The organism is Evansella tamaricis (genome assembly GCF_019042215.1).
GTDB lineage: Bacteria > Bacillota > Bacilli > Bacillales > Salisediminibacteriaceae > Evansella > Evansella tamaricis.
The window spans coordinates 1-51,457 of the sequence record NZ_JAHQCS010000163.1; the positions used below are offsets into that span (position 1 = coordinate 1).

At 34.8% G+C, this 51,457-nt stretch carries 43 protein-coding genes and 2 pseudogenes; 9 read left to right on the plus strand and 36 right to left on the minus strand.

Annotated features, from left to right (window positions below; translation table 11 throughout):
• Positions 1-153: 153 nt before the first annotated feature.
• The 13 genes and pseudogenes from KS419_RS20340 to KS419_RS20400 all read right to left on the minus strand — a co-directional run bounded on the left by KS419_RS20340 (position 154) and on the right by KS419_RS20400 (position 14,648).
• A complete protein-coding gene (locus KS419_RS20340; protein ID WP_217068409.1) occupies positions 154-996 on the minus strand; it encodes a tyrosine-type recombinase/integrase in 843 nt (280 codons plus the stop codon).
• 571 nt (positions 997-1,567) lie between these two features.
• Complete coding sequence (locus KS419_RS20345) at positions 1,568-2,380, minus strand: hypothetical protein (RefSeq protein ID WP_217068410.1); 813 nt, start codon at positions 2,378-2,380, stop codon at positions 1,568-1,570.
• Between the two features lie 743 nt (positions 2,381-3,123).
• On the minus strand, positions 3,124-3,297 hold the full coding sequence (locus KS419_RS20350) for a hypothetical protein (protein WP_217068411.1): 174 nt from the start codon (positions 3,295-3,297) through the stop codon (positions 3,124-3,126).
• Between the two features lie 1,468 nt (positions 3,298-4,765).
• Positions 4,766-6,808 carry an ATP-dependent DNA helicase gene (locus KS419_RS20355; RefSeq protein WP_217068412.1) on the minus strand — a complete coding sequence of 681 codons (2,043 nt, stop codon included), beginning with the start codon at positions 6,806-6,808 and terminating at the stop codon, positions 4,766-4,768.
• A gap of 14 nt (positions 6,809-6,822) precedes the next feature.
• Positions 6,823-8,109: a tetratricopeptide repeat protein gene (locus tag KS419_RS20360; RefSeq protein WP_217068414.1), complete on the minus strand. Its 1,287-nt coding sequence runs from the start codon at positions 8,107-8,109 to the stop codon at positions 6,823-6,825.
• Positions 8,110-8,520: 411 nt separating this feature from the next.
• Positions 8,521-8,700: a hypothetical protein gene (locus KS419_RS20365; RefSeq protein ID WP_217068416.1), complete on the minus strand. Its 180-nt coding sequence runs from the start codon at positions 8,698-8,700 to the stop codon at positions 8,521-8,523.
• A gap of 456 nt (positions 8,701-9,156) precedes the next feature.
• Positions 9,157-9,921: pseudogene (bglS, locus tag KS419_RS20370) on the minus strand (beta-glucanase); the annotation flags it as partial.
• Between the two features lie 53 nt (positions 9,922-9,974).
• Positions 9,975-11,459, minus strand: coding sequence for an SEC-C domain-containing protein (locus KS419_RS20375; RefSeq protein ID WP_246594309.1), 1,485 nt, complete (start codon positions 11,457-11,459; stop codon positions 9,975-9,977).
• Between the two features lie 625 nt (positions 11,460-12,084).
• On the minus strand, positions 12,085-12,822 hold the full coding sequence (locus KS419_RS20380) for a hypothetical protein (RefSeq protein ID WP_217068421.1): 738 nt from the start codon (positions 12,820-12,822) through the stop codon (positions 12,085-12,087).
• Positions 12,822-13,037 (minus strand): hypothetical protein, encoded by a 216-nt coding sequence (locus KS419_RS20385; RefSeq protein ID WP_217068423.1) that lies wholly within the window; start codon positions 13,035-13,037, stop codon positions 12,822-12,824. The genes KS419_RS20380 and KS419_RS20385 overlap by 1 nt, the downstream gene beginning before the upstream one ends.
• Before the next feature lie 288 nt (positions 13,038-13,325).
• Entirely contained in the window at positions 13,326-13,586 is a 261-nt protein-coding gene (locus tag KS419_RS20390) for a hypothetical protein (RefSeq protein ID WP_217068425.1), read from the minus strand.
• 144 nt (positions 13,587-13,730) lie between these two features.
• On the minus strand, positions 13,731-14,216 hold the full coding sequence (locus tag KS419_RS20395; RefSeq protein ID WP_217068426.1) for a conserved phage C-terminal domain-containing protein: 486 nt from the start codon (positions 14,214-14,216) through the stop codon (positions 13,731-13,733).
• Positions 14,217-14,252: 36 nt separating this feature from the next.
• Positions 14,253-14,648 (minus strand): hypothetical protein, encoded by a 396-nt coding sequence (locus KS419_RS20400; RefSeq protein ID WP_217068428.1) that lies wholly within the window; start codon positions 14,646-14,648, stop codon positions 14,253-14,255.
• A 519-nt stretch (positions 14,649-15,167) separates the two neighbouring features.
• Here KS419_RS20400 and KS419_RS20405 point away from each other — a divergent pair.
• From KS419_RS20405 to KS419_RS20430, 6 genes are all read left to right on the plus strand, one after another.
• The gene (locus tag KS419_RS20405) at positions 15,168-15,683 is read left to right on the plus strand and encodes a hypothetical protein (protein ID WP_217068429.1); all 516 of its coding nucleotides are present in this window, start codon (positions 15,168-15,170) and stop codon (positions 15,681-15,683) included.
• 25 nt (positions 15,684-15,708) lie between these two features.
• Positions 15,709-15,972, plus strand: a complete 264-nt coding sequence (locus KS419_RS20410; protein WP_217068430.1) for a hypothetical protein — start codon at positions 15,709-15,711, stop codon at positions 15,970-15,972.
• 129 nt (positions 15,973-16,101) lie between these two features.
• Entirely contained in the window at positions 16,102-16,725 is a 624-nt protein-coding gene (locus tag KS419_RS20415; protein WP_217068431.1) for a hypothetical protein, read from the plus strand.
• A gap of 381 nt (positions 16,726-17,106) precedes the next feature.
• Complete coding sequence (locus KS419_RS20420) at positions 17,107-17,340, plus strand: hypothetical protein (protein WP_217068433.1); 234 nt, start codon at positions 17,107-17,109, stop codon at positions 17,338-17,340.
• A gap of 160 nt (positions 17,341-17,500) precedes the next feature.
• Positions 17,501-20,050 (plus strand): ABC transporter permease, encoded by a 2,550-nt coding sequence (locus tag KS419_RS20425; RefSeq protein ID WP_217068434.1) that lies wholly within the window; start codon positions 17,501-17,503, stop codon positions 20,048-20,050.
• 1 nt (position 20,051) lies between these two features.
• Positions 20,052-20,717 (plus strand): ABC transporter ATP-binding protein, encoded by a 666-nt coding sequence (locus tag KS419_RS20430; protein ID WP_217068435.1) that lies wholly within the window; start codon positions 20,052-20,054, stop codon positions 20,715-20,717.
• A gap of 333 nt (positions 20,718-21,050) precedes the next feature.
• On the opposite strand, the gene KS419_RS25365 is transcribed toward KS419_RS20430, so the two are convergent.
• Together KS419_RS25365 and KS419_RS25370 are read right to left on the minus strand one after the other, a co-directional pair.
• Positions 21,051-22,169: a 3'-5' exonuclease gene (locus KS419_RS25365; protein WP_343215104.1), complete on the minus strand. Its 1,119-nt coding sequence runs from the start codon at positions 22,167-22,169 to the stop codon at positions 21,051-21,053.
• Positions 22,146-22,919 (minus strand): annotated as a pseudogene (locus KS419_RS25370) (UvrD-helicase domain-containing protein); the annotation flags it as partial. The gene KS419_RS25365 and the pseudogene KS419_RS25370, both read right to left, overlap by 24 nt.
• Positions 22,920-23,290: 371 nt before the next feature.
• Here KS419_RS25370 and KS419_RS20440 point away from each other — a divergent pair.
• Both KS419_RS20440 and KS419_RS20445 read left to right on the plus strand, forming a co-directional pair.
• Positions 23,291-25,063, plus strand: coding sequence for a reverse transcriptase domain-containing protein (locus KS419_RS20440; RefSeq protein ID WP_217068436.1), 1,773 nt, complete (start codon positions 23,291-23,293; stop codon positions 25,061-25,063).
• A 216-nt stretch (positions 25,064-25,279) separates the two neighbouring features.
• Positions 25,280-26,140: an HNH endonuclease gene (locus KS419_RS20445; protein WP_217068437.1), complete on the plus strand. Its 861-nt coding sequence runs from the start codon at positions 25,280-25,282 to the stop codon at positions 26,138-26,140.
• 301 nt (positions 26,141-26,441) lie between these two features.
• On the opposite strand, the gene KS419_RS20450 is transcribed toward KS419_RS20445, so the two are convergent.
• The 5 genes from KS419_RS20450 to KS419_RS20470 all read right to left on the minus strand — a co-directional run bounded on the left by KS419_RS20450 (position 26,442) and on the right by KS419_RS20470 (position 35,394).
• Positions 26,442-28,496: an AIPR family protein gene (locus tag KS419_RS20450; RefSeq protein WP_217068439.1), complete on the minus strand. Its 2,055-nt coding sequence runs from the start codon at positions 28,494-28,496 to the stop codon at positions 26,442-26,444.
• A gap of 14 nt (positions 28,497-28,510) precedes the next feature.
• The gene (locus KS419_RS20455; RefSeq protein WP_246594308.1) at positions 28,511-29,434 is read right to left on the minus strand and encodes a PD-(D/E)XK motif protein; all 924 of its coding nucleotides are present in this window, start codon (positions 29,432-29,434) and stop codon (positions 28,511-28,513) included.
• Positions 29,427-32,147 (minus strand): Z1 domain-containing protein, encoded by a 2,721-nt coding sequence (locus KS419_RS20460; RefSeq protein ID WP_217068441.1) that lies wholly within the window; start codon positions 32,145-32,147, stop codon positions 29,427-29,429. The genes KS419_RS20455 and KS419_RS20460 overlap by 8 nt, the downstream gene beginning before the upstream one ends.
• Positions 32,125-33,561 carry an ATP-binding protein gene (locus tag KS419_RS20465; RefSeq protein ID WP_217068442.1) on the minus strand — a complete coding sequence of 479 codons (1,437 nt, stop codon included), beginning with the start codon at positions 33,559-33,561 and terminating at the stop codon, positions 32,125-32,127. The genes KS419_RS20460 and KS419_RS20465 overlap by 23 nt, the downstream gene beginning before the upstream one ends.
• 141 nt (positions 33,562-33,702) lie before the next feature.
• Positions 33,703-35,394, minus strand: coding sequence for a DNA cytosine methyltransferase (locus KS419_RS20470; protein ID WP_217068443.1), 1,692 nt, complete (start codon positions 35,392-35,394; stop codon positions 33,703-33,705).
• Between the two features lie 327 nt (positions 35,395-35,721).
• On the opposite strand from KS419_RS20470, the gene KS419_RS20475 reads away from it, so the two are divergent.
• Positions 35,722-35,958, plus strand: a complete 237-nt coding sequence (locus KS419_RS20475) for a hypothetical protein (RefSeq protein ID WP_217068444.1) — start codon at positions 35,722-35,724, stop codon at positions 35,956-35,958.
• A gap of 154 nt (positions 35,959-36,112) precedes the next feature.
• Here KS419_RS20475 and KS419_RS20480 read toward each other — a convergent pair whose 3' ends face one another.
• The 16 genes from KS419_RS20480 to KS419_RS20555 all read right to left on the minus strand — a co-directional run.
• A complete protein-coding gene (locus KS419_RS20480; RefSeq protein ID WP_217068445.1) occupies positions 36,113-36,865 on the minus strand; it encodes a DUF6339 family protein in 753 nt (250 codons plus the stop codon).
• Entirely contained in the window at positions 36,862-37,752 is an 891-nt protein-coding gene (locus KS419_RS20485) for a hypothetical protein (protein ID WP_217068446.1), read from the minus strand. Before KS419_RS20485 ends, KS419_RS20480 begins: the two co-directional genes overlap by 4 nt.
• A complete protein-coding gene (locus KS419_RS20490; protein WP_217068447.1) occupies positions 37,742-39,529 on the minus strand; it encodes a hypothetical protein in 1,788 nt (595 codons plus the stop codon). The genes KS419_RS20485 and KS419_RS20490 overlap by 11 nt, the downstream gene beginning before the upstream one ends.
• Positions 39,530-39,672: 143 nt before the next feature.
• Entirely contained in the window at positions 39,673-42,099 is a 2,427-nt protein-coding gene (locus tag KS419_RS20495; RefSeq protein ID WP_217068471.1) for a DEAD/DEAH box helicase family protein, read from the minus strand.
• On the minus strand, positions 42,092-42,418 hold the full coding sequence (locus tag KS419_RS20500; protein ID WP_217068448.1) for a nucleoside triphosphate pyrophosphohydrolase: 327 nt from the start codon (positions 42,416-42,418) through the stop codon (positions 42,092-42,094). Before KS419_RS20500 ends, KS419_RS20495 begins: the two co-directional genes overlap by 8 nt.
• 113 nt (positions 42,419-42,531) lie before the next feature.
• Positions 42,532-42,897, minus strand: a complete 366-nt coding sequence (locus KS419_RS20505) for an HIT family protein (protein ID WP_217068450.1) — start codon at positions 42,895-42,897, stop codon at positions 42,532-42,534.
• Between the two features lie 47 nt (positions 42,898-42,944).
• On the minus strand, positions 42,945-43,676 hold the full coding sequence (locus KS419_RS20510) for a restriction endonuclease (RefSeq protein WP_217068453.1): 732 nt from the start codon (positions 43,674-43,676) through the stop codon (positions 42,945-42,947).
• A gap of 350 nt (positions 43,677-44,026) precedes the next feature.
• A complete protein-coding gene (locus KS419_RS20515) occupies positions 44,027-44,392 on the minus strand; it encodes a hypothetical protein (protein WP_217068455.1) in 366 nt (121 codons plus the stop codon).
• Positions 44,393-45,021: 629 nt separating this feature from the next.
• Positions 45,022-45,876, minus strand: a complete 855-nt coding sequence (locus KS419_RS20520) for a DNA adenine methylase (protein WP_217068457.1) — start codon at positions 45,874-45,876, stop codon at positions 45,022-45,024.
• A gap of 35 nt (positions 45,877-45,911) precedes the next feature.
• Entirely contained in the window at positions 45,912-47,480 is a 1,569-nt protein-coding gene (locus tag KS419_RS20525) for a hypothetical protein (RefSeq protein WP_217068459.1), read from the minus strand.
• A 351-nt stretch (positions 47,481-47,831) separates the two neighbouring features.
• A complete protein-coding gene (locus KS419_RS20530; protein ID WP_217068462.1) occupies positions 47,832-48,185 on the minus strand; it encodes a hypothetical protein in 354 nt (117 codons plus the stop codon).
• A gap of 303 nt (positions 48,186-48,488) precedes the next feature.
• A complete protein-coding gene (locus KS419_RS20535; protein ID WP_217068463.1) occupies positions 48,489-49,142 on the minus strand; it encodes a hypothetical protein in 654 nt (217 codons plus the stop codon).
• Positions 49,143-49,234: 92 nt separating this feature from the next.
• Positions 49,235-49,630, minus strand: coding sequence for a hypothetical protein (locus KS419_RS20540; RefSeq protein WP_217068464.1), 396 nt, complete (start codon positions 49,628-49,630; stop codon positions 49,235-49,237).
• Between the two features lie 219 nt (positions 49,631-49,849).
• Positions 49,850-50,752: a hypothetical protein gene (locus tag KS419_RS20545; RefSeq protein WP_217068467.1), complete on the minus strand. Its 903-nt coding sequence runs from the start codon at positions 50,750-50,752 to the stop codon at positions 49,850-49,852.
• Positions 50,753-50,767: 15 nt separating this feature from the next.
• Positions 50,768-50,998, minus strand: coding sequence for a hypothetical protein (locus KS419_RS20550; protein WP_217068469.1), 231 nt, complete (start codon positions 50,996-50,998; stop codon positions 50,768-50,770).
• Positions 50,999-51,242: 244 nt separating this feature from the next.
• A partial coding sequence (locus KS419_RS20555; protein WP_217065473.1) for a zinc ribbon domain-containing protein occupies positions 51,243-51,457 on the minus strand: 215 nt, incomplete at its 5' end.

Sequence of the window (51,457 nt, forward strand, 5' to 3'; positions counted from 1 at the left end):
CAAATATGAAAACAAAAAATTCTCTCCTTTAATGCTTAGTTAAAAATAGTTTTCTTACAACAAGAAGGGATTAATTTTATTGAACAATCCTCCCCTTTAGTTTAACATGAATTTCCAAATAAATGTCTAACCAAAGGGGATATTTATTCATTATCAGAAATACTTGCGGTATAATTCTCTCCGCATTGCACCACTAAGTTGTGCATAAATCTTTGTTGTCTCACTTTTTTCATGTCCTAATAAATTCTGTATAACTTCCAGTGGAGCACCATTATTCAACATATGAGTCGCATAACTATGTCTCAGTTGGTGAGGGTGAATGCTTTTATTTATTCCAGCTCTACTGGATATCCGTTTTATTACATATCTCATCTGTGCAATACTCAACCGACGAGGGGTTCTTTCCGTTACAAATAAAGCCCTATTGGTATCCAATCGTTCTTCCAAGTACCTTTTTAGCCATATCTCACAACGAATATTGAAGTAGACTTCCCGTTCTTTATCTCCTTTTCCTCTTACAATGGCAGACCGACTTTCTAAGCTAATACTTTCTTTATCTAGTAATACAATTTCCCCGATACGACAACCTGTTGAATACATAAATTCAAATAATGCATTCTCAAATGAATTACAACAAGCTTCTCGTAAATATTCGATTTCTTTTTCAGTAAGGAATTTCGGTATCCTAATAGATGTTTTGGGTTCCTTCAGTTTTCTTACAGGATTATTTTTAATAAATCCTTCATCATTTGCCCATTTAAAAAGTGACTTAACAAAGCGAATCCGATGCCCTAAGCTTGCTGGTTTGAGTCGTTCAGAATCCTTCACTAAGTACGCCTTTAAATCCCTATGTTCTATTTCTTCTAATTTTACTTCTTGAGGAAAGTGCTTGACTATTAGATTATATTGAACGGTATAGGCTTTTAATGTTTGTAGTGAATAACCTTCAAGCATCTTATCCGATTGATAGTTCTCCCAAGCTTCCGATAACAACATCATAGTTCCTCCTTAATAGTTTTATTATTGTTTTTGGCAATCTTCAACAATTACAAACTACTAATAATGAAATGAGTTAAAGGAAGACACTGTATCAAGTGATATAGTGTCTGAAATTATTACTATAATGTTGTTATCTGATTGTCACTAACGCTCTCCGTTACTTTAAGTGAAGTCTTTCATAAATTTAGTACAAATAGACGTGGTTTGAATGCGTAGTAGCGTTGTACTGTGCAGCAGTCATTGTTTAATTCAATATATCAGATTAGAACCAAATAGCTTGGATTTTTCCATTAATTACTGTGATTAGTTCATCCAACCAAACTCATACACTTAATTTTATTCACCATAACATTCAGTTAGGGGTACGGAGAAGATGAAGAAATCAATTAAGGTTTGCATTCATGGCGGTGAACTTTAGGAAATACACCGCCAGAACCTCGAACTCTTTAATAGATAAGAGAAACAATACAACAAAAAATGGCTCCACTCATCAAAAACTGTTGAGTGGAACCATTTTGTATTATTTTTGGCTAGTTATGTCCCAATCTCTACTTTATAACACCACTAATTAACAAGGTCCAAAATCTTGACAAGCTTGTAAACCTTGTCTACTTCCATAATTGTTAAATACACAGACTGCTGCATACAAAATTCCGCAAACTATCGGACAAGTAAGCCCCCCTATTGGAGCACAAGCAAAAGTACACAAAAGTGCACTTGCAATACCGCATCCTAAATCATGTATAGTATTAAAAACATTTATACAAGAGCTACACCCCCATGATTGTTGTATACCTACATCTCCAGTGGGACCGCATGTGGCGTTACTTTCAACAGAAATACCGTATACTTCAACCTGCTTTAATTCAGGTTTATCAGCATTGGTAATGGTCCCCGAATTAATTAATTCAAAGTCTTTTAGTTCATATAGATAGATAGTTGAATTATCAGAGGTTAAACCCCCACCTATCTCAATGTTCCCATCTACATATATTAACATAATTCTTGTTGAGTATTTTTTACTCAACTCTATATCTAGAGTAAGTGTATATCCCTCTATTTTTTCAGTCTCATCTACAGGAACCTCCATCTTATACACTTGAGAATCGAGTATCCCTCTTTCAATTGCTCTAACATAAGTTTGTTCTCTCAGGTGATTTATATTGTATTCACTTGCTAGTTCCAAGACAAAAGATTTGAATTCACTACTTCTAATTGCATCATCTATTATCTTTTCTTTGTCTTTACTATTTAATTCTGTAACATAATCAGGAAGTCCATTATTTCCTTCAGTTCCAGTTGTTTGAACAGCTTGGACGGATGGTACAAAGGTTATAAACAGCATTAAAAAAACTAACAAAATATTAATTTTGACTTTCATTCAATAAATCCCATTTCTACTATTTTCATATATTAATAGTTTTTTATATACCCTATCCCCCTTTCTTCATTTTATGACATGGTTTGTAGTTGTTAAAGTATCAAGAAATTTCTTTAAAAAACTCTTATCAAAAGTTTACCATAAAAAGTAAAAATAGTAAAAAATTAAAATATTTTAATTGTCTAATAGTTTATTGATGGATAATTTATCATAATTTGGATAAAAAAACTTTTAGGAAATTACTAATATAAATTTAAGAATTTTCTGTCTTTTCAAACGAATAAAACCTGTATTCGTGATGAAATTATTTTTATACTATGTATGAATGCTAAAATCTTTTGATATAACTAAGGTTGACTTATACATGAATCCGTTTAAGAAAGACGCTTTCCACGGGCAATGATTCAACCTCCTTCCTCGAATAAAACTCTCTTTCTGAGGGACCTCAAGCTTTGTTAGAATTAGCTATTAAATTGAACTTAGTTATAACCAGGAAGATTAAGACTTGACTATTTCCAGATAAAGAACCAGCCCTTTAGGACTAATTGACATTGCTACTATTACGATTAGTATTATTTCAATTGTAAAAATTTTAAAAAAAATTTCATGTTATGTTAGTGGATAGTGTTGAATTCCACGGAAAAATAAATATTCCCATATTATGGAAGTGTGTGAAATGGATCTTAGCATTTTCTATAATCGCACCTCGTAGTAACATAAAGTTTCTTGTTAAGTAATTATAACTAATCATTTTTAATCAAGAAAAATAGTACTCCATACCCTATTGCTCCACCTGCTAAAATGGATAACAACATTCCAATTTTAAACTCATTTGTAACCACACTATAAATTAAAAAAGCAAGTATTATTCCAATTAAAGAACCAAGAAACAACTTATTAACTTTCTTTAACTGCATTCCTTTTCCCCTCTCGCCTTATTTTTTTTTAACTGACTTCATTAAGGATTCCAGTTATTAACTGTATAATCATCCCAGTTTTTTCTAACAGTAAAAGACTATTATTTGGTAACCTCTGATAATCTTAGTGTATCATATAATTGGTATTTTGTGTCATTTTTTACATTCAGTAGAAAGGCATACTATATACTGTAGTTGGTATACTTGACAAAAAATAATTAGATTAAAAATATAAATACAACAGTCCCTATTGAAATTGTTATTTATTATGGAAGTAAGTTACTCTAAAAATGTGTCCCGTTTATTGAGACCAATCATAAGGTCAACTACAAGTTCTGTATAAGACGTGCTAATCCAAATGGTAAGTATGTCTCGTTTATCTATATGTTTTGGTATAAGCCAAACAATAAGAAGAAGAATTATAATAACTAAAGTCATATATAACACAAAAGTTTACACCCTCTATTGAAAAAGTAACTTCCTATGTATACTTTTCCCGACAGCTTGATAATTATCAATTTAAAATCTTAAAGTAACCTGTCCGTTACTTTAATTACATTTTTTCACAAAGTCATTTGAAGCACATCATTTGTTGCACAGTAAAAGTCAACTACGCATTACAGAATGATGATTTTCTTATTGTACATTACTTCGATTATATTTAGTATGGTTTTCCACCGTATTTAACGTAAGCAATGATACAAAAATGACAGATTTCTATCTTTGTAGAAACAATATATATAGTAAATTTTTATAGTATTCAACGTTATCAAAGATATACCAGGAAGTAGTAACAATAAACCTTGATGGGTTGTTTGGAAGTGAACTTCTTCTACACTACTCATCAAGGACAGTAAGCGGAAGCGCGGTAGTTATGATAGATAAACACTAGTTGCCTATTAAATAAAACTCTCAAGCCTCTCAATAAGATTTGTAACCTACGAGAGCCCAAATCAAGTCTTTGTAACCCCTATCTACGAATACATGTAAATTATGATAAGAGCAGCATTCTCTCTACCTTTTTTAGCTGGTACTATATATAAGGGGTAGTTAGTTCAATAAAATGTCATCCCCTTATTGAAGGATTCTCCCCGTTTCTTTAAGTACATCACTTCACAAAACCTGTAAATATCTCTATTCTATTTTAACATAAATATCCAAATCCTTCTCTTTCACATTAGAATTCACATGGCAAATCACATCAAATTCACAAGAAGGAAATATTTATTTCCACCTATGCGAATAGGGGTGTGAATTACTTTGTGATTTCACTTATTTTTAACTATAAAACACTGATATAACATCAAAAAAACACATGTGATTCCTGCTGTGAAATCGCATGTGTTTTTGCTTGTGAATTACTTGTTTGCACCTCTGAAGTAAACCTGTTAGATTGATTCAAACGTGTTAAATCCTTACACCATCTGAGTTCAGTTCACAAAAAGTTCGGGGACCAGGTCCCCGAACTTTACCTCACTATCAATTCTTCGATTTTCTGTACCATGTCAGATGGTAGTATCGCTTGTCCCTTTTCCACATATATTTTAGTAAACTGCCCTTTTTGATTAACATAGAAATTGATCGAAATAGCGCAGCCTTCCACTACTCCAGTTAACTTTACGACATTGGCTTGCTTCTGTAAGTGTCCACTTTGGAAGGAGAGCCTTCCCATCATAAAAGGGATGACTTTTTCTTCAATCGCTTTTTCTAAAGAGACATGATCCACTGTGTTAAAGTCTATTTTCTGAGATTTTCCCCGTTCCTTTTCTAGTTGTTGATTTTCTGACAAGATAGACTGACCTTTATAGTCATCCATGAATTCGATTAAAAACGAACTCTCCTTTGAATCAGAACCTCCAATCACTCTCACATTTGTGATAATAAACTTGGAATTATAATAAATGGCTACACGGCTAATGCCCCGCTCCGTTTGTAAAAACAATATGAAGTGATAGTTGTGCTCCTGTGTATCGATTAGTTTTATATCATATTGCTCCAAGTCCCCCTTCACTCTCGTTAAGAAATCTTCTATTTGAGATTCCGCTTCTTCCTTGGATATATATCGATCTAAAGCAGGGGGATAGATGGCATAAACTTGCTGCTTCGAACGAGTTAAGGACGTGTAGGCCCACCTAAAATAATCTTGGCTAAAGTAATTATTCGTATATCTAAAATCCACAATCACCTGTTTCCATTCGCCACCTTGGCTTTTATGACAGGTGATGGCGTAGCCAAATTTAGCTTTAACGGCATTAAAATAAGGATCAGCCAAAAGCTTTTCCATAAAAAGACTAGAGTTTGGTCTTAAATGAGGGTTCCTGTGCCTAAAATCAACAATGAGGGCACGCAATTCCTCCTCCCCCACTTCTCGGTCATTAGAGTAAAGAATATTCTCAAATACTTTACACATTATCTTTACTTTTTCACCTGACGGGGTCTGGAGAGAAAGAATTAAATCCCGAAAGGAGAGGGTAAATTTCTTTGATAATCGGATAAAGACATGTCTTACTTCCGGATTCTCACTCACGTGCTCTACTTGAACAAAATCACCATTAAAGAGAGGCATCCCTTCGATCATTGTGTTCTTAATAATTAGCAATCGATCCCCACTTTGCACTGTATCCCGTTGAAATCCCAGGGATTTGCGGATGGCACGGTTGTATTTATAAACACTATCATTAGTCTGTGCAATAACAATGATGCTGTCTTCCCGGGAGGGGCTATAGTATTTCTGAAAAATTGGCAACGTATCTTCAATCGGAATTTCTGTTATATCCTCTTGATTAGGAGTTATATGAATGGACTCAAATTCCTTCGCTGCAAGTTGTTTTCGGATCGAAGTTGCCACTTCTAAAATGCCACTATCTTGTTTTTGCCGAAAGACGTCGGTCATCTCAAATTCCTGTGTACTCAAGTGGAACTGTGAAGAAATATAATCTTTGTTTAAAGCAGGAGATGTACTACTATTTACAGGAGGCAACTGAGCACTGTCACCGATAAAGATAATCTTCCGGTCTGACGCCTTTGCATTTACATATTCGAATAAATCCGTTAACAACTTTCCGGAACCAAATTGCAATGTCTCTGTTTCATTTGTAGTATCAGAAACCATGGAAGACTCGTCCACGATGAACACCATTTTCCGGGGAAGGTCAAGATTTTTCAGGGAAAAAACTAGTTTATACGTTTCATTATCTTGATCATTTATTTTCGTTTTTTCAGCATCCATATGATAGATTTCCCTATGGATTGTAACAGCAGGTTGCTTGGTCCGTAGGTGAATAATTTTGGCAGCCCGACCAGTTGGTGCAAGGAATTGGAAAGGGTAGTCATGACCACGTAAGTAGTGACTTAACTGCTCTAATAGAAAGGTTTTTCCCGTACCTGCATATCCTTTAAGGATGAAGACATCATCCTTACTCCACAGGAAACGTTCTAATTTATCTACCGCTTGCTTTTGACTATTAGTTAGTGTATCGTACTGGAAAAAATCAGTTAACTGCAACCTCATCCCATTCCCCCTCCTTAAACCTTGGTGATTTCAATCGCTTCATAGGATTGCCTTTGCTTCTTTTTATCAAAGGATTCCATGATGTAAAAATGTACATGTTCTTTAACACCTGGTCGAGGTTTCCCCTTCAAGTTTTTAATTCTAAAATAATATTGCTGGCCGTTATCGCCCGAGATAAATCCTGCTTTTCCATTAGGTAGAACTTTTAGAATCGTACCTATCCCTTTTGGAAGAGTCTGAAGTTTTATGGTTTGAAGAAAAGAGAACAATTCATTTCTATAGCCCTTGTTGACTTTGCCAATCTCCCGTTCTATTAAAGCGATTCTTTCATTTAAGCTTTGCATATCCTTCCAGCCATTTTCTTTAATAACCTCTTTTGCAAAGGTATAAAGCATCAGCGCTTCCTTGTGTTGTTTTTCTTCTTCCAATAAATAACCGAACTTGATCAGTAAGTTCTTCTTATGCTTGTATTCCCCTCCTTGAGCTAACACAGCATAAGCTCCCTTTTCCCTGGCCATTGCAGTATTACCAAGCTTTAGATACAACTTAAATATTTCGTAATATAGGGACCAATGATCCTTTTCCTTTACTATTTCCTCAAGTTCCCTAATGCCTTCTTCCACTCTCCCTAATTCCCCTTTGGCAATGGCTGCTTTCGAACGTAGCCAAATGTCATTGTCATAGTGAAATTTACTGATTTTCTTGAAAGCCTCCGTGGAGATCGTTAAACATTCAGGATAGTTTTTCATTTCAAATAAAGCCTTTATTTTTGCTGTATAGTATTCTTCTAATGGGGACGCCAATTCCCGTTTTATTCCCTCAGAATCTGTAATGGTGTTCGTTTCCGTTGATAGCTTTGTTGGGTCTAGCTTTGATACCCAGTAAAGAAGTTGTTGTTGATTTGTATTGGCCTTGTTTTTAAAGTATTTGACCATCGTTAGTACTGTTCGTTCATAGGCGGAATATTGTTCCTGTTTGACTGAATTAACAATGAAATTTGCCGTCTTGACCATGATTACTTCTTCCACTTTTTCCTTTCGGTTCGGACTAATATAAAGACGGTATAAGCTCCAACTTAACATGTTAGCATTTGCCTGAAAATCAGGAGCCTCTTCATAAAGCTGCTTACTAAGTTGGACAGATTCTTTTAATCTACCAACCTTTTTTAAACTTTTCGCATAAAAAAATAAGTCCCAGCTATTAAAGGCGTTCCTATTAGATTGATAGGCTTGATCTAATAAGCTCACCGCTTCCTCAAATTGACCTTGCTTTGCTAAATTAACCCCGTTCCTTACGTCCATGCTAACACCGCCTCAAAATCATTTAGCGACAATTGACCACGTAAAATACCGATTATTTTGTGTTTATATAGTATTCCATTCGACATTTTACGAGTAAATCCTCTTAATGGAAGCCATGGGCTCGTTTCGGTGTTGATTTTTGATCCAACCTACTGATCTTTATTATCATGAATGGTGATTGTTTTATTTTTGGTACATAAGAGGCTAGGATAGAAGTGTTTTAACAATGAAAAATCCAAGCAATCATTAGCTACGAAAATATCCTTTACTATCGTTGTGTATTGTTTGGATTTTCCTTTAAACACCTTCGTTATGTCCCAGCATCCTTAATAACAACCTTTAAGGTAGTTCCCACCTACTAGCATATTAAACTTTATCCTACGACGAAAAAGCCCGAGAACACAACGGTTCTCAGGCTTTTTCGTTCTTCTCAAGCTCTTGGTGTACAGGTTGATCATTTAGATTTACAATAATGAACTTATCAACATTTCCGATGTTAGTAAGTTTAATGGTAGAGAAACTGACTAACCCTAATCCTAGTCCTATTAGAAAACCAGCCCCTAAATAAAGACCTTTCTCTTTCCTAGTCAATCTCATCACCCTCCAAATGATTATTTCTCTTTAAGTATATTTGAATATAACGGTTAAGAAGGGAGTGAAATTTGACTATATTAAGGAAAGTGACAGAAGAATAAATACATTACATAAAAGAGATTCTTGCTTCCTAATTGAAAGTAGGGACAGGTATTGTGCTGACCCCTAAAAGATTAGATTTTGACTCTAACTTTTGGGGTGCACCTCAGTACCTGTCCCTACGTCCCTCAGTTTCTACTACTCTATTACTTTTTTTCGCCATCTAAAGTAAACTACTATACCAGTTCCAAGTATGAGAAGACCAATCAATAAATTGGTGTATAGAGATGTAGTTGTATCTGGTAATCTATTGTCATCTTTATCGCTAGACTCGTTTTTTCCTCCCACTTCCGTTTCTGTTGCTTCCTCCGCTGGTGATACTGATGGTTCTAGTTCTTGACCTGAAACCTCCGATAGTGGTGTGTACCTTACCCAATCATAGTAAGCATATACAGGGGTATCATTTCCATCAAATACACCTGTCCAATCATCTACACCAACAGCTGGCCATAAATTCTTCATGATCTTTTGCGGAGTTTGTGGGATGTTCTCTGTTGCTGTATAGACATGCTCACCATTTACAAACCATTGAATCGAATCTTCTTTCCACATAAAGGCATACGTATTAAATGACTCCGACGCATCAAAACCTAGGTCATGATAATATTCATTTCCACCTACTCCATTTGTGAAGTAATTGAATTGGATTCGGGTCGTATCCTTCCCTAAAAATTCTATATCGATTTCATCCCAAGGATCATTATCCCAATCCCACGGTCCAGTATAAGTAAAGAAGGATGAAACTGTTCCCTCTGACTTAGCAGGCTTCATACTTACTTCATATAAACCGTAATGATAAAACTCATTTGTACGAATCTCCCCCGCCTTGTAAGGTGGATTTGTGTCTTTATTATCTTCTTTATCAATAGCCAATCGCATGGTACCATCCGAGAATGTCACTTGGTCTGGATACCACGTTGCATTAAACATCTCTCCATTCGTCCAAACCCCTGCCATGGACCAACGCTGTTGATTATAATCATCATCAAAATTTTCATAAAACCCAGTTCCAATTGGTCTTTCTTCTGCCTTTGCAACTTGAAGTGGAAATCCTGCTGAAAATAAGTTAAATACTAATATTAAAACAAAAAATAGAATAACCAACTTGTTTCTTACCATCTATTTTCCTCCTTTGGGGCAGTAAGGACAGGTACTGTCCCTATCTATGTTCCTTAAATAAAAGGTTTCGCAGATCTTGGATACACATTCTTTATGTCCAGCAACTCCCACATATTAATTCGGCCTTTTGAAATTATTCCAAAAATCAGAAGTCCTTCTTCCACAAATTCCATCTGCAAATCACTTCCGGAAATAGTGTATTCTTCTCCAGTTGCCTCTGTATAGCCTTGTTCAGGAGAATCAGAATGGCCCTTTCTAATCTCCAAACGGCTGACACGAAAGCTTTGTTTATTAAGCCTAATAATTTCAAATAACCCTTCTACGGTGGGAGATTCAGGAACTATTTCTCCCCTTAGTATTTTTACTAATTCATTTATTGGTCCTTTCATATTCCCAATACGAATTGGAAAAAAGGAGTTTGGTAATTTTACAGCATTATTAAATTGGCTTTCCTCTACCTTTAAAAATTTCGACAACCCTAACCACAATGTATTATTCTTCGTCCGTTTCATCCATTGGGTAAAAGCTTTTAACGTACTAATGAAATCGGTAATTTGAGTTTTTGTCATCGTCTCGTACATATTAAAGTACTCTAGCGATAAAAGTCTTTTCCAAGAGTCTTTATCAATTTGCTCTAGAGATATGATTTGATTTCTCACTAGAAGCTCATTTAAATCATACAGACTTTCTCGATATTTTCTAACCGTATTCCCTTTTTTACCTAATGTTTTTTCCTTAAAAAACGAAAGAAAATCTTCCGTATAAGCAGGAAGGTGGCTCATACCCAGATCTTCTATAAGGGAAACATCCTCTACTTCTACATTTACCTGCAGCCCATCAGCCATCATCCCACCCATAACCTCTAGTGTATATTCCATGAGAACCGATTCATATGATAATCCAGTTTCTTCCATAAGTTTCTCGATCTTCCTTTTGGCTTGAGCAACATGAAGCGGTCCCTTAAAAACCCTCACTCCATTAAAATAATACTTACTGTTATGTAATTCTAATAATCCAATGGTTCCATATCCTTCTTCCAGATGACTTGGGACATTTTCCTGTATGTTCGCTAAAGGATATACTTTTTTTGTCATGATATCTTCAAATAATATTATATCTTTTTTAATTTCAGTTATAGAAACAAGACGAAATTTCAAGTTCGTCCAATTAGTTAACATTTCCATTAAAGGCGTATCCAGGCGCTTACGATTCTCTTTAAGAAACCACTCAATACCTCGGAGCCCATTTTCATAGCGATGAATAAATAATGTAAAGAATTGAAACATCATAGGTCTTGCTTTTTCATCTACATGATCTCCTATTCGATTGTAAAAAATCTGCTGTAAATTTTCTAAACCAGTAACTTGCGAACGCTCCCATAAAAAGTCTGTAGTTGCTCGAACAAGGATATCCTTTTGCTCATAAAAGCGTTCCTCTTTTATTTTATGTATATCTATTATTCTTGCTTTATCCATACAGCACTTTTTATATTTTTTTCCGCTGCCGCATGGGCAGACCTGATTCCGACTAATCTCCATCAAAATTACAACTCCCTTAAATTAGTCATTTTAGGGACATGAGGCACACCCCTTGTCCCACTGGGACGACGTACCTGTACCTATGTCCCCGCAATTTTTTTATCTTTCTATTTTGTCAATATAAACTCCCGGGATGGATATTTGTCCTCCCATTGTTGTGTTAACCCCAAATCAAGCCGCCTTTATAGAACCTTTTTTCCCATTAATACAGAAAATTCATTCAAGTGATCATTTACTTCAGGTAACTGTTTTAACAAGTTCATAACATCATCATAGTTTTTCCTTTGCATCTAACCATCTCCCTCTTTCTCAGGATTAAGGAATAATCTCATCATGTACTCACTTTTTTCTATTGCTTCTTCAAACTCTTGTGAATACGTACTTTCTTTAATGACTGCAATCTCCCCTTTTCACTTGGAAAAAATAAGTGATAGTTGTGGTGGAAGAAAGCCATTTCTTCTGTTCCAGGTCAACTCCAGATCCATCAACCAAAGGCAAACTACTAAACGCCCATTGTTTTATTCTTTATATATGGTTTTTAAAAAAACTGCCTGCCCCCTAGGGCGTGAAAGCATTAACACACCAAGGGCAGGCAATACAATTCTATAACACAGAACATGTCCACCTAAGCTACACTTAAAACTCTCACTTTCCCAATAGTCTCTTCAGTATAGTATGTATGAACAAAATCACTATCTAGAGTTGCAAAATAATCAATTTCGTTTTTCACTGTTAATGCAATGTGCATAGCGTCTGTTGAGGAAAGCTGAAACAATCTCATATGTGAAAAAGAAAGATCTTTTATTTCACGATCCGATACTAAAATTCGTGTCTTAAATCCCAATCCAGAAATGAATTCATTAAAGCGTTCAATACTTTTATTGTAGTAATGGCTTAATGTATCACGATCATTTGGGTAGGTTAATTTATATTGTTTTAGTAGATCTTCTATAGAATAACGGAGTTCGCCTGTTTTCATAAGGGTTGTTAATAAATGAGTAGGTATTAAGTCAGTCAATCTTCTAGCGGTAAGAATGTCTCCTACCAATTCTTGCTCATCTTTTGAAGGTATATAAGGGGATATGCTTTGTGATGTTTGCTTAATTTTGTAACCAATAGCAAGAACATTTCTAATATAAAGCTTTAGTAAGTTATGTACCACTTCACTTATAACATGATTACTAATGGACAGCTCTTTTATACCATCCCGATTCCATTTGTCAATTATATCTGCAACCTTATCGCCTCTAGCATCATTTGAATCTAAATAAGCCAAAATAAAACAAGCATCTAAATAAATAGAAGCTTGTTTAAAATCTGTGCATTCTATTTCTTGGTAATCTAACACAAAACCACTCGCCATTATTTCCCTTCCTTCCAAAGGTCAACTAATCCTTTACCTGTTAGAGATGTAACAGCAAGCTTCTTTCTCAACTGGTGAGCCTTCGTATTTTTCAGTACAAGGCTCTCATTTTCCTTATGTTGTTTAGTCGTAGGAGATTCAACCATATTCACCCGAATCACTCCTTTAAGTTTTGGTTTACTCGTATTATATTTATTAATTCGGCTTCTGTCCACAGAATCCCTCTTTTCTTCAGGGAAATTTTCAAACTATTATCCATCTTCTCCCAAAGGACTCCCTATATACATTCCTATATCATATATTCCTCGGTAAGAGCCGTTTGAAACTAAAATACCACTCTGGAAAAATTACCTGCCCCCAGTACGTTAAAGTTTTACCAAACCGGGGGGCAGGCGTCAAAGTCAAAACTCTCTAGAATGGTCTAGAGAGTTTCACGTTAAAACTATTATAAATATCCCCACGGAGAGTTTTTATATAATTTAGCTATGAATTTAACTGCGGACTTATGGTAAATCAACTTGTAGTCCGAATTCACGCTTCTCATCCTCCCCTGAAATGTATCCATCTTTACTTTCGAGTTGTTCGCGTTCTTCTTCTGTTAATGGGTCATTGTCACTTTCTAATTCATCAATCTTTTGCCATGATTCGGGTTTTTTGTTCTTAGAACGTTCAATCAAAAATTCCATAAAGTCAAAGGCTGCTTTTTTAACTTCCTCGTTTAATGACTCTACCATCTTATATAAATCTTCCTTGCGAATAGCCATTATTACACCACCTTTGTCTCCATGCTTCTAAAATTATTATAAACCATTTTGTTTTATTTCTAAAAAAGGGCAACACCAATAAATTCACCTAAAATTTGATACCCTACAGCTAAAAAAAGCGCAATGCCTGTCCCCACTGCTTCCCTACTCCAACCCGTTTAAATAATCGTCTAATGTTCGACTAGATTGTCTCCGTTCCTCATTTAAATAATTTTCGAATTTGTGTCCGAATAACGTACTTGGTCTGAGGAATTTATTCATGTAATCATCATTTAGCCAATCTGCAGTCTTGGTGTCAATAACCTTGAAAAAGTCATTTCGTCTATATCCTTCATTCCATCTGCTTTGAATAAGTGTGACTGTTGTATTCGTGGTTGGGAGAAAGTTCTTTAATGTCTTTTCATTTAGATAAGAGATAATCTCAACAATATATTCTTTAATTTCTATTTTAACCTCTGTTTTATTCTCTGATATAACCTCTAGTATTGTACCGACCATATTGTCATTGACAACGATACTTTTATCCATGACAGCGATCATATTATCCATGACAGCGATCAAATCGTCCATGGATTTTTCCTTTTTTCCACCCTCAATAAACTGTTTTATGCACGTGTTCACCTTGAGCATCCTCACTATCCTTCTCTGAAAAAAGCTGTGCCAGGCTCACCTTATATCCCGCCAATTCATAGCCCAGCCCCTGTAGACCTGATGGATTTTCACGAGATTCACCCTATACTGCTTCGTATTATCCCAATTGTAGAAAGGATTATCCCTTTCCAGCAGCCAACCAGCGGCTACTAATTTGATTAAATACGAACGCATCGTTCGCGCATTACAACGCATTAACGTCTCTTCCGACAATTGTTCCGCTTTCTTATAGATCCATCCATGATCCGTTTGGGAGCTACCGTCCTTCCACCTGCACTTTTCCTCATCAATAAACTCTCGATAACTTTTCACCCGCTCCGACCAATAAATCATCTGATTCAACGGCAGCGCTAACCGATAGTCCCCCGTCAACGCCACCAACTCTTCCGTCACAACAGCCCGCTTCAGCATCCACACCCGACCTCGCCTTTTGTTATGTATTTCCTACTACTTTGAATATAGATGTTTTTGGAGAAAAAAAGAGTGCCATTCCATTACCATAATTGAACAATTCCTAACATTTATCTGTAGTTATGGAAAAAACTATAGAGGACCAAATGGATACCGTTCTGCGTTTCGGAATCAGGTGGGTTAGGGGGGACAACTAGTTAAACTGGATATTAAATGGGGTTATAAAATCGGCTGTGGATATCAGGTAATGATTGAGAAACCTGTTTTTATAGGGGATCTAAAAGAAGAAGGGGGACGGACCTTGCGCTACCCCAAAAGGGAGCGAAAGGCCCGTCCCCACTGCTTCTATCTTGAGGTCTCGGACATACCTTGTCCCATTAAGACGACGTACCTGTCCCTATGTCCCACCTCTCATTTCAAAAAATGATCACAACAAGCCTCACCCGATTCCGTCCCGTAGAAAAAAATAAAATACGTTTGTATGTTGCTGGTAGAACAAAATGAATGGGAGGGATTGCTTTGATCTATGAAAAAATAATGTCTGATTTTAAACCTACTTATCGGGAAGAGTTTCATTGGAATCTATTTAACTCTCTATTTTTGCAGGAATACGGAAATATCATCAAAATGATCATAGATTCCAATGATTATTGGAATCGGTTAAGGCAACGAATCGATTTCCTTGTATACATTGCCGTCTTACAAATAAGTTCCGAGGATAACATCATGCCCCATGAAATAGACCCCATGAATGCCGATGCCTTGTTCACTCTGATGGAGACCAAGGTAAAGGAGTTAGCCAAACACCCTCAGGACATCCTCATTGATGAAGTCTTCCGGCAATTTGTCAGGTATACGAAAGGACAGTTTAAGGCTTCTGCCAACTATGAATACTTTACTGCTCCCTATTTTAACAGCATTGTTTATGATGCCGGTTCGTGCAATGGGACCCTTTGGTTAGACGAGTTGACGAAGGAAATCTTCGATAAACCATTGGATCAGTTCGTGGAGGAATTGTTGAAAAATATGAAATAATAAATTTTTAACTGGAGGGATTCCCATGAAACTAAGCCATGGAATGCTAGAAAGCTTTTATTACACGTTACTCCGTAAAGGGGTGGAGAATTATAGGGGCTACACCTTTAAATTTTTCAAAAAACAAAAGGAATTTCGGTTACAAAATGGGAACAGGAAGCTTGCCAGCTGGTTTCTTGAAACCGATCAAATAATGGATTACAAGGAAGCGAAAACTCCGGGGAAAAACAGTTCGCCAAAAAGTTCACCTATCTCCCAGCAGAGGCAGAGAAGTATTTTCAGGATTTAAAAGAGCAGAAAACTACGAGAATTCGAGAAAAGCAGGAAAAGGAGAAAGAACTGGAGCAGCGTTTCCATCAAGAATTAAATGATTACTGCTTTCGTTTAGAGAACCATGAAGTAACGTGGGAAGGAAAAAATGGTCGATTACTTCGCCGATCGTTATTTCGACGAATGGTACACCGTCGGGATCCACCCAGATAAATATGCGGATAATTACCCTATATACTTCTCAGCGGCAAGAGGTAGAGTGATGGGCGCACTCCCTCAAGTGAAGGACCCTCGATTTCAATCACTAATAAAACTGCTCCAACCGCAACAGGAGACGGATTGGTCAAACCTGCCCGAAGCTGAACTACTACAAGCTACCAGACTGATCCCCCTATCTGCTCAACGGGAAGGGAATTTAGTAACTATCACAGAACTACAACAGAAACGCTTTGAGTCCATGGTGGACAAGGCCTTCCTGTTTGCGAAAAATATAGTGGAAAAGGATAGGAAGAAGTATGTAGCATGGAAAGAACTAACAATCTACTGGTGGGAAAAAGAAGGTAGTTTCTTCTTGCCAGAGGTAAACGAAGAAACGGAGCCGACAACATTGAGGGAAAAGGTACTAAAGTCATTGGAGCCAAAGCCCAAAAAGAAAGGCAAGCCATCCAGGTTGCATCTAGAGCTAAAGCTCCTTTCTCCAGAGGAAAAGCTCACTCTTCAACGGTATACATATCAAAAAGGGATAATTAATTGGGAAGTGGCAATTAGTTAGTAATTGAGAAACCTGTTAATAGTGGAACAAAAAGAAGAAGGGGGACGGACCTTGCGCTACCCAAAAAGGGAGCGAAAGGCCCGTCCCCACTGCTTCTGTCATCAAAAAGGAGATACTATATTTCACCTCTGTAAATTGATAAAGGAGCATGAGAACCGTCACGGTGCTCCGGAACACCAGAATAACTCCCGGTTTTGATTATGCTATCCCCGTAGTTCAAACAGAAAACACACCTACAGAAAAAGCCCAAGATAACTCTCCGCAAAATTTTCAACACTCCATTTATTTCATTATTCAAAATAATATAAATATTGAAAAAAGATAAAAGATGTTATAATATTCCATATGCCAATACTCATACATGCTAAGGGGGTATAATGAATGAAAAAAATTAGTAAAGTTATTTGTACTGCTATGGTTTTAGCTATGTTAACGATAACACCTACAGTTAGTAATGCTCACCATGGTGGTTCTAGCTGGCAAACCCATTATACTTACTATCAATGCGTACACAATGCTGGCTACTTTAAATATGAACAACAGCATAGACATATCGGAACTAGGCAAGAGTTTCGTACGATTAGTACACGAGTTAGCCCTTTTTGTCCACAGTAAACCGCTCGTAGTAGAGAGAAATATTTCCAACTGACAAGCATAAGCATCCTCATCATATTTTATTTAATGAGTATTGCCTTTTTTATCATTTAAAGTTTATCATTCTGAGCGGAGATAATTTTACAACTATAAGTTGATTCTCATAAGGGGGTGAAATTCAATGATTCTTTACTTAAAATCTAGTTTTTCCGTCCGTTGGAAGTTGTATGTGACGCTGGTTCTTGTTATCGCCTGTTTAGGGATTGGTTATTTGTCGACCCAAGTGGTGACAGAACGTATTTCCATAGAAGCACATAAGGATTTGGAAGATCATTGGCGATATCAATACGATATTCTTGTAACTCCTGAATTAGATCAAGAGGTAAGGGGATTAGCGGATGGGTGGGTAACCCCTCAAAGCAGTATTGCCAGTTATGGCGGTATTTCGTTAGAGGACTGGGAAGCAATAAAGGAGATTGATGGCGTTGAAGTTGCTGCTCCCGTTTCCATGCTCGGATTTTTCGAGTTTGTTGGAATGAATTCACATAGCTCAAATGCTCAGCCGGGTAATTGGTATGAAATACATAAACAGGTGACCGCTTTTGACGGCCTGAAATCACATACATTGTCTGAGTACTCCTTTATATCAGAGTATTATAGTCCAGACATGGAAGAAACATATTTATATCAAAGGAGGCTTAAAGAAAGGGGATATCCAATTAATGTCACTCCAGGCAGTTCGGTGCGTTATCCGAATGAGATGCTTTTAGTGGCAATAGACCCTGAGATGGAGGAAAAGCTATTCAATGTCTCTGATAGTATGGTGTCTGGAAGCTATTTAGATGATTTTACTGCTGAAGTTGCCAGTATGCCTGTCGTTTCTGTTATCGCTCTTCAACAACCGAGTTACGAGATGGAGGAAAGGATTACAGTCCATGAGATATCGGTTCCAGAAGACGTGAGTTCAGACGATGTTCTAGGGAGAACAGATGATTATTTAAATAGCTTACCAAAAGAACAAATTGCAGAATTAACGATCTCAACGATGGACAGAGACTTAAGATATGAGTATGCGGATATTCATTTTGATGACGATGGGTATGTGAAGGTACCCCACAATTTAAAAGTGGTTCCAACAGAGATAATCAAGTTTTCACCAATTACATATGATTTAATTGAACACAATGAGGGAGAGCTGCCAATACTTCAAGCAGCTATTTACAGGAATACAAGTGAGTTTTACGATAATATTCATGTACCATTTTATCGTTATGAAATGGGGCAAAGAAGAATCTATGATTTTACAGTAGATATCATTGGTTACTATGATTCATCAAAAATAACCCCAAATTATGAAGGAGCTTGGGAACAAGGGGACCCCGTCGATATTTATACACCACATCACAGCATGATTGTAAAAAATGGTCTAGGGGAGGAAATCAAACCGACCCCGTTATTACCAATACCTGTGAAAGCCTCGTATTATCCAGGGGCACCAGATATGCTCACAACGTTAGAGAATGTGAGGCATGTGTATGGAGATGACCCGCCACTCTCCTCGATTCGAGTAGTCGTATCTGATGTGGACGAAAGATCAGAAGAAAGTCAGCGGAAAATTGAAGCCGTCGCTACTGAAATACAAGAAAAAACAGGTCATCACGTGGAAATAATGTTAGGATCATCAGCCAGTCGAGTGCATGTCCAACTAGCAGGAACAGAAGTAGATGAAGCTGGGACGGTCGAAGAGGGGTGGCAGCAACGTGGAGTTAGCTGGTCTATCGGAAACCAGATTGAACAAACAAATATTCTTTTATTTGTCTATCTTTTAGTGATAAGTATCATTTTTTGTTTCACCGTCATTACTCATAGTTTACTGAATCGTTCTGTTGATTTTGCAATGCTTAGAGCAATTGGTTGGCCAAGGACAAAATTAATGATGTCACTATTGTTGGAAGTAGTAATTATCAGTTTCATCCCTTTTATCGTTTTATGGATCGGGGACTTGTGGATGAACACATTGCAGTTCATCGATTATATGGTTATTTGGCTTATAACGTTCTTTATTTTAGTCATTAGTTATGGTACTGGCGGTTTTAAAGCACTCAAGTTATCACCATCGAAAGGATTAGCTGGTGAAGGTACTGATGGGGCATTCCTGCGTGTTATACCTATTCGAGGGATCCTCTCTTATGTTGTCCACCAACTTTTCCGCCGGCCGTTGCGATTTGGGTTATTGACTATCGTTATTGCCCTTACTACTTTTATGCTTTTGCTTACCTTAGCCACGCAACAAAGTCTATCTGATTTTTTGTATTTGAGCTTTTTAGGGGAAGCGATTGACTTGAAACTATCAAACTACCAAACCGCATTATTGTTTGTGAGTATACTCCTTGCGCTAATCAACACATTTTTATTACTTTATTTAAATTTTTCTGAACGGAAAAAAGAGTTTTATATCTTCCGCTCTATTGGCTGGTCAACGAAGCAAATCCAAGGATTAATTCATTTAGAATCAATCATCGTTTCTGTCGCTGGTTCCTTACTTGGGGCATTAGGAGGATATTATGTCATTCATTCATTTTTAGTAATACCAATACCTTTCTGGATAGTGGGGAGCATCATCGTTTTACCAGTCCTTCTCATTTCTCTTTATACGTTTTGTTTCACGGCAAAACTTAGCATGAACACAGTGAGAAAAAATCGTAATGCAATTTTTAACAGGGGGACCTAGAATGATAGAGTTAAAGAATGTAGTCAAAAGCTATAAACTTGGAACAAAGCGTGTGGACGTGCTAAAAAATATTTCCTTTACGATACAAGATCATAGCTATGTTTCCATAGTGGGACCTTCTGGATCTGGGAAGTCAACTTTAATTCATACAATCGGAGGAATGGAGCCGATTGACGAAGGGGAAATTTGGGTGAACGATCAGGCTGTTCATCAACTTAATGATAAACATTTGGCAAAGCTAAGACAAAATATGATCAGTTATGTATTCCAGCAATTCCAATTACTTCCGACAGCAACAGCACTTGAAAATGTGATGATGCCATTATTAACGGTGTTTTCTTCTGGGTTTGTAAAGCAAAGGGCTGAGAATGCGTTAAAGCGGGTAGGGTTGGCGCACCGACTCCACCATCTCCCTACTCGATTATCTGGGGGAGAACAGCAAAGGGTTGCCATTGCAAGAGCATTGATTACAGACCCGGAAATTATTCTAGCAGACGAGCCTACTGGTAACTTGGATTCAGAAACTGGGAGTAACATCATTCATCTATTAGAGGAAATTCACAAAGAAAAAGGGGTAACTGTCGTAGTCATTACTCATGATGAAGGAATTGCGGAACGTACAAATAGACAAATTCAAATTCTAGATGGAAAGTTATTAACTAAGTAGATATTCACTACTTCTTCTTTGTACACGAACTTGAATAAGCCAAGCAGGAACCCCTATTCCTTGAGTTTTTGTGTTTGCTTTTATTAAAACTTAAGACATTTAATAAGTCCTTTATTTTTTTCTCATTCTTCATGTGCACAAGTCGATGAACGGCTTCATGGAGCACTATCAAGTTTGGAAATGTAAACAACAAAAAAGAAGCAGGGGACGGACCTTGCGCTACCCAAAAAGGGAGCGAAAGGCCCGTCCCCACTGCTTCTGATTTCAAATAGGACAAACTATATTTCACCACTGTAAATTGATGAAGGAGCATGAGAACCGTCACGGTGCTCCTCAAAACTGCGGTCGACATTTTGGAAGATCATTTAATACTTCCCCTTGTCGATCAACGCATTTAATCTCCAATCCATCCGTGACAATTCCATAACGGACAGAATGGTCCGCTTCCATATAAGACGTTAACTGTGCGGAAGCATTCTCAATCCCTGCCCCAAACCTTTTTATTTCCGCGAAAATATAAGGGATCAGCTCCCCGTTCACATAAATACTTACTACAATGTCAACATAGCCCCGTTTGGAAAATTGCTGGACTGGAAACTCAAGCTGAATGAGCTCCAAAGGATAACCGTAGGTGTTTTTCAATTCCTTCAACAACCATTGACGGACAACTTCTTCCTTCGCATTAATATCAACTATTTGGTTCGTTAATTGATAATCCTGTATTCCAATTGAATGAAACGGTCGTAACGAACAGTCCCGTTTGACCCGTAGATGATCGTTATTTATTTCCTTAATAAATTTCGATGGCTTTCTAACGGAAGACATGTAAAGAAGTTCATTTGCCCTTGTCATTCCAACGTAAAGCAGTTTCCGTTCCTCCGAATCTAATGTAGCCTCATCATCAATATCATACATCCGATCATTCGGAATGATCCCTTCATTCAAATCAATGAGAAAAATAACTTTAAACTCTAATCCTTTAATAGAATGCATGGTTACTAATTTCACTTTATTAGACTCGAAATCTGGCTTAGAAGTATTCAATATCTCACAAGGAATACCCGCTTTTTCAAGCCCCACACTGGCACTTTCAATCAGTCGCTTCTCTTTAGCCACCAGACATATATCATAGTGCTCATAGTCATTCAATAACGTATTGATTTCACCAAGCAAATATTCAAGCTGCTTCCCACTATTAGCAAAAAAGCGATAGACCGGCGGATGACCATGGCGATCGATTAATGATGGCTTAACGAAATCAACATTGCTGTTAATATTGGTATCCTGTTCAATTAACCCATAAGCAGCTGTTGAAATCTCCGTGGTTGTCCGGTAATTTTTCGTAAGCATTCGCGACTTCCCACTCATGTCATAGCCAATCGTCGTATAAGGACGTCCCTTCCCTAACCAGGAGTGAGAGTATATACTTTGTGTATTATCTGCAACAAACATAATCGAGGAATGGGCCTTCTCATGATAAATACACTTTAAAAACTCAAGTTGAACCTTTGTCAGATCCTGACTTTCGTCAATAATAATATGAGTGTACTTTCCATGGTTCATTTGCTGCGCCTCTTCCAAGGCAAGAAGATTCATCTTTTTAAAAGTGATATACCCATTTTTTTCAAGGAGAAGATTAAACGCCTCCATCAATTCAAAAATAGCTGCCCGTAGTTCAGAGTTCTTGATCAACTTCTGAGGTGTCCCGCTCCCGCCAGTTGCCCGCCCAACACGATCGATGTTCTGGTACGTTTCCACATCAGGGATATGACAAGCATTGATCCACGTCACTTCATCCAGCAAAAAGTAGCTGTTTTTTGGGGACAATATCTTACTGGTTGGATACTTTTCTTTGACCTGATGAATCGCCTTCACCATCACCTGATTTTCAATTGGCGTTGTTGATAGGTTATAGTTCACTTTCATTCTCGTTTGATATTGATTGAAATACTTAAACATGAGACTATCAATCGTTGCAATCTCTATTTCACCATTTGGCTTGAACCAATGCTCAATCTCCTGCTCATCTTCTTTAAACTTTTCATATTGATATTTGATATAGTTTAGTAACGTTTTATTATAAGTTACTAGTAATATATTATCGTCTTCTTCATGGCTATAGTGCTGATGTAAAAATGAAATCCGGCGCACCGAGACCGTTGTCTTCCCTGATCCCGCAACTCCCTTAATCATCATATGGCCACTTGGAAGCTTACTGAATCCATTGGGAAAAAGGGAGTAACGTAATAATCAATCAAGTTACCCTTTTCTCTTCACCGTCAACTCCAGCCTAGTCAAGAAATGGCCAGCTACCAAACGTTCATTGTCAATTATCGCCTCAGTTAATAAGAAGTGAAAAAAATAAATTAATAGAAACATTTGGAACTATTTATGATATTATGTTAATGGAGTAGCTTCGAACATTAAAGGTGAAATCGCCTGTTTTGATAAGTGCAAAGGATTATTAATTCCTGGGCACCTATTCACTATTATTCAGTTTACTATTCTCTACGGAAACTAGAAAAGTGGAATGGCTACTCCAACTTTTTCAATAATGGGGGAAGGAAGTTAGTATGAATGTAGAGTTAACTAAACCAGACACTCTTTTAATATATGAATTTCAAAACTTACATTCTTTTAGTGATATAGCTAACCTATTAGAAATACCTATAGAAGTACTATGGAAAAATGTAGTTGATAAAAAAAAATACCACTCATTAAAAATCCCCAAAAAACAAAGTGATAAATTTAGAATTATAAATAAACCTTCAAAAAACCTAAATATAATTCAAAAAAAATTTAATTACATACTTTCTCTTGTGTATAAGTCTTCTCATTCGACATCCCACGGCTTTGAAAAACATAAAAGTATTCGTACAAATGCCATATGCCACTTGAATAGGCAACTAGTATTAAATTTAGATTTAGAAGAGTTCTTTTCCAGCATTATATTTCCAAGAGTAAGAGCCATGTTTATGACTTATTTTAAATTTAATAACGAAGTTGCAACTACTTTAGCTAATATTTGTTGCGATAACAATAATAAGCTACCCCAAGGAGCAGCAACTTCACCAATTGTATCTAACATTATTGCGTATAAGTTAGATAAACAATTAAGTAGATTAGCACGTACAAATGGTTGCATTTATTCTAGATATGCAGATGATATAACTTTATCAACAAATAATAAGAAATTTAGATTTGAAATTTTTAATGGGAATGATGGAGTAAAAGAAGTAGGTGAGAAAGTTAAACAGATAATTCAATCAAATGGATTTAAAATAAATTCGAGTAAAACAAGGATTTGCGAAAATAGCAAAGCACAGTATGTAACGGGAGTTAAAGTAAATAGTAAACTTAATGTTAATAGAACTTATGTACGAAGAATACGTTCAATTTTACATACGATAGAAAAGAATTTAGATAATATTGAAGAAGCTGTAAAAATCTTCAAAGAAAAGTACCCATACAGAGCCACTCTTTTTAACAACTATGATATGTTTAATATAGTTAGAGGAATGATATCTCATATAGGACATATTAAAGGGAAGCAGGATGCAGTTTTTCAAAAGTTTGTTATTAGATATAATAGGATAATTAGTGAAATTAACACTAAGGAAGGTACAAATTATGCCTTTCTTTATAGACCATATACCTGGACAGAATTTAGACAACAAAACATTTATGTTATCGAAGAAGATGAGATAAGTTATAGACTTGGCTCTCTTAATAAAAAAATTATCTCTTCACAAGGAAGTGCATTTTTACTTCAAGGAATTGGACTAGTTACTAACTGGCATGTTGTAAAATGTTTTATAGAAGGTGTAATTAATAATGAACTAGCTACTTTTAATAGCAACTATTACATTCCAGTTACTAAATCCCGGTATTCTGATAAAATATGGTTTGCAAAAATAATCATGTTTGATAAAGGAAGAGATATAGCGGTTCTTAAAATTGACGGCGTTGATGAAAAACTTTATGGCTTTGATTATTCTTTGGATATCAAAGAGAATATGGAATGCTGTTTACTAGGATATCCTGAATATATCCGGGATCAAACACTTCACGAAGTGGAAGGAAAAATACAGAGTCAAAGAATTAGTAGATACTATCCTAACGATTATGTAAGATATACCACAACAATGGCTATCCATGGTGGCAATAGTGGTGGTCCTGTAGTAAATAAAGAAAACAATGTAATTGCTATTGCTGTAAAAGGTAGCAATAATACAGTTGCAGAGGTAATACCGATTGGAGATTTATTAGAATCGATTAATCAGCAACAGATGATAAAGATTGAGCAGCATAATATTGTTCAAACCACAGAAGTAAGTAAATCATAACTTGTATGGATGTGCGCTCCTAATATAAGTATGCAAGCATATCAGGCTCAAATTTATAAACTTTAGAAAATTTTTATAATAATTTGCTAATGAGCTTTTACTTTACTCCTTATAACTTCTTTTCTATGCAGACAAGATCATAAAAAAAGGATTGATTTCCCGATAGAACATGTATCTTGAAATATTATGGAGAATTAAAGTGAATGGGGGAAAAAGATGAAGAATAATCTGTTTGAAATTAAGTATTATGAAACATATTATATTGCAAATATTATTAAGAATGTCATTAATGATCCATTTCCATATCTAATTAATTTGAATGAGTTTTATGGAGATGGAAATGAATGTCGTTTGGTACAAGGATTTCAAAAAAACTCAGTATTTCATCAATTTATTCAATTTGTTATTGAAAGTTTAATGGATGAAGAGATGAATAACGTTTCTATAAGCGAACGTTTAGAGATGGAGAAAAAATACAACATTGGATTTCATGATATAAATTACAGGGAATTACCCATCGAGGAGGCACTAAAATATTATTCAATACCTCATGAGAGTTTTTCAGAATGGATTCAATTTAATAATATAAAATTCGAGGATGTAACACCAGATGATATAAGTGATTATTACTTTGAATTATGTGAAGACGAGGTTTATATTCTATCTGAAAAAATGGCTAGTGAGGTATTTTATATCTTATTCATGAACCGATATTTATTAGGAAAATTTAATGAGCTAGTTGCAAGCGTCATTTCAAATATATCCTTAGAAGATGATTTTCTGAGATTAGAGGAAAAGAAACATTTTAAACGAGATGGCGTTTTACATAGAAAGCACATACCTCAGTGGGTAAAAAACGCTATTTTTTTCAGGGATAGAGGAAGGTGTGTTTTATGTAATAAAGATTTATCAAAATTATTATCTTTACAAAATTATAAGAATTTTGACCATATTGTTCCATTAGCATTAGGAGGTATGAATGACGTTAGTAATATTCAATTGTTATGTTCCAAATGTAATTTGGAAAAACATGATGGGGCTTCGCTAACATCTATTCTATATGAGAAATGGTTTTAACAAAACTAATGAGTAATAATATACAATCGGAGTAGATAATTTGCTAATCAATAACTTTAGAGTTGCTTTTTCCTTCTTTTACTCAATTCTAGCAACATCGTTGGTCCAATGAGGGGGTTAAATTTGCTTGGAGAGGTTTGAAAGTGCCCTTTTTTATGCCGGACCCTAGGGCCCGGCATAAACGTGTTACTGTAATAACATTCTACACTTTTTTATAAAAGGAATTAGGATAACATCCACATAATTACTTACTCCTTATCCTTGCACTATCAGCCATACTGCCACATTAGAAAATATCTAGTTAGTTGAATGACTTACCATCCACCACTTCCCATCCTTCTTTTTGTGCTCGTTGATACAATGAATAAAGTACTTTTGCTTGCTTCTCGGATGGTAAAGGAATTTTTCCTTCGGTATACTTCTTTAAGATATCTCTTTGAGCAATGGTTAGTGATCCCAGGCTATTAGTGCTTATATAATAGCTAAATAATTGGATCCAATGTTCAAAATTGGTTTTGACTACAAACGTTTGAATTTCAATACCACTATCTAATACTTTTTGCTGTTTTTCTGATTTATTTTCATATTTTTCTTCTTCTTTCGTAATAACTAGCTTTCTTAATGGTGATAAATCCAATTCAGTATTACAGATTTCTTTCCAACATATTTCTTTCTTACACCACTGTGATATATTTGCTGATCCTGGTGGCGGATTCGTAATTTTTTCATAGACTTTCTTTGTTATGGCCTTCATTAATTCTACCAATTCAATAGGTAACCGTTGATCATCCCATATTTTACTGAAATCAAAAAATACCTTTCTTTTGTGAATAGCATGTGACAGTAATGCAATAGAATAAGTAACAGTTTGGGCCCTGAAAGCGTTCTCGTACCATGAAGCCTTAGACACAATTTTTTCTGTTGCACGGAATAAAATTACCCTAGATACAGCATCTTTAAAAAATTTCTCTGTTATTGCCATCTGATTTTTTTCTAGAGTATCTGTAACGGAGTTAGCGAATTCTTCAAAACTATATTGAGCACCTTTTGAAACAACATGAGGTTTTCTATCCCATGAATTTTCACTTTTCGCTAAGAATGTTTTATCAATTAACTGCTGTTTTGGGTTTTCAATTTGGAATTGTTTTTTCTTTGCTGGTGTTAAATAGGCCTGCTCATTTAGATATTCTCCACGTACTCTTTCGTAGAACCAGTGCGTACGTTTCTGAGATCCTTCACGTGTCGCTACCCAAATTCGCTTTGAGTAATCTTTCATTTCCTTGTGGAACGGGCTATTCGAAAAGAAGTCTGACTTGTTGACCTTGTTTTGCGTATTTGCAAACTCAGACACGTTTGAAACAAATTCACTTTTCTTCTCAATATTATTCACAACAGACAATTTCATTTGAACAGACACCTTAGAAATATCTAGCTTCGAGTTCTTTTTTGCAGCGTAGATAGCAGAAGTAGTCTGACCACCATTTACAATTTGAAAATCAGTAATTTTAGTGATATACCCTTCTTTAGTTTCCACATGAGTGGCAGTAGCTGTGATTCCATTGTTATATGCAAAAAACATATCTGGTTTAAACTGAATTGTATTTCGAATACCTTTATTGACTCCCCCCCTAAACTGTAAGAAAGTACGAACATTCTGCTCCAAAAGCTTTTGACCGTAATCATCATAGATCTTAAAAAGTTGACTACCATCTAATATTCCTAAATATGATTGATATTCTTCGGAATTACTTGGCACTTCTAAATATGGCACTTTTAAATCTATATCATAAGAACCTGATGTATTCTCAGACTTATAAATAGCATATAAATAGTTTATATCAATAATCTTATGCTCACATGTAATATTACTAATCTCATCATTTGGTATGCTCGAAATAGTTTTTGTCAGTTTACCATCGGTTAGAACAATTAACCGAAACTTATCAATTAATTTATTTTGCACATTTCGATTAATAGTAAATGCAAGTGAATAGGCATCAGATGTTTCCTCTAAATCATTATGGAGACCATTCATACTTAATTCTACAAATTTCTTTAACCGCTTGAACTTTGATGATACTTGTTGCTTAGTTAACGTTTCGATTATGTCATCCTGAAAAAATTGAAAATTAATTAAAGTAAGAGTCTTTCTTTCTTCATCAAAATCATATCCATATACTTCACAACCAGTTTTAATAAATTCTGCAGCTTCGTAATTATTGGTTAAATCCCCTACTTGCATTAAATCTTCACATACTAGCTCAAAAAATGACTGTGCCTTCATTAATCCACGACTTTCGGAATCCGATAAGATTGATTGTAAGAAATCTGAATGGAACTCTTCTAATGTTATCATTACCTACAACTCCATTACTTTAAAATTTCATCTACTTTTACTTTAAACTGTGAACAACCCGATAATTCAATTCTGTATTTCAGATCTTTAATTAAAGGTGAAACATGTTCTAGATGTATCTTTGGAAAGTAATCCTTTACTTCATAAACGTTCACCTGTTCCAAAGAGAATTTGGATAAAGATTCTTGCTGAATCTCTGGAATATAACCATAGTGTTCTATTTTTTCCAAAAACTCGTATAGTAGATTATCGTCTTCTATGGATTCTGAAATAGAATTCACTACATCAATAATTGTCTCACCTCTATATACTTCATTTATCGCACAGGCGAATAAATATAATGGATTTTTTTCTGAATTTAACTGCTCTTTAGAGGAAATCCATACAGCATTACCAGATGTTAATCTATATGATTTAACTTCCATTGCTAAATTATCTAGTAGGAAATCCTGTTTATCGCCCAGAGCTCCCACCCAACTTTTTATACTTCTACTACATCCATATCTAGGAAACAAGTAATCTTGTAATATCTTTAATTCGCTAAATAGTCCCATCTGTTCTTCTTTTGATAATATGTTCAACGTTGTCCTCTGTAGTAACTTTTGCCATCTTACTAATCGTTCCATGACTTTTACAATTATATCTGTGTCATAATGCTTCATGACATTAATCAAATCATTGCAAAGTATTAAGAAAATCTCCCAATCATATGTTTCTTTCAAAAGTAAAATAAGTTGGTTGGGTGTCGACGTATTATCTAGTTTAATCTCAATACCTTTTAACTTAAATTCCCTTTTGGGCAGAATAAAGTCTTCATCACATTGAATTAATAGACCATATTTATTTAGGGAATCCTTAATCCAAAAAACATTGTATTTAATTGATTCTTTAACTCTAATTTTATTTAAATAATTTAAGTCCGCCCAAGGATTATTCATCATAGTCACCATCTTCATCATTCTCAACTTGATATGCTTCTTCGAGTTGCCTTTTATATACATTATTAATACGAACTTTAAGAGTATTTTCTTGTGGCCTCCCTGTAATAGGGAAACTAATTCCAAATCCAACGGTATTTATAATAAATTCATCATTCTGATCTCTTAGCTCTAAAGCATGAAGCATAAGCAAGGGTTTATCTAACTTTGTTCTCATCTCGCTTGAACTAATTCTTTTAAATTCTTTAGGCATGACAATTCTTTCTGGATTTGCTCGAGAAAGTTGTCTGTTGGTGACTTCATAATAACCATGCTTATGCTTTACCTTTCGTTTTTGACGCTTAACAGTAATGGTTTCAAATTCAAATTTTCTTGTTCCTTTTCCATTAAATAAAACAACATCCCAATCAGATTCATTATTTTGAATATATTTTCTAATGAATTCAATTGGCATTCTTGACCTTAAACCTAAAGGATCATGTCTATATAAATTATAATTGTTTACAAATTTTTCAACGATGGAATTTTTAACATTTTTCCACAGATGACTTTCCTTTGATTCATGCTCATATCCGCCAGTCAGTAAACTATTTATTATATCTTTTAAGACAACTTCGTTTTCTGAAATATCTTTTTCTAAATCACTTATCCACCCAGTTTCTTTCATCGACCCATCTAAATTCATCTGCAAAAACATATCTTCTGTGTGTTTTGATTTGTTTCTTGCTGTAACTTGTACAAGACTATCAGGATGCAACTGTACAGCTAAACCAAAATCCCTTGGTGTTAAATTGTCTTGTCGCATATCTTTTAATCGATTAATTAAATCATTTGTTGCCTCAATGATAAAACCAAACTTTTTATAAAGATCATCTGTTAAGTAAATACGACAAATATCTTCATATCCAATGCGATAACCAAACCAACGCCCCATTTGCATTAATGTATCGTAAAAAACAGTCGTTCTTAAGAAATAACTTACACTTAATCCTTCAAGTGTATACCCCCGTGACAAACTTAATCCACCGATAACTATTACGTTCGTTTGAATATCATCTCTATAAACTAACCGGTCTTTAGCTTTTTGATGCGCATCACGAATAATAACAAGTTCTATGACTTTAACTAGCTCTTTAATTACTGTTCCAAAGCTAAATTCAATATCTTCCAATCTTGTATCAAACGTTTTTCTCATAAGATTGATTTTTCCTGAATACTGGTCAGGATTATCGTAACTACCATAAGCGGTAATATCTTTTTTCAATACTTCAAAATACTCTTTCACCAATTTTTTTACTTTGATATGAACATCAGTAAATCTTGAAATATGAATAAGCATACTATTATGTTTTCTTTGATTACGTAAATTACGAATAGCAATATTGAGGAGAAATAATCGTACTGCGTCTTTCAGACTATCTGGCAACTCGTTTAACTCATCAACATAGTCTTTTTTATGTTTAATTACAAATGGTATTTTTCCTACTGGGTATGGAGTATCGTCTAATTCGTAAACTGCATCTTCATTAGGGATTTCTACTATATACTTTTTTTCTTCTCCACCAAATATTTTGTTAGCCCCAAAATAATTGGATGGTGCATCCAGTGCATAAATAAAATCTTCTGGAAATAAGTCTTTACCTACTTGGTCATTTTTGGCTTCGTGGTCAATAAAGATGTTAGCATATGGTGTTGCTGTATACGCAACATAAGCACTCTTTTTAAATTTCCTTAACAGTAGACGGATTTTTTCATTAATTACAGTTGGATCTTCTTCATCTTTTGTATTAATGGAAGCATAATCTGACTCATCGTCAATAACCAACATTGCTTTTTCAATTTGGTTCTTATAATGTTTTTCCAACCATTCTAATAAATTTGATAATGACTTCGTGTGCTTTTTTATTACTACTAAAATGGGTAGTTGCATATTTTCAAAATTTGTTGTTCCTCTTGCTTTCGCTGTTTCTAGTTTAAAGTCATTATCAGCATTGGTAAGACTGTCTGGCATCTTTTCTCTTTTAAAACCAGGTAATTGACCAACACCTTGATAGTTAGCCCCAATAAATACATCATCTAACCTTTTTTGAGTTTGGTCTCTAAGGTTATTAAGTCCCCCAGCTATAACAACAATGAATCGGTAGCCTGCATCTGCAGCCTTACAAATCAAAGAAGCATAATTGGACGTCTTTCCAGATTGCACATGTCCAACAACCATACCGTATATTGAAAATTCCCCCAAATCAGGATCGGCTAAATTATTCATTACCGCATCTGTATCTTCATCTATTGTGTTTAATACCTCGGTTGGTAAATTTCGTTTCATATAGTTCATGTAATTTGTAGAATAATAGTTTTCTATTTCAAGTTGCTTTTTACTTGTCCACCATGTTAAATCTCTAGTTTTCTGAATTTCACCAGTTACTAGTACGCCAGATTCGATCTTTACAATAAAAGACTGTTCTAACTCCTTTTGTATGTATTTCCAATCTTCTAAACTTAAAGATCGTATATGCCTCTCATCTTCAATTCCAAGAATAATTTTTAATATATTTGGAGGAGTATTTTCAATAACTCCTTTCCATTCTTCAATTAATTGTTTTATTGAATCTTCTTGTAATACACTTTGTTTTGTAAGATTCTCAGAAATTTTCTCTTTTACATGATCATACATAATATTTTGATTTTGATTAGCTTCTTCCATTATTGGCATATTCAAAATACTCCTCCCTATTTTTGTATACTTCAGTTCTTAACAAATCCTTTATAAATTCCTCACTAATACCGCTAGCACGCCAATTTTCCACAAGTGCTTTTATTTGTACTTCATCTATTAATGAATCTTGTTTCACTTTCATAGGGTTTGTGTTCAATTGTGCAACGATAGCATCCAACGGAAGATAGCCTTCTACTCCCATTAATATGACGTTCAACATATGTCGCTGGTCTTCATCAAGTGTATTTTCAAGGCTTTTAATAATTGGATGCAACCTGTTTATTGCGAATTTAATTTCTTTATTATCAGCAAGCAATTCCCAAAAACGAGTAGTTGATTTATCTTCAATTTTTTTCCCTCTTCCCGTATAGGGTCTTGAACCTTTTACAGTCACCTGCTGTATAACACGTTTTAAATCTTTTTTTAATTCACTATCAGGATTGGCAAATGATTTCTTTATATCAATACCCCAAGCAGAATCTTGGTTATTTGGGATATCTATTTTAATCCTGACTAGCTTGTGGGCATCGTTTGCCCTGTGCATACCCCACCACGTCCCATAAATAAGGAGACGGTGGGCTCTATATAAATAGAATCCTTGGGATTTGGTATACCCATCTTTCGTAGCATACTTTTCAAATTCTTGCTGTGATAATTTCGAGTGATGTGGTAATATATATGGCTGAACTACAATTTCTGAGTCCTTATACTTTATTTTTTCCGGTGTTAATTGTTGTGTTGCTATATGTTTTGGATTAAATGGATTAAACGGCTCTAATTGAAGACCATTTACAGAAATCCTAAGTGCTTTTTTTCCCGGAACAATCCCTTCTAAGAAACAATGAAAAACTAACGATAAATGGTTTCTTAAAATTTCTACTTTATTCGGTATTGCAGCTTCGGTAAAAGTATCAATATCCTGCCAAATTACTAGAGTTCCGCTCTCTTGTTTATTGAATTCAGCATAAAGAGGTACACTTTCATACTTCTTTAAATCTGGAGTGATTAGTAACCATTCGTTTTGTGTTGAAATATATTCTAAATCCCATTGTTTAATGAAAACCCTTCCATTTTTCTTGGAAATAACAGTTAAATCAGTACATTGAGAAAACGAAGCAGTTTTTAAACCTAATCCAAAACGACCTAAATCTGTATTTTCTCTAGTTGTATCAGGATCATTGGTAGCTAAACGCATAGCATCTATTAGTTCACCATTTGACATACCAGTTCCGTCATCTAATAAAGAAAACACTGTCTTAGGCTGTGGTATACAAGCTATCTGTATATTTTTTGCTTTTGCAGTAATACTATTATCAAGTACATCTGCAACTGCTACTTCAAACGAATATCCTATATCTCTTAATGATTTAATAAAATTTGATACAACAGGTTTTACTAGTTCTGTCTTCACCTTTTCACCAACTTTTCTAAATAACTAAACAATCTATCAAATCAAAAAATTTGTAAGAAAATATCATTTTTTAGTTTCTAATTATAATTATACAAAAAAGAGGACTAATAAGTCCCCTTTTTCCAATAATTTGTCTATATTTTAAACAACAGTTTCTTCAAGTTTATTATTAATTATATCAACTGCATTCATCTTTGGTTTTTCACCTAGGGCTTTTAGTATACTTTCTGCGACAAATCTTGCTAATAGTGGAGGTACAGCATTCCCTACTTGCTGATATTGTGCATCTTTTGTTCCTTTAAAAATAAATCTATCTTGAAATGACTGTAATCTAGCAGCTTCCCTAATTGTAACAGCCCTATCTAAACTCGGGTGAATCCACATTGACTTTCTTACATTTAGAACTGTTCCTGACACACTATCGTAACTCAATCTTTTATATACTGTGTTTTGAGTTCTACTGTAATCAGTATATGTTGATTTAAGTTTTTCATCTAAATCATGAAAGTTTTGCCCTGGCCTTAAAGTACGGAACCGTTTTAAGGCTATTTCACGAGTTTCAGTTCTAACATGATTATAAACAAATCCTTTATTTCCCTCTTTGAAATATTCAAACAATCTGTTATCTCTTTGTGAAATGTAGTTGTTTTTATAAGATGGTGGTAATGTATCTGTATTTGTAGAAGTTGTAATTAATTCTAAATCCTTTATAGCATCAGCTATTTTAATGAAATTTTTTTCATCAGTTAACACTGGTTCTGGGAGAGTAACTTTTTGACCTTCTTCTATTAAGCCCTCTTTAGCTCCTACTATAAAAAGTCGTTTCCTCTGTTGTGGTACCCCAAAATTAACAGCATTAAGAATAAATTCATCATCTTCGTTTATTTTGTAGCCTAAGGACTTTAATCTTTTTTTCACATACTCAAACACATTATAGGTTTGTACATCTATGATTATACTATCATTTTTAGAAGAGAGATTTTGATAATGTACATTATTATCTAATATTTCTTTAAACTTCATTAAAATCTTTTGTACTTCTAAAATATGTCTTAAATTGTCAATAAACTCTATTGATTGGTTTCCTTCAATGAGAGATTCTAATTGATCACCTAACCCCAGCCATACTTCTTTATATTCGTTACACCAGTAAGAGGAATGTATTGTATCCCATTTAGTAATTAACTTACTAAAATACCGCAAATTGGTTTCTTTAGAAATATACCCCAATATGTCTTTTTGTTTAGTGAAAGCGTTTAACTTCGAGAAAATCTCTCCATTTATCATAAAACTTTCTTCCCATCCTCCATTGTTTAGAAAGTTTATTAGCGTCTCTGTTAATGCTGTCTTACTTCCGATAACAATGGTTTCATTGCGGACTTCAACCATTAATTCTTCTGTTAAATAAGTATCTTCATTTTTAGTTTTGAAAAACTTATGTTTATCTGAATCCATAGTATTTACATTTTCCATTACAAAAGCTTTGGGTTTTAGTTTCTCTATAATACTAATATATTCTTTTACTAATTGATTATTTGTGGAAACTAGTGTATTTCTTTGACGATTGGCATTCGAAAACCCTTGGCAGGGTGGACCACCAATTACTATATTCACCCCAATCTTTCTTAAATCTCGAATTTGGTCTTCTTTTATATCTTTGATATTTTCAAAGAAATACTGTTCCTTTAAACTATTATGGTTTTCTTTATATGTTTTTCTAGCATTTTTATCTATTTCCACCGCAGCAACCACTTCAAAACAACCGGTTTGTTCAAAGCCTGCACTTAGACCTCCAGCACCAGCAAATAAATCAATTACTTTAAATTTATTCATTGTAAATCCCCTCTAATAACTTTAAAATATCTTTAATATCTTATTATAACATAAGAACCTATGTGCCAAATAATGATTTAATAGGAAAATTCAAACAGAAATGTTTAACTATAACTAAGTTGTCCTTTTAATTTTATTGATTAATTATCGCTGATTCTCTTTATGTCCATTTAATTGTTATACTGGATAAATTTACATGTACATGGGTTCTATTCAGCAATGGCCTTTTTAGATATAGTAGATTACAATATAATCGCATGGAAAAATATAGAACCGTCGAAAAAATTTGATAAAATAAATATATTACAAAACAAAGGAGGACTTGAATTGGCTTTGATAAATAGTGCAAACTTTAATAGATTAAACAAAGAAAGAAATGCCATTCATAAGGAAGTAGATGCAAGCTATACAAGTTTTTCTAGCAATGGAGAAAAGTACTTCCAAATTGATACTTATGGAACCAGTGATCGGAAATTCCAAGGAAAAATTAGTCAATCATTTCAATTCAATCAAGAGACAGCCGAAAACATAATTAGACTACTAAAGAAGGAATTCAACATATAAAACTAGTTAGGTATGAAGAGTTCAATTACCCTAAGTCTTATACCAATGTCATTTATTTATCTGTGTAGGCGAGTTTTAATTACCATGTTTATCTAGATGATCACAAACGCAAAAAAACTATCGACAGGTTTTTTTATCCTGTCGATTTTATTAGTTAAAAGAGAGAGGCTTGTAAGTTTTGTGTCTTCTTCCAACTATTTTTTATTTCTTCAATTATCTCCCTCAACTCCGATTCATCCAAGTAATCCCATAACCTAACACTACCTGTCAAATTAATATATCGTGCAACAAATCTAATATAATCTCTTGATTTAACTTCGTATTCTTCAGTTAACTCTTTTAAGGAAATTAAAGTTGCCTCTACCATCTTTCGATTTCTACATATTGTAGGAGTTTCAAGTATCATTCTCGCAATATCTTGATCTTGATTCTGAAGCATTATACTTGTTAAATAAAACGGATTCTCAAATTTGGAATTATAAGTGATATGAGCAAACCACCAAAGTCGTGCTAATCCATTACGTGAAAATGGTCTTTCCCTGAAAAAATACCTGTTTAAGATAAAATTCACAGCTGAACCCATAGTCTCTTCAATGGGCCACCTTTTCCTCATATAGTCCCAATGAGTAATATGAGTCATAAATGCCCATATTCTTTCATCAGCTACTTCTGCTAAAGGTAGATGTGATAGCGATTTATAAATTATTGTTGAATTTTCATAATCCAATTTTTCAATATTTATTGTCTGTGTTTCTAAAACTAATCTGTTATAGTATAATTCAACTGATTCTTCACCCAACAATTCCTCAAACTCTTCAATAAAAGGTTTATCTACATAATATTTATCCAGATTACTTTCAACACTACTCTTCAGTTTGTTTAAATAATTTTCTTTTAACCTATTCATACCTCTTCCTCCTCAGTAACCTCATCATAAATATTGATAAGCGTATCTAAAGATTTAGATAAAGGATCCTCTAATATTTCTTGAGCTAATAAAATAACTTCTAATTCATCGTATATTTGTGGATCGTATGGATCCTTATTTTTTTCTTTTATTTTTTCTACTAAAACTTTAAACCACCGACAATCAGAGTAGCCGTCATCAATGCTACCTTCTTCATCATTTAATTCACTACCTATTACCTGGAGTGCAGAAGAGATTACAGGTACTCCTATTAAGGAATATAAAATTGGTAGTAGTTCATTATACTCAATTATTGAATTGTAAAGAGAGTAATTTTTCCCATTCAATTTCACAATTAAACGATTTGATTCAAAAAAAATAGTAAATGGCTTAGCATCATCTTCAGATTTCTCGAATTGTATAATTGATTCGGATTTATTCAGTTCTTCTTTATCAATACTTATATTAAAGTCATAACCTACAGCTAAAATGTCGCCCTTGTTAAGGGTAAATGAATAACCTTCAAAATCATTATCAAAATCCATATTAGTGTAGTTTTCTATCTTCTTGGTTGCCACAATAAATGTACATACCTCAATACCATTATCAATTTTAGAAGCATCTAAGATTAATTCTTGAGTTTCTTGTGTTGATGATTCTAGTAATCTAAACTGGGTTTTTGGACATTCAATATGAGTAATATAATTTGCATCACCATTGTTTATTAAATCTAATAATCCAATATTATTTAAGCTATGTTTAATAGTTAAAACAATTTTAGTAGACTCAATATTATAGCTAATGTCCGTTTCATAGGATCCTTGTACAAAATCATCTGTAAAATCTGCTAGCACTGGATATGGAAAATGTCTTTCTTTAACTTTCATCAACTATAACCTCCAGTGAAGCCCGCAATTTTTCCTCTAATTCAACACGAATCGTTTTTTTATCGTTATTATCGAAATTTACTGGACCAATGCGACCATTAGTTATTGGTAATTGTTTATTCATATTTAAATCTAGAGCAGTAATGGGATTGGTATCGTAAGATCTAGAATCTTCACCTATGAAATTTAATTTAATCCAACCATCCCCACCCAAATCAGTTCCAATTTTCAAATCATAAATACCTTTATTACCACTGACCACTATAGATTTAATTCTAGTTATATTAAGTCTTTTTCTACTATTTGTTCCATTAGAAGTCTTCCTTTTTTTAGTGTTCTTTCTTCTATACTTAGTATTTCCACCTTTACCTTTAGACGCAATTTCTGCTCTACTCTTCTTTTTATTCCTTCTTGCGTTTACTTTAATAGTCTTTGGAATTATACTATTTTGGTTTTCTTCAATAGAATTTTCTTCTAGTGGTGAATCTTCATTTAAATAGTCTGGTAGGAACTTATTAAACCCTTTAAAATCCAATTTATTCTTTTCATGAAATTTATTCATCCCTTTTACAGACTCTCTAACAAATCTCCCTAACTCCTTAATGACTGAATCTGCCAATTTAGGGTCTTCATGCCTTGCAGCTTCCCATTTATCATGTGCTGGTGGTTCTGTTTTTCTTAGTAGTTTATTAAGCTCTTGCCCTTGTATAAGAAGAACACCAGAAAATTTTATTCCACCCCTAAACCGGTCCATGTGAGTAATCTTCATACCTGTGCTTCTAACCATCGCAACTTTTTTTGAAAACTCATCATTCTTTTGTAAATACAACAATACTGTTCCTAACCCTTTTATATCCTTACTAGTTCGCTCCCCAAAAGTTATTGCAGAAAAATATTCATTAGCATACAAATTTTTATTTATTTTAATGTAACGATCTATTAACATCTTTAAGTTTGATTTATTAATTGTGACTTTCCCTACTTCAACTATAAGTTTCTCTTCGTAGATTGCTACAAAGAAATTTTCTAGAACTGCCATAATTATTTTTTCTTCCCATGAGTCATCATTAATAAATCCTGCAACAAAAATATCTGTACCATAATCTTTTCGATCATACCATTTTGGAATTGAATAACTATTAGTTATTGGCTGAGTATTTTTTTTTAGTCCATAAAATCCAGTCCCACGCGTTTCATTCTCCCCATCAAAATGCGATGCTAATCTTGAAACACCTTGGAAAGCTCGCTCGTGGTTTTGATTGTATGTATGATAGAAAATTGTTCTTAAGTTTGAACAGGCAAACGGTGCGCTTTTACCAATTCCAAAGGAACCACCTGAACTGCCACCTTTATTACTAATCCCAATCGATTTAACAAGATTTTCCCAATCACTTGCTTCTTCAGATACTCCTACTAATCCAGTTGTATTAAAATCACTCACTTGAAGGAATGTAATTTTTTCCGTCTCCAAAATATTAATAGCTTTTTTAAAGAAGTCTTTTGCATTATGGGGTGTTCTTTTATATTCCCTACAAGAATCTAGTGATTTCAATAAACCTGTTCTATTAGGAAAACTATTTTTATTTATAAAAAATTTTCGAAATAACACTTTAACTGGCTTATTATTAATTTTTCTTGCATCAGTAGAATTTTGAATAATTTCTCTTGCTAATGATTCAATTTGATTCCCTCTAAAGCTTTCAACACCAGAGTCATTTAGGCCTTCAGGCTGTCCCCCCTCTGCATTAATAGGAAAATACCATCGATACATATTCAAATTACCTCACCCCAAACTATATAATTATGAAAAAACTACAAATTCTGATAATTTTATAATACCAAAAATTGTAGATTTTAACATTTAATAATAATTATTGGGTAATTCAGTAGAGAGTACTTCCAATACATTCGTAAATATTGTTATTTTTTCCTTCTCTCAAAATACCGATGCAACCTATACTCACAAATCTCCTTTGTCCAGCTATACAACGTTTTGTTATATTCCTCAGCCACATCAAACGTCAGTTGGAAAACTCCTTCATCAAATGCAAGCATCCCCTTAGAACTGCCACTCCATTTGGACATTGGCATATCGGCGATCAATTTAGCTACTTTAGTTTCATCATATTCCCACAACCGTTTTCCTTGCTTATCGGAGAAGTCTATTCGCTTTCGGTATTCCTTCTCTGTTAAATACTTATGGAAATGTGGAGCTGCTTCCACTGGCGTTACTGAATTCATCCAATCCTGTATTCCACGGCTCAACATAAAGGATAGGACCACCATTTTATAGCTCTTTGCCATGCCTGTCCGCTCCACTTCCTTGAGCCAATCCTCATATGCTTTAAAGACTTTCTCTTCATGGTCATTCAATTCTTCCGCCCAATATAAAAATCCCACATATGACTTAAACTCCTGATAATACTCAATTGAGTTGGCATTACCATGGAGATGTAATTCCAAATACGACGGCCTTCTTCCAATATCCTGCTTAAGTTCGAAATAAGCATGTCGTAGCTGCTCTATCCTCGGCTGCCGTTTCTTTCTAAGTTCTTGTAATAAATTGACTACACCTAAATCAAAATCTATCAGACAGTTTTCCGGTACTTGCGGCACTAGAGTAGCACTCTTTTTTCGTTCCTCTTCAGACTGTGTGTCCAGCAAACTTAATTTATTGTCCGCATTTCGGTAATTCCCAATCAAGTCGATGATCGTACAGTATTCTTTCCCATGAAATAGTCGCAGTCCTCGTCCCACCTGCTGAGTAAATACCGTTAGAGATTCTGTCGGTCTTACGAATAAGAGAGTATCTAAGGATGGTATGTCTGTTCCTTCATTGAAGAGATCCACTGTAAAGATAATCTCTAACTGACCCTGCTCGATCATTCGTAAAGCATCTGACCGGGTGTATTCGCTCCCTTGGGAATGAATGCTCGTTGCCTTAACGCCTTTTGATTTAAAATAATTTGCAAGAAAATTAGACTGTTTAATAGAAGAGCAAAAACCTAGAGTACGAGTTTGCTTGTAGTTCATCCAGCTTTCGAATACCTTGTCAGCCATTTCATCCCTCAGCTGCACTGCCAGTAGTTCCTCTTCATCATATCTAGTACCTAGCCAAGTAATTTGAGAATAATCAGTTTCATCATATACTCCAATGTAGTGAAACGGCGACAACCAGTTTCTCTGAATCGCCTCGATAAAATGTAGCTGATAGGCCACGTTCCCATCACATATACCATAAACATCTTTACCATCCATCCGGTCTGGAGTTGCTGTAATGCCTAGAAAAAAAGCTGGCTGGAAATAGTCAAGTACCTTCTGATAACTCTTTGCTGCAGCGTGATGTAACTCATCCATTACAATTAAGTCAAAGCTGTCCCTTGAAAACTGTTTAAGATGCCTTTCATTAGCTAAAGTGAAGATCGATGCAAACACACAATCCGACGTATACTCCTTAAATATGCCGTTATAAATACCAAAGGAACGATTAGGCATTATATTCTGGAAGGACTGTTTCGCTTGGTTTAAGATCTCTTCCCGGTGTGCAATGAACATTACCCGTTGGTAGTTTTCAGCGAAGAATCCAGCTAAATACGTTTTTCCAAGGCCAGTAGCCATGACGCACATGGCTTTATCGTAACCCTCATCCCTCACTGTTTCCAATGCTTCCAACGCTTCTATTTGGGCATGACGTGGTGTAATGGAACCATAGGATTGCTTCGTTTCGATAACTGTTGAGGCTACTTCTTCCTCCTTTGTTTTAGGAATCATCAATTCTAGTTCCTCAGCCTTCGTCCAGGTTCGAATTAACTCAGGATGTTCACGATGATATTTATTATATAGATTCTCATATTCTAATATAGTTTCCTCATTTACCGGCACAGTTTGTTCGTGTAGGAACAATTTCATAAACTCAGCTAATGCCTTTTCATATGTAACAATGGAGGCGCTGGAATCCATCAGTAAACTCCATTCCACACCATGAGTTAATGCTGATCTCGACATGTTGGAAGAGCCAATAATGATGGAGCCATCTTGCTTACCCTGTTGAAACAAGTAAGCTTTCGGATGGAAGGACTTCCCGTTACTTCTATACAGACGCACTTCTATTTTTTCACTTAGTTGTATTAACTTTTTTAGTGCAGTTGGCTGGGTTACAAATAAATAATCACCAGTACAAATCTTCACTTCCGCTCCACGATCGATTGCCCTTTTTAACGACTTCTCTAACACCTCCACCCCTGATTTCATTACAAACGAGGTTAAGATATAAATCGATGAAGCTTTTTCAATCGCTGTGACCAATTCGTCAACCAACGTTTCCGTAATTAATTGTACTTTACTCATCTTCCACATCAATCAGGAATATCCCCTTCTGAAATCCCCCGCGCTTCACTTCTTTCTCCTGACGTACATGTTCGACGTCTTCCATTGTTTTCCCATGAACTTTCGCAAGAGAATGAAGGATTTCCAGGATATCTGCCAGTTCTTCTACTGCCGTATCATCTGTTTTGGCACTGAGATATTCTTCCACTTCTTCCCCTAATTTTGTTCTTAATTCTTTTATGTATTCTGTATTTTCGAGTATTCTAGTTCGGTAGGACTTACCAGTTGCTTCAATAATCATTGGGATCTTATCTCGAACAAGCTTGTGATAAGTTGGCATAGACAATTCTCCTTTGCATACTGTATATATTTAACAGTCTATCATAGTATGAGAAAAAGAAGGAGGTTGTTCCTAGAAAAAAAGCCCTAGAAAGAGCTTTCTCTTCATAAGGGCTAGTATTTTTGCTTTTCTGGAATTACGCCTCGAACCCCACCTCTAGGGTCATTCATATCACCGTTATATCTTGGGATGAGGTGAACATGGACATGGAAGACCGTTTGTCCAGCTGCTTCACCAGCATTTATCCCAATATTATAGCCATCAGGTTGATACTTTTCATCTAATAATCTCTTACCTTCTTCAAGTAGTTCATTGAAAGCTTCCCGTTCCTCAAGGGATGTATCAAAGAAATTACTAACATGACGTTTAGGGATGATAAGAAGGTGACCTTTGTTAACTGGGTATTTGTCAAAAATGGCGAGAGCAAGGTTATTTTCTAACGCAACATCCAATCCATCATTATTACAAAATACACACATATATAATTGATTCCTCCTGATACATTTTACATTTTATTACAAAACTCTTATGTAATTGATTCTAAATCCTGTGTATATCTACACTTCGGGAAACTGCTACATCCGTAGAAATCTCCTCTTTTCCCTTTGCGGATCATGAGTTCCGATCCACAACGTTTGCATAATTCTTTCAATTCTGTGGAATTTGTTAGGTTCACAAGGTTACTGGGGACATCTCCCTGAAGTTCTGAAACCATACCTAGTAATTCATCTCTTTCGATTAATCTAACTTTATTAGACCTAGCCAGCTCAATCGCCGCTCCTGTAAATTCATTATTAGTTACAACCCAAGCTTCTGAAGCATTGTAATAAGCAACCGCTGAAACTGCCTCTTGAACAGCTTTTATTCCTACTCGACTATTATACCTTTTGGCTTGTACTATAATCTTTTTATTATCTTTGATAAGGACAAGATCTGCTCCGTAATCACCGGTAGTTTTTGTCTCTTTAACCTTATAGTCCTTTTTTTGAAAAAATAATTTTAAATAATATTCAAATTGCACACCAGACATTTTATCTATATCTTGGATTTTCGACCGCTTTATTTTTTTGGTATATTTAATTTTACGATAAATCAGAAAAATTATTGATAAAACTAAACCGAATCCTGCTAAAACTAATGAGTAAGACAAAGATTTGGTAATCATAAACGAAATTAAAAACACTCCAAAACTAGATAATTTCAATACTGTGTCTATAAATTCATCTTCCCTTTTTGCTGCACTCTTTCGTCTGGCCAAAATATCCCACTCCCATTCCTCTTTGTAATTCTATGATTATATTGCATTCATTCGACACAATCGGCGCCGAACCTGCTATTGATTGTAAAACATGCAATATATCCCCATATCAAAGCACTTAGAATCTAGCACTTTATTACTTATTCCATAGAAATCAAAGGCCTATATTTGTAGTTGTATACTTTTGCACAGAGTTTGTAAAAGGTACTGACCCCCAGTCCGGTAATACTTTATTGTACCGGGGGTCAGTACTCAGGTATATCTTTTATCTTTTATCTCTTAAATAATCTCTATAGTAATCTCTGGTATTGTTCGTTCGTTTTGAAACATTAAGCTTACGTTTTGTTCACTTAGAGAGCTATTCTCTTCCCTTGAATTTTCTTTTCTTTTGGTTCTTTTTTCAGAATTTCCGACACATCCAATTTATATCCTTTCAAATAATAACCAATAGCGATAAGATCAGCCTGAAGTTTGACAATGTCCACACGGTATTGCTTTGTATGATCCCATTTGAAGCGTGGGTTGTCTCTCTCCAGTATCCAACCTCGCTTCGTTAATTTTTTCAAATGCTCTCTCATCGTCTTCCGCGAAATGGTCATCATGCACTCCTCCGCAAGCTCATCTGCTGTTTTGTAGATCCATCCTCTCAACGGCTCCAGGTCAATTCCGTTCCCTCTCTTACACTCTTCTTCGATAAACTGATCAAAATCCCTCACATACTGCTCCAATAAAGCAGTTGGTTTAACACAATCGCCAGCTTATAGTCCCCTGTTAACACAACGAACTCCTCTTTAGTGACAACACGTTTCCAATTCTCCACAACGAAACACATCCTTTTGTGATTAATGTCCCTCACTATTTAAGTAGAACTTTTTTGCCAAAAAGGGTGTTACAATTTTGTGAATTTTACTTTTTAGTCCATGAAAAGCTATACACTTCACGAAATTGCCACACTATGAAACTTTCTACCTAAAGAATGTATGGGTAATCCAGGATGGCGCAGTATTTCGATAAACTATGATTGGCTTGGTCACAGAAGTAGGCAAAAAACTTTCCGTTATACAGATTTTAATAAATTGGGAGATGGATTTTGAAAAAGGATGGTAATCTTTTATACTGCAGTTCTTTCTTTACTAAAAAAGAAGCCACAAATGAATGTAGCCTCTTCAGTAAGAGTAAATTTTTCCTTAACTAACCCTACAAATTATCCAAGTGATATTATCTATATTTTACATTTCCACATAAAAGGGGCAATACTAATTAACCACACCTAATATAAAGAGTGGATTCTTTTATTATTTGTTAAATAATTTGGCAATTTTAATTGTTTAATAAAATACAATCATCACCCGAATAAATTTAAATAATGATTGGGGCGAGATGTGTTGGTGTTAACAGAGAAAAACATGTATTCTACTCCTTTTGTTTTCTCTTGTGCGCTATAATTAAGGTAATACTCTACGGAATTTAATTCTGAATATAAAGCCTTTATTTCAGTTGAATGATCATAAGTGACAATCCAAAAATAATCTTGAAGATTATTAATGATTGTTTCTGCTAATTCTCTATGATCCTCATGAGAATAAAAATTTGTATACAGTGATGGGCCCTTATCATAATAAGGTGGATCAAAAAAAGTAAATGATTGTTCTTCACCAATTATCACATTTCCAATGAAATCAAGAGCATTTTGGTTATATACGTCTATTCTATCTTGCTTAGACGCTATTAGTCTTATTTTTTTTATCAATTTATCTTTATTAAAGCGACAATCAAGTTTATATTTCCCATCTTGATTTTTGCCTCCTATTACACCCCCCTTGATAATTCCAGACCTATTAACCCTATTAAGAAACAAAGTAGAAAATCCTAAGTCAATTAAATCAGATGATTGTTTATCAATTTGTATTTTTTTTTGTTTTTCTCGTTCTTCGATAGTGATAGATGTATTGTTTATCCTGCTAATTAATTCTTCAGAGTTATAAATAACGGAGTGCCAAAAAGCATAAATTGAACGATCGAAATCATTTATAATAACCCTTTCTACATCATCATTAATTAATAAACTAATTCCAACTGCCGCTCCACCAGCAAAGGGCTCAATATAACTAGTACACTGATTAGTTTCAATGATCGATTTAATATAATTGTATGTTTTAAATTTGCCACCTGGATAACGTAGTGGCGATGGATTTATCATATTTATCACTCCTGGCCTAATTCTATATTTTATCACTAAAGTTGACCAGTAATTTCTGCTAAAAGATAATCAAGTGTTTTAACTATTGAAGAAATCTTTTGCCAAGCTTCTAATATTTCTTTGGGGTCAGGATAATCGCCGCCTGAGTGAATATAAAAATTAATTATCTGGATTGTAGAAGTTTTGTTATTTTCAGTAAAAGTCACATGAATTAGGTTATAAGTTTCTGGGAATCGTTCTAATGTTATTTTTAAATGATTATAAATATCGTCATATAGTAATTCACGTAGTTTTTTTGTTCTTTTTTCTCTATTTGGATTAATATTTTTCATTTTTGAACTATTAGATCTATTTAATGCGGCAAAATGATCAATATAATCATTAACGTATGTTTCAAGGAAACTTCGGATCAAAAATATTGAAGCAATAGGATACTCTTTATAATTGATATTTCCCAGTTCCTTAACAGTTTGGTTAATTTTCTTATTTGTACGGTACTTATTCTTAAATGGAAAAGCTTTTAATAGATTATCATATTCGTGAGGTTCTTTTCTAGGTCGACCTAGATTAATATTTTGTTGTTTTTCTTTATCATTTATATCGCTATGCATTTTTGCTTCTATGCTAGGAATATCATCTTGTATTACTTCTTTAAAGCCGCTTTCTCTTGAATTACTTTCTTTTGATCCTTGGTTATCCCTACTGGTTTTGAATAGGCTTGTCTGTTTATGTTTAGTTTGATTATGTTTATTGTTGGATTTCGTTTCATTAGATGTTTGATTCTCGACCGTTTTAAAGACATTTTTTATCGTACCAATTTTACTGTCGTCAAACATTTCATTTAGCAAGTGATTATCAATAAAATCTAATCTGTCCTTTTTATAGTAAAAATCATTAACTTTAAAATTCCCCTCGATTAACTCACGTACAATATAGTAAAACTTTTTAAACCCTTGATCAGAAGAAAATATCATAGAAGGTTCATTTTTATTTATATCCAAATCTAATGCTTCCCTCATGTTTGGATCTGCAAGAATTCTCTCGATTGTTGATGTATTAAATTTTTTTTGAGATGGAAACATCTGAGTTAACTTTTCTAATAGATAGACACTAAATGGATTTTTATCAAACCGAATTATACTTTCTCGATCCCACCCGATTCTACCAGCCCCGTCGTTTTCTCCCGTATGTTTTAGTTTAATAAAATGATCTCTCGTTTCAACATCATCAAAAATCACACAATCAACCATACTAATTGTATCATATGCATATTTTTCTTTAATTTTTATGACCTTTGAGATGAACTTGTCTCTATCTCTAGTAAATTGAGGTGTAACACCTGGATCATTTAAGATTTTAATTGCAGTAGTCCTTCTGTTACCCTCATTTGAAACATATATTTCTAAATTCTCATCATAAGAAACAATTAAACTGTCACTAGGATCTAATCCATACCTTGCTATATCCTCAATTAACGTTAGAATTTTGCTTCCATCATTAATTATAAGGTCCATTTCCATTATTTCATCTTCTTGTGGGTCAAATCTAGGGTTTAGGACATTAACTAGAATATCATCAATATTTATTGATTTTCGAGTAACCACAATAATCCTCCTTATAGTTAATATTTGCATTTGATTTTAGCTGTTAAATTTATTAGCTGAAAGGTCTGCCTTTCTCTAATAGGTAGTCTTCATGGAAGAAATACTAAAAAAAGATAGTGCATAATATAAGACCTCCTGAATTACTAAGAATGGGAAGCATGATAATCAAAACGGATATTGTAACATCATTAACACTGAATAACCGAATAATTGTTACCGCAGTGATTAGTAAAACAGCTATGGATATAACGATTGTAAAATTCGAGTCCACTATAGAACCAAGGACCATGAATAAATGCACTTATTTTGTTTTACGCATTATTAATATAATAAAAGTTTGTATGCCTACCCTTACAGACTATCTTTTTCTCTCCTAGCCTCATGCTGCGTTTTCCACTTGTTAGGCTCCTTACTGCCGACTTTTCTAGGTAGTTTTCCGAAATATAGATCCTTTGTACCCGATAAATAATAATCGAAGGGAAACTCTACTCCGGCAAGAAGATTATCAAAATACACTAGACGTTCTGCTACTCCGTTTCCTTTAATATTTCTGTCAGAAAGAAGTGGAACAGTTTTCATCATCTGCCTGGCAAATTCGATTGTAAGTCTTTGTGTCTCCTTAGGATTTTCTCCTTCGATAAAATCGCGGTATTCAACCATGTGGTCTATAAAAACCTGATTCTGGTCATCTGAATAACTTTTCATTACAACTCTCCTTTAGAACAATTTGTTGTTGGCAGTGGATTGAATTCATACTTCAACTAATAAGGGTTACCCTTTTTAAAAATCTACAGTTTCTGTTTCCTCCACCTATGAATATGAGAACCAGGGTATTGTAAGTAGCTTGCAGGAAGTTCGACTTTACACTTCTCTGCTGCCATTTCCATCGCTTTACCTTGACTGTAACCTCTGTCTATTAGTTGTAGTACTTGTTTTTTAAAGATTTCATCGGGAGTATATGTTGAAGTTATCGATATAGGTTCTTGGGGACTTTTGTCCGAATAGGAATCATCTACGTTTTTTTTTCATAAACTTCCCAAAACTCCATAATGCTTCATCAACTTGTTTGATATGTTGAATATCATCTAGTCCATCTTTGTTGGGAACACCTTCTACGAATTCTTTGAAAAAGGCTTGATAGGATTGATAATTTTCTAGTGTAAGGGTTCTAGCATCTTTGTTTAAATCTTCTGCGAGAAAAGTTCTTTTTGCTCTTTCCACATGTTGATCATATAAGGGATAAACTTTGGGGTTTAAAATATGGAGCACAAAAGATGGTATTACGATTGCTTGATTTGTCCATAGTGGAAAACGGTTCCCTCTTAGAGCTTCAATCTGTGATAAATCAAAGTTTGTAAGTTTTATAATGTTTTGAGCCCACTTAATAAAATCTCGAGATTCTATAACATTTTTATCATTATTCGCACAATATGTATTCTCTCTTGGATTCTTCAGAGAGTACTTAACTCCTTCCAACTCAAAGGTTCCGGTGCTATCTTCCACTACTTTTCCATCTTTCCAATGCAGTAAACCAATAACGCATCTGGATAATTCTTTTGAAGTACTAGCGTTTTGAATTTTTTTTAAGCAATCATGATAGAATTTCTTTGAGTACTTCCTAGAATCATATTTTCCCCGCCATGCATCCACAAAGTTATGCATTGAACTCCCTCGCTCTCATTAACTTAAATTTCCAATTATGATTATAGTATACTATTATTCAAGGTAATCTTGGAATGCTGTTTACAACTTACCTATTTACTCCTGAAAGTATATCCGAATTTATTTAGTACCGGCATCCGTTCAAATGGTTTTGTACCGCCTCTCAAATATTTATTAATCATAAAATCCTGGCTCTTCCTCATTCCATTTTCGAGTTCAAGGGAAAATGTAAATGCAATGGTAAAATCAAAAGCACCTTCATCATCTTTTTCCACTTCCACAAAACTAAAGGCCGGAACCTTGCCAAGATCGCGTTTGTGGATAGAGGTTTGCACAACCTCATCATCAAATGTTGCAAACCCACCTGTTTCATAAGACAGCCTCTCTATATAATCCTCTGTATTGTTTACAAAATACACCGTATACCAAAAACCATGCGGATCTTCAGGTCTGTCTCTGCATACAGCTAAAAAATAAGGTTGGTCCATCATTACATCCCCTTTCATATACTTAGAGATTCGTTCTGTAGGCGTCTAGAACTTCTCGCTATAAATCACGTAAGGAATTGGTTGTTTCGTGGTGTCCTTCCCCAGTTTCCTTACTCTATTTATTCTTGAAAATCACAATCAAAACCATTGCCCAACGCCTTGCACGGAACCACGCTCTCGCTTCCTCTTTTTGGCATTAAATTCTCCCCCTCCCCATTTTTACAGTGGCAAATCTTCCGTGTCTTCAAAGAGCAAGCGTTCTTTATAAAAATTTTGCAACCCTGCTTTTTGTGAACCGGTTAACTCCGTCGAAGCAAGACAAACATCCAAACATTCTTCCCATGTTAACCATGCGATACGTTTTGTCAGCTCCTCTAATTTACCGTGGTTTTCTTTACTTTCATACCAATCATACAGTCGTGGAATATCGAGGGCGATTGCCATTGGATCCCTTTGATATTGTTCCATTTTGAAGTAATAGAATCGGTCTCCGGGAAACTCTTTATAACGGTTAGGGGTAACGAGGACAAAGTAAAAGTCCTCCACCTTATTTTTCACCGCCTCCAGGCCGACATCAATGCAACGGGCAATTTGATTTCGGCTTGTGCAATGAGTGGTGTCATGGGAAATATCTGAGGTGAACTTGCATTCGAAAAAAACGTTCTTTGAATTTGTGGTCAGGACAGCATCAAAATTAGTTGGCCCTTCTATGGGCTTATCGTGGTGACTAATTGTCCTAGCATAATGTACAGGATGTTTACTAGCTTCAGATTGCAAGGATTGCAGGATTGCTTCGGTTGGTGAAACAGCTTTTTCTAGCTTTAGTTCCATGGGTTCTGTTGTGTTGGACCATTGATCAAGGAAGTGGGATGATAGTAGGTGGTTCCAGGAAGTGTTTGCCCCTAAGTGTATTGCGGCAAATGTTAATAGCGTCAAAATAGTTTCATCCTTTTGGATTTGAAGTGGGTGTCTTACAAGGGAAGTAGATTTCGGTAATCCATTCGGATTTGAGGTGTCAAAATCTTGTTGATTGTTAAGCAACTTTTCAATATTAGCCATTCTTTTCTGTTGATCTCGGGAGTAAAGGGAAGCCAAATAATCCTTTTCAAATATCAAATTCATCACATCACTACCTTTCTACTGGTATAAGGTAATATTCTGCAATCTAGTTTCCAATTTCCTTTTGTTATGGAAAAATCGTTTTTCCCTCCATAGTATAGCGGTTTGATTTGTCAGCTGGTTGTCAGCAAACACATGTTTCCCAACAAAAATTTTATCTAACAGTACACAATAAAAACTGGCATTTAATTTTTCAATCTCATGTTTGTTTATTAAAATATCGCTTAAATACCTGATTGGATATCCCATTAACAATCCCCCCTATTCAATACTCTTTATTCATTAATTATATTTTAATTCATCCCCTCTTTATAGCCAAGATACTTCTCTTCCATCCATTCTTGAACTACTCACCACTTAACACCCTTTCGGGTTGTTAGAAGTGGGAGATTCTTGGGAATAGAGCGTACTTGTTAGCGTATTTCTTTGCCAACAGAGGTTTCTCTTATTGACCAAGCTATCCCCGTAGATTCCTACGGTTCTATTTTTTTGTTTAAGCCAAAACTAAGGTTCTTAAACCTTCGGCTAGGATATTTTTGCTGGCATTTATATCTCTATCGTGATGTTCGTTGCAAACAGGACAAGTCCAATCCCTTATTTCAAGAGATTTCTTGCCATCTTGATGTCCACAATCGGAACATATTTGACTAGACGGAAACCATCTGCTTATTTTCACGATTGTTTTACCATACCATTTCGCTTTGTATT

Excerpts from the sequence above, each read along its gene's own strand:
- KS419_RS20340 (WP_217068409.1), bottom strand. The coding sequence starts at position 996 with ATGTTGTTATCGGAAGCTTGGGAGAACTATCAATCGGATAAGATGCTT.
- KS419_RS20345 (WP_217068410.1), bottom strand. The coding sequence starts at position 2,380 with ATGAAAGTCAAAATTAATATTTTGTTAGTTTTTTTAATGCTGTTTATA.
- KS419_RS20350 (WP_217068411.1), bottom strand. The coding sequence starts at position 3,297 with ATGCAGTTAAAGAAAGTTAATAAGTTGTTTCTTGGTTCTTTAATTGGA.
- KS419_RS20355 (WP_217068412.1), bottom strand. The coding sequence starts at position 6,808 with ATGAGGTTGCAGTTAACTGATTTTTTCCAGTACGATACACTAACTAAT.
- KS419_RS20360 (WP_217068414.1), bottom strand. The coding sequence starts at position 8,109 with ATGGACGTAAGGAACGGGGTTAATTTAGCAAAGCAAGGTCAATTTGAG.
- KS419_RS20375 (WP_246594309.1), bottom strand. The coding sequence starts at position 11,459 with ATGGAGATTAGTCGGAATCAGGTCTGCCCATGCGGCAGCGGAAAAAAA.
- KS419_RS20380 (WP_217068421.1), bottom strand. The coding sequence starts at position 12,822 with ATGGCGAGTGGTTTTGTGTTAGATTACCAAGAAATAGAATGCACAGAT.
- KS419_RS20390 (WP_217068425.1), bottom strand. The coding sequence starts at position 13,586 with ATGGCTATTCGCAAGGAAGATTTATATAAGATGGTAGAGTCATTAAAC.
- KS419_RS20395 (WP_217068426.1), bottom strand. The coding sequence starts at position 14,216 with ATGCTCAAGGTGAACACGTGCATAAAACAGTTTATTGAGGGTGGAAAA.
- KS419_RS20400 (WP_217068428.1), bottom strand. The coding sequence starts at position 14,648 with ATGCTGAAGCGGGCTGTTGTGACGGAAGAGTTGGTGGCGTTGACGGGG.
- KS419_RS20410 (WP_217068430.1), top strand. The coding sequence starts at position 15,709 with ATGAAACTAAGCCATGGAATGCTAGAAAGCTTTTATTACACGTTACTC.
- KS419_RS20415 (WP_217068431.1), top strand. The coding sequence starts at position 16,102 with ATGGTCGATTACTTCGCCGATCGTTATTTCGACGAATGGTACACCGTC.
- KS419_RS20420 (WP_217068433.1), top strand. The coding sequence starts at position 17,107 with ATGAAAAAAATTAGTAAAGTTATTTGTACTGCTATGGTTTTAGCTATG.
- KS419_RS20425 (WP_217068434.1), top strand. The coding sequence starts at position 17,501 with ATGATTCTTTACTTAAAATCTAGTTTTTCCGTCCGTTGGAAGTTGTAT.
- KS419_RS20430 (WP_217068435.1), top strand. The coding sequence starts at position 20,052 with ATGATAGAGTTAAAGAATGTAGTCAAAAGCTATAAACTTGGAACAAAG.
- KS419_RS25365 (WP_343215104.1), bottom strand. The coding sequence starts at position 22,169 with ATGTTTGTTGCAGATAATACACAAAGTATATACTCTCACTCCTGGTTA.
- KS419_RS20440 (WP_217068436.1), top strand. The coding sequence starts at position 23,291 with ATGAATGTAGAGTTAACTAAACCAGACACTCTTTTAATATATGAATTT.
- KS419_RS20445 (WP_217068437.1), top strand. The coding sequence starts at position 25,280 with ATGAAGAATAATCTGTTTGAAATTAAGTATTATGAAACATATTATATT.
- KS419_RS20450 (WP_217068439.1), bottom strand. The coding sequence starts at position 28,496 with ATGATAACATTAGAAGAGTTCCATTCAGATTTCTTACAATCAATCTTA.
- KS419_RS20455 (WP_246594308.1), bottom strand. The coding sequence starts at position 29,434 with ATGAATAATCCTTGGGCGGACTTAAATTATTTAAATAAAATTAGAGTT.
- KS419_RS20460 (WP_217068441.1), bottom strand. The coding sequence starts at position 32,147 with ATGCCAATAATGGAAGAAGCTAATCAAAATCAAAATATTATGTATGAT.
- KS419_RS20470 (WP_217068443.1), bottom strand. The coding sequence starts at position 35,394 with ATGAATAAATTTAAAGTAATTGATTTATTTGCTGGTGCTGGAGGTCTA.
- KS419_RS20480 (WP_217068445.1), bottom strand. The coding sequence starts at position 36,865 with ATGAATAGGTTAAAAGAAAATTATTTAAACAAACTGAAGAGTAGTGTT.
- KS419_RS20485 (WP_217068446.1), bottom strand. The coding sequence starts at position 37,752 with ATGAAAGTTAAAGAAAGACATTTTCCATATCCAGTGCTAGCAGATTTT.
- KS419_RS20495 (WP_217068471.1), bottom strand. The coding sequence starts at position 42,099 with ATGAGTAAAGTACAATTAATTACGGAAACGTTGGTTGACGAATTGGTC.
- KS419_RS20500 (WP_217068448.1), bottom strand. The coding sequence starts at position 42,418 with ATGCCAACTTATCACAAGCTTGTTCGAGATAAGATCCCAATGATTATT.
- KS419_RS20505 (WP_217068450.1), bottom strand. The coding sequence starts at position 42,897 with ATGTGTGTATTTTGTAATAATGATGGATTGGATGTTGCGTTAGAAAAT.
- KS419_RS20520 (WP_217068457.1), bottom strand. The coding sequence starts at position 45,876 with ATGATAAATCCATCGCCACTACGTTATCCAGGTGGCAAATTTAAAACA.
- KS419_RS20530 (WP_217068462.1), bottom strand. The coding sequence starts at position 48,185 with ATGAAAAGTTATTCAGATGACCAGAATCAGGTTTTTATAGACCACATG.
- KS419_RS20535 (WP_217068463.1), bottom strand. The coding sequence starts at position 49,142 with ATGCATAACTTTGTGGATGCATGGCGGGGAAAATATGATTCTAGGAAG.
- KS419_RS20540 (WP_217068464.1), bottom strand. The coding sequence starts at position 49,630 with ATGGACCAACCTTATTTTTTAGCTGTATGCAGAGACAGACCTGAAGAT.
- KS419_RS20545 (WP_217068467.1), bottom strand. The coding sequence starts at position 50,752 with ATGAATTTGATATTTGAAAAGGATTATTTGGCTTCCCTTTACTCCCGA.
- KS419_RS20550 (WP_217068469.1), bottom strand. The coding sequence starts at position 50,998 with ATGGGATATCCAATCAGGTATTTAAGCGATATTTTAATAAACAAACAT.